General features: G+C 66.8%; 48 protein-coding genes (2 of these 48 cut by a window edge). 26 read left to right on the top strand and 22 right to left on the bottom strand.

Annotated elements, in window-relative coordinates; all coding sequences use genetic code 11:
- Positions 1 to 2,097, bottom strand: partial view of a PAS domain S-box protein gene (locus DLM85_RS09685; RefSeq protein ID WP_111477900.1) — the 5' portion only. It extends 933 nt beyond the left edge of the window; 2,097 of the gene's 3,030 nt are visible here — the first part of the coding sequence; its start codon is at positions 2,095 to 2,097; its stop codon lies off the left edge, out of view.
- A gap of 173 nt (positions 2,098 to 2,270) precedes the next feature.
- Between DLM85_RS09685 and DLM85_RS09690 the strand changes: the two genes are divergently transcribed.
- The 4 genes from DLM85_RS09690 (at position 2,271) to DLM85_RS09705 (ending at position 6,873) form a co-directional block, all read left to right on the top strand.
- Positions 2,271 to 2,666: a hypothetical protein gene (locus DLM85_RS09690; RefSeq protein WP_111477901.1), complete on the top strand. Its 396-nt coding sequence runs from the start codon at positions 2,271 to 2,273 to the stop codon at positions 2,664 to 2,666.
- Between the two features lie 60 nt (positions 2,667 to 2,726).
- A complete protein-coding gene (locus DLM85_RS09695) occupies positions 2,727 to 3,125 on the top strand; it encodes a hypothetical protein (protein ID WP_111477902.1) in 399 nt (132 codons plus the stop codon).
- A 167-nt stretch (positions 3,126 to 3,292) separates the two neighbouring features.
- Positions 3,293 to 6,160, top strand: coding sequence for a hypothetical protein (locus DLM85_RS09700; RefSeq protein WP_111477903.1), 2,868 nt, complete (start codon positions 3,293 to 3,295; stop codon positions 6,158 to 6,160).
- 137 nt (positions 6,161 to 6,297) lie between these two features.
- Positions 6,298 to 6,873 carry a fasciclin domain-containing protein gene (locus DLM85_RS09705; RefSeq protein WP_111477904.1) on the top strand — a complete coding sequence of 192 codons (576 nt, stop codon included), beginning with the start codon at positions 6,298 to 6,300 and terminating at the stop codon, positions 6,871 to 6,873.
- A 195-nt stretch (positions 6,874 to 7,068) separates the two neighbouring features.
- On the opposite strand, the gene msrA is transcribed toward DLM85_RS09705, so the two are convergent.
- Positions 7,069 to 7,743, bottom strand: coding sequence for a peptide-methionine (S)-S-oxide reductase MsrA (gene msrA / locus DLM85_RS09710; protein WP_111477905.1), 675 nt, complete (start codon positions 7,741 to 7,743; stop codon positions 7,069 to 7,071).
- Between the two features lie 151 nt (positions 7,744 to 7,894).
- Between msrA and DLM85_RS09715 the strand changes: the two genes are divergently transcribed.
- Positions 7,895 to 8,494 (top strand): DUF4136 domain-containing protein, encoded by a 600-nt coding sequence (locus tag DLM85_RS09715; RefSeq protein WP_165822079.1) that lies wholly within the window; start codon positions 7,895 to 7,897, stop codon positions 8,492 to 8,494.
- Positions 8,495 to 8,765: 271 nt separating this feature from the next.
- On the opposite strand, the gene DLM85_RS09720 is transcribed toward DLM85_RS09715, so the two are convergent.
- Positions 8,766 to 10,067 (bottom strand): MFS transporter, encoded by a 1,302-nt coding sequence (locus DLM85_RS09720; RefSeq protein ID WP_111477907.1) that lies wholly within the window; start codon positions 10,065 to 10,067, stop codon positions 8,766 to 8,768.
- A 234-nt stretch (positions 10,068 to 10,301) separates the two neighbouring features.
- Between DLM85_RS09720 and DLM85_RS09725 the strand changes: the two genes are divergently transcribed.
- On the top strand, positions 10,302 to 10,535 hold the full coding sequence (locus tag DLM85_RS09725) for a hypothetical protein (protein WP_111477908.1): 234 nt from the start codon (positions 10,302 to 10,304) through the stop codon (positions 10,533 to 10,535).
- A 10-nt stretch (positions 10,536 to 10,545) separates the two neighbouring features.
- Here DLM85_RS09725 and DLM85_RS09730 read toward each other — a convergent pair whose 3' ends face one another.
- Positions 10,546 to 11,604: a ferredoxin--NADP reductase gene (locus tag DLM85_RS09730; protein ID WP_111477909.1), complete on the bottom strand. Its 1,059-nt coding sequence runs from the start codon at positions 11,602 to 11,604 to the stop codon at positions 10,546 to 10,548.
- 230 nt (positions 11,605 to 11,834) lie between these two features.
- Positions 11,835 to 12,833 carry an aldo/keto reductase gene (locus tag DLM85_RS09735; protein ID WP_111477910.1) on the bottom strand — a complete coding sequence of 333 codons (999 nt, stop codon included), beginning with the start codon at positions 12,831 to 12,833 and terminating at the stop codon, positions 11,835 to 11,837.
- Between the two features lie 210 nt (positions 12,834 to 13,043).
- On the opposite strand from DLM85_RS09735, the gene DLM85_RS09740 reads away from it, so the two are divergent.
- The 4 genes from DLM85_RS09740 to DLM85_RS09755 all read left to right on the top strand — a co-directional run bounded on the left by DLM85_RS09740 (position 13,044) and on the right by DLM85_RS09755 (position 16,169).
- Positions 13,044 to 13,454 carry a hypothetical protein gene (locus DLM85_RS09740; protein WP_111477911.1) on the top strand — a complete coding sequence of 137 codons (411 nt, stop codon included), beginning with the start codon at positions 13,044 to 13,046 and terminating at the stop codon, positions 13,452 to 13,454.
- Positions 13,454 to 14,251 (top strand): alpha/beta fold hydrolase, encoded by a 798-nt coding sequence (locus DLM85_RS09745; protein WP_111477912.1) that lies wholly within the window; start codon positions 13,454 to 13,456, stop codon positions 14,249 to 14,251. Before DLM85_RS09740 ends, DLM85_RS09745 begins: the two co-directional genes overlap by 1 nt.
- Positions 14,252 to 15,050: 799 nt before the next feature.
- A complete protein-coding gene (locus DLM85_RS09750; RefSeq protein ID WP_165822080.1) occupies positions 15,051 to 15,422 on the top strand; it encodes a DUF2141 domain-containing protein in 372 nt (123 codons plus the stop codon).
- Between the two features lie 318 nt (positions 15,423 to 15,740).
- Positions 15,741 to 16,169, top strand: coding sequence for a hypothetical protein (locus tag DLM85_RS09755; RefSeq protein WP_111477914.1), 429 nt, complete (start codon positions 15,741 to 15,743; stop codon positions 16,167 to 16,169).
- 90 nt (positions 16,170 to 16,259) lie between these two features.
- Here the strand turns inward: DLM85_RS09755 and DLM85_RS09760 are convergent, their stop codons facing one another.
- Positions 16,260 to 16,763: a YdeI/OmpD-associated family protein gene (locus tag DLM85_RS09760; protein WP_111477915.1), complete on the bottom strand. Its 504-nt coding sequence runs from the start codon at positions 16,761 to 16,763 to the stop codon at positions 16,260 to 16,262.
- A gap of 6 nt (positions 16,764 to 16,769) precedes the next feature.
- Positions 16,770 to 17,372, bottom strand: a complete 603-nt coding sequence (locus tag DLM85_RS09765; RefSeq protein ID WP_111477916.1) for a hypothetical protein — start codon at positions 17,370 to 17,372, stop codon at positions 16,770 to 16,772.
- Positions 17,373 to 17,584: 212 nt separating this feature from the next.
- On the opposite strand from DLM85_RS09765, the gene DLM85_RS09770 reads away from it, so the two are divergent.
- Entirely contained in the window at positions 17,585 to 18,286 is a 702-nt protein-coding gene (locus tag DLM85_RS09770) for a DsbA family oxidoreductase (RefSeq protein WP_111477917.1), read from the top strand.
- A 170-nt stretch (positions 18,287 to 18,456) separates the two neighbouring features.
- Positions 18,457 to 18,765, top strand: a complete 309-nt coding sequence (locus DLM85_RS09775; protein WP_111477918.1) for a hypothetical protein — start codon at positions 18,457 to 18,459, stop codon at positions 18,763 to 18,765.
- A 13-nt stretch (positions 18,766 to 18,778) separates the two neighbouring features.
- On the opposite strand, the gene DLM85_RS09780 is transcribed toward DLM85_RS09775, so the two are convergent.
- The 3 genes from DLM85_RS09780 to DLM85_RS09790 form a co-directional block, all read right to left on the bottom strand.
- Positions 18,779 to 19,474, bottom strand: coding sequence for an START domain-containing protein (locus DLM85_RS09780; RefSeq protein ID WP_111477919.1), 696 nt, complete (start codon positions 19,472 to 19,474; stop codon positions 18,779 to 18,781).
- 148 nt (positions 19,475 to 19,622) lie between these two features.
- Complete coding sequence (locus DLM85_RS09785) at positions 19,623 to 20,009, bottom strand: hypothetical protein (protein ID WP_111477920.1); 387 nt, start codon at positions 20,007 to 20,009, stop codon at positions 19,623 to 19,625.
- Positions 20,010 to 20,264: 255 nt separating this feature from the next.
- Entirely contained in the window at positions 20,265 to 20,690 is a 426-nt protein-coding gene (locus tag DLM85_RS09790; protein WP_111477921.1) for a DoxX family protein, read from the bottom strand.
- 133 nt (positions 20,691 to 20,823) lie between these two features.
- Between DLM85_RS09790 and DLM85_RS09795 the strand changes: the two genes are divergently transcribed.
- The gene (locus DLM85_RS09795; protein WP_111477922.1) at positions 20,824 to 21,807 is read left to right on the top strand and encodes a GlxA family transcriptional regulator; all 984 of its coding nucleotides are present in this window, start codon (positions 20,824 to 20,826) and stop codon (positions 21,805 to 21,807) included.
- Between the two features lie 146 nt (positions 21,808 to 21,953).
- Positions 21,954 to 24,146 (top strand): LVIVD repeat-containing protein, encoded by a 2,193-nt coding sequence (locus DLM85_RS09800; RefSeq protein ID WP_111477923.1) that lies wholly within the window; start codon positions 21,954 to 21,956, stop codon positions 24,144 to 24,146.
- A 71-nt stretch (positions 24,147 to 24,217) separates the two neighbouring features.
- Here the strand turns inward: DLM85_RS09800 and DLM85_RS09805 are convergent, their stop codons facing one another.
- The 5 genes from DLM85_RS09805 to DLM85_RS09825 form a co-directional block, all read right to left on the bottom strand.
- Positions 24,218 to 24,778, bottom strand: coding sequence for a GNAT family N-acetyltransferase (locus DLM85_RS09805; protein WP_111477924.1), 561 nt, complete (start codon positions 24,776 to 24,778; stop codon positions 24,218 to 24,220).
- A gap of 47 nt (positions 24,779 to 24,825) precedes the next feature.
- Positions 24,826 to 25,536 carry a copper homeostasis protein CutC gene (locus tag DLM85_RS09810; RefSeq protein WP_111477925.1) on the bottom strand — a complete coding sequence of 237 codons (711 nt, stop codon included), beginning with the start codon at positions 25,534 to 25,536 and terminating at the stop codon, positions 24,826 to 24,828.
- On the bottom strand, positions 25,533 to 26,558 hold the full coding sequence (locus DLM85_RS09815; protein ID WP_111477926.1) for a glycosylasparaginase: 1,026 nt from the start codon (positions 26,556 to 26,558) through the stop codon (positions 25,533 to 25,535). Before DLM85_RS09815 ends, DLM85_RS09810 begins: the two co-directional genes overlap by 4 nt.
- Before the next feature lie 214 nt (positions 26,559 to 26,772).
- The gene (locus DLM85_RS09820; RefSeq protein WP_133256996.1) at positions 26,773 to 27,435 is read right to left on the bottom strand and encodes an OmpA family protein; all 663 of its coding nucleotides are present in this window, start codon (positions 27,433 to 27,435) and stop codon (positions 26,773 to 26,775) included.
- Between the two features lie 14 nt (positions 27,436 to 27,449).
- The gene (locus DLM85_RS09825) at positions 27,450 to 28,034 is read right to left on the bottom strand and encodes a hypothetical protein (protein WP_111477928.1); all 585 of its coding nucleotides are present in this window, start codon (positions 28,032 to 28,034) and stop codon (positions 27,450 to 27,452) included.
- A gap of 241 nt (positions 28,035 to 28,275) precedes the next feature.
- Between DLM85_RS09825 and DLM85_RS09830 the strand changes: the two genes are divergently transcribed.
- The 3 genes from DLM85_RS09830 (at position 28,276) to DLM85_RS09840 (ending at position 33,054) form a co-directional block, all read left to right on the top strand.
- Complete coding sequence (locus tag DLM85_RS09830; RefSeq protein ID WP_111477929.1) at positions 28,276 to 30,195, top strand: glycoside hydrolase family 13 protein; 1,920 nt, start codon at positions 28,276 to 28,278, stop codon at positions 30,193 to 30,195.
- Positions 30,196 to 30,344: 149 nt separating this feature from the next.
- Positions 30,345 to 31,505 (top strand): alpha/beta hydrolase, encoded by a 1,161-nt coding sequence (locus tag DLM85_RS09835; protein WP_111477930.1) that lies wholly within the window; start codon positions 30,345 to 30,347, stop codon positions 31,503 to 31,505.
- A 367-nt stretch (positions 31,506 to 31,872) separates the two neighbouring features.
- On the top strand, positions 31,873 to 33,054 hold the full coding sequence (locus tag DLM85_RS09840) for an esterase-like activity of phytase family protein (RefSeq protein ID WP_111477931.1): 1,182 nt from the start codon (positions 31,873 to 31,875) through the stop codon (positions 33,052 to 33,054).
- A 216-nt stretch (positions 33,055 to 33,270) separates the two neighbouring features.
- Here DLM85_RS09840 and DLM85_RS09845 read toward each other — a convergent pair whose 3' ends face one another.
- Together DLM85_RS09845 and DLM85_RS09850 are read right to left on the bottom strand one after the other, a co-directional pair.
- Complete coding sequence (locus DLM85_RS09845) at positions 33,271 to 34,770, bottom strand: tail fiber domain-containing protein (RefSeq protein ID WP_111477932.1); 1,500 nt, start codon at positions 34,768 to 34,770, stop codon at positions 33,271 to 33,273.
- A gap of 381 nt (positions 34,771 to 35,151) precedes the next feature.
- Entirely contained in the window at positions 35,152 to 36,156 is a 1,005-nt protein-coding gene (locus DLM85_RS09850) for a hypothetical protein (protein ID WP_133256997.1), read from the bottom strand.
- 252 nt (positions 36,157 to 36,408) lie between these two features.
- On the opposite strand from DLM85_RS09850, the gene DLM85_RS09855 reads away from it, so the two are divergent.
- The 3 genes from DLM85_RS09855 to DLM85_RS09870 all read left to right on the top strand — a co-directional run bounded on the left by DLM85_RS09855 (position 36,409) and on the right by DLM85_RS09870 (position 38,578).
- Entirely contained in the window at positions 36,409 to 37,242 is an 834-nt protein-coding gene (locus tag DLM85_RS09855; protein WP_111477934.1) for an alpha/beta fold hydrolase, read from the top strand.
- Between the two features lie 250 nt (positions 37,243 to 37,492).
- On the top strand, positions 37,493 to 38,083 hold the full coding sequence (locus DLM85_RS25440; protein WP_165822081.1) for a hypothetical protein: 591 nt from the start codon (positions 37,493 to 37,495) through the stop codon (positions 38,081 to 38,083).
- A gap of 84 nt (positions 38,084 to 38,167) precedes the next feature.
- Entirely contained in the window at positions 38,168 to 38,578 is a 411-nt protein-coding gene (locus DLM85_RS09870) for a hypothetical protein (protein ID WP_111477937.1), read from the top strand.
- Positions 38,579 to 38,835: 257 nt separating this feature from the next.
- Here DLM85_RS09870 and DLM85_RS09875 read toward each other — a convergent pair whose 3' ends face one another.
- Positions 38,836 to 39,249, bottom strand: coding sequence for a hypothetical protein (locus DLM85_RS09875; protein ID WP_111477938.1), 414 nt, complete (start codon positions 39,247 to 39,249; stop codon positions 38,836 to 38,838).
- An 820-nt stretch (positions 39,250 to 40,069) separates the two neighbouring features.
- On the opposite strand from DLM85_RS09875, the gene DLM85_RS09880 reads away from it, so the two are divergent.
- The 3 genes from DLM85_RS09880 (at position 40,070) to DLM85_RS09890 (ending at position 45,879) form a co-directional block, all read left to right on the top strand.
- On the top strand, positions 40,070 to 43,357 hold the full coding sequence (locus DLM85_RS09880) for a beta strand repeat-containing protein (RefSeq protein ID WP_165822082.1): 3,288 nt from the start codon (positions 40,070 to 40,072) through the stop codon (positions 43,355 to 43,357).
- A gap of 243 nt (positions 43,358 to 43,600) precedes the next feature.
- Positions 43,601 to 44,404: a helix-turn-helix transcriptional regulator gene (locus DLM85_RS09885; protein WP_111477940.1), complete on the top strand. Its 804-nt coding sequence runs from the start codon at positions 43,601 to 43,603 to the stop codon at positions 44,402 to 44,404.
- 353 nt (positions 44,405 to 44,757) lie between these two features.
- Positions 44,758 to 45,879: a serine hydrolase domain-containing protein gene (locus tag DLM85_RS09890; protein WP_111477941.1), complete on the top strand. Its 1,122-nt coding sequence runs from the start codon at positions 44,758 to 44,760 to the stop codon at positions 45,877 to 45,879.
- Between the two features lie 179 nt (positions 45,880 to 46,058).
- Here the strand turns inward: DLM85_RS09890 and DLM85_RS09895 are convergent, their stop codons facing one another.
- From DLM85_RS09895 to DLM85_RS09905, 3 genes are all read right to left on the bottom strand, one after another.
- Entirely contained in the window at positions 46,059 to 47,666 is a 1,608-nt protein-coding gene (locus tag DLM85_RS09895) for a hypothetical protein (protein ID WP_111477942.1), read from the bottom strand.
- 274 nt (positions 47,667 to 47,940) lie between these two features.
- Positions 47,941 to 48,642 (bottom strand): hypothetical protein, encoded by a 702-nt coding sequence (locus tag DLM85_RS09900; protein WP_111477943.1) that lies wholly within the window; start codon positions 48,640 to 48,642, stop codon positions 47,941 to 47,943.
- A 420-nt stretch (positions 48,643 to 49,062) separates the two neighbouring features.
- Positions 49,063 to 49,797: a trypsin-like serine protease gene (locus DLM85_RS09905; RefSeq protein ID WP_111477944.1), complete on the bottom strand. Its 735-nt coding sequence runs from the start codon at positions 49,795 to 49,797 to the stop codon at positions 49,063 to 49,065.
- Positions 49,798 to 50,202: 405 nt separating this feature from the next.
- Between DLM85_RS09905 and DLM85_RS09910 the strand changes: the two genes are divergently transcribed.
- Together DLM85_RS09910 and DLM85_RS09915 are read left to right on the top strand one after the other, a co-directional pair.
- Positions 50,203 to 51,447, top strand: coding sequence for an AAA family ATPase (locus DLM85_RS09910; RefSeq protein ID WP_165822083.1), 1,245 nt, complete (start codon positions 50,203 to 50,205; stop codon positions 51,445 to 51,447).
- A gap of 1 nt (position 51,448) precedes the next feature.
- Positions 51,449 to 52,057 (top strand): DUF4276 family protein, encoded by a 609-nt coding sequence (locus tag DLM85_RS09915; protein WP_111477946.1) that lies wholly within the window; start codon positions 51,449 to 51,451, stop codon positions 52,055 to 52,057.
- Positions 52,058 to 52,217: 160 nt separating this feature from the next.
- Here DLM85_RS09915 and mfd read toward each other — a convergent pair whose 3' ends face one another.
- Entirely contained in the window at positions 52,218 to 55,724 is a 3,507-nt protein-coding gene (gene mfd, locus DLM85_RS09920; protein WP_111477947.1) for a transcription-repair coupling factor, read from the bottom strand.
- Between the two features lie 235 nt (positions 55,725 to 55,959).
- On the opposite strand from mfd, the gene DLM85_RS09925 reads away from it, so the two are divergent.
- Positions 55,960 to 56,135 carry the 5' portion of a metal-dependent hydrolase gene (locus tag DLM85_RS09925; RefSeq protein WP_165822084.1) on the top strand. 568 nt of this gene lie beyond the right edge of the window, so 176 of the gene's 744 nt are visible here — the first part of the coding sequence; the start codon lies at positions 55,960 to 55,962; its stop codon lies off the right edge, out of view.

The raw sequence follows: 56,135 nt of genomic DNA on the forward strand, positions 1-56,135 counted from the left end.
CTCGGGCTCGGGCACCAGCGCGCCCCAGCCGTGCTGCTGCACCTCGGCCAGCGCCAGGCCGGTGTACTTCTGCCATTCCTCGTTCAGGAAGCTCGGCGTGCCGTCGGGTTCCAGCGTCCACACCAGCTGCGGAATGCTGTCGGCCAAGAAGCGGAACTCGACCTCGGAGCGGCGCAGCTCGGCCTGCAGCTCGTACTGTTCGTGGATGTCGGTATTGGAGCCGAACAGGCGCAACACTGCGCCGTCGGGGCCCAGCTCGGGTACGCCGCGCACCAGGTGCCAGCGGTACTGCCCGTCGCGGCGGCGCAGGCGCACTTCCATCACGTAGGAGCGCCGCGTCTGCAGGGCCGTGACGATGCGCGTCCGGGCCGGGGCCACGTCGTCGGGGTGCAGGGCCTGCAGCCAGCCGGCTTCGGGCCCGAGCACGGCCGGGTCCTGCGCATCCTGGCCGGTGAGGCGGAACCACTGCGGGCTGAGGTAGTCGAGGCGGCCGTGGGCGTCGGCCGTCCAGATGATGTGCGGAATGCTCTGGGTAAGCAGCCGGAACCGCTCTTCGGAGCGCCGCAGCCGCTCGTGCAGCTCCTGCTGCTCGTGCACGTCGGTGAGCGAGCCGTACCAGCGGCTGAGGCGGCCCTGGGCGTCAAACACCGGCAGGGAGCGGATCAGGTGCCAGCAGTACTGCCCGTCGTGGCGGCGCAGGCGCAGCTGGGTGGTCCAGGGCGTGCGGGCACGACGGGCGCGGGCAAAAGAGGTAGCCACCGGGGCCAGGTCGTCGGGGTGCACGAAGCTGCGCCAGTCGCGGCCCCCGGCGGCCAGGCTAGGCACGCCGGTGTAGTCGCCCCACTGCGGGCTCACGTACACCACGCGGCCGCTGGGCGCCTGGCTGAAGCTGATCAGCGGCAGGGCCTCCGTCATGGCGCGCACCTGCTCGTTGCGGCGGCGCCCGGCGGCGGTCAGCCGCTCGCTGCGCTGCTGGGCCTGCACCCGCTCGGTGGCGTCGACGGCAAAGAAGAGCACGCCCTGCACCAGGCCCTGCTCGGTCAGCAGGGGCTGCAGCGTCAGGTCGTAGTAGCGGCGGGTGTGCCCATTGGCGGCGTTCAGCCAGTCGAGCGGGCAGGCCTGCCGGGTGATGGTGCGGCCCGAGTGGTAGGCCGCGTCGAGCAAAGCCGAAAGGCCCTGCTGCTGAAACTCCGGCACGGTCTCATTCACCGACCAGCCCGGGCGCAGGCGGCCGCCGAGCAGCTCCTGAAAGTTGGGCGTGACGAAGGAGCAGATGTGCTCGGTGCCGAACAGCGTGGCCACGTAGGCCGGCACCTCGCCCAGAATCTGCTGCAGCTGCCGGTCCTTGGCCAGCAGGCGCTGCTGCACGCGCTTGGCGTCGTCGATGTCGGTGCAAGTGCCCAGCCACTGGCTCACGCGGCCCTGGGCGGTGCGCAGGGGCTGGGCCTGCACCAGAAACCACCGGTAGCGGCCGTCGTGGGCGCGCAGGCGCAGCTCGGCGCGGTAGGGCTCGGCGCCGGTCAGGGCCTGCTGCCAGCGCGGCAGAGCGCCGGGCGCGTCGGCCGGGTGCAGGGCGGCGGTCCAGGCCGGGTCGGGGGCGCCGAGGCCGGGTAGGCCGGTGTAGTCCAGCCAGCGCTGGTTGAAGTAGTCGGGGCGGCCCTGGGCGTTGGTGGTCCACACCAGCTGCGGAATCACCTCGCTCAGAAAGCGAAACTGCTCCTGCTGGCGGCGCGGCGCGGCAGCGGAGGGGCCTGGCGCCGGGGCGGCGGGCGCTACCAGCAGGTAGCGCAGCTCGGCGGCGGCATCGGCGGGCACGGGGCGCAGCGTGAGCGGCTGCGGGCCGGCGGCGGTGAGCAGCCGCACGGTTTGCTCGCGGCGCTCCTGGCGAAAGTTGTCGGTCAGCTGCTGCCAGTCGGCGTCGGCCAGGGGCAGGGCCGTGGCGGCGCTGGTGCCCACTAGCTCCTCGGCCGGGCGGCCCAGCCACTGGCCCATGGCGGGGTTGGCGGCCACCACGGTCTGATCGGCCGCCAGCGCCAGCTGGGGCGTCGGTAAGGCGTCGAACAGAAGCCCGAAATCAGGGGCCGGAGACGAAGGCATGACGGCGCGGAAGCGAAAAATCGGTGGGGCAGCGTATTCAAAGATACACTCCGGGCCGGGGCCGTGGGCGGTCCGGGGCCGACAATCTGGAAATTTTTTGGCTGACTACCCGCCTGCGGCGTAACCCCGGTGGCCGGTTTGCCGTTTACGGCCGATTGTCCTTTTCCGCCCGCATGGCTCTACGCCTCCTCCACCAGGATGCTGTTATCAGCATTGCTTACGATTACACCAACGACTGGCTGTACGCCGACTGGCAGGCCGAGCAGGACTCGTTTTCGGTGCAGGCCGGGGCGCTGAAGATGCTGGAGCTGCTGCGCCAGGAGCGGGCCCGCAAGGTGCTCAACGACAACCGCCGGGTGCAGACCATCTGGGCCGACGCCTCGGAGTGGGGAGGGCGGGTGTGGTTTCCGCTCATGGCCGAGGCCGGGCTGGAATATTTTGCCTGGGTGTACTCGCCCAACGTGTACAGCCGCCTGAGCACCGACCTCACGCTGCAACACACGCGCAAGCCCGTCGTAATGACGTTTGACAGCATGGACACGGCTAGTGCCTGGCTGCGGCAGATGTAGGCCCGCCGGGCCGGCGCATCGGGGCGCAGCGGCTGTCACTCCACCGTTAGCCCGTTATCCATGCTCCGCCACCTATATCACGACGAGGCCCTGCGCCTCGACTACGACCCCGACCACCGCTGGCTCTACGCCGATTGGCAGCCCCGGCAGGACGAAGGCACCGCCCACCGCGGCTGCGCCACCATGCTGCACTACGCCCGCCAGCAGGGCTGCTGCAAGGTGCTCAACGACAACCGCCTGGTGTGTACCCTATGGGCCGACGCGGCCGAGTGGGTAGGCACCGCGTTTATGCGCGAACTGAGCGAGTCCGGCGTGCAGTATTTCGCCTGGGTGTACGCCCAGAGCATCTACGGCCGGCTGAGCATAAACCAAGCCCTGGCCTACGCCGAGCAGCCCACCATTCGCGCCTTCGACGACTACACCGCCGCCGCCAACTGGCTCGATAGCTGCCGCGACTGAGGTCAGGAGGGCGTGAGGGCAGGCAGATAGGTAGGTAAGAGGGTAGGAGTTGTCCGCTCGATAACTCATACCCGCCTACCCTTACACCCTGCCGAACTCGTACCCTCACTCCCCTGCCGAACTCAAGCGGTTGCAAATGCGCGGCGGGCTGGGCAGCTTTACCGCTGATGCTCCGTTCCGCTTTTCTTGCTCCGCTGCTGCTGGGCGCGGCTCTGCCGACCGCCGCCCAGAGCCTGCCCATTCTCGACCAGAACCCGCCCGCCCTGCGCTGGCAGCAGGTACGCACGCCGCATTTCCGCGTGCTTTACCCCGCCGGCTTCGATTCGGCGGCCCAGCACACGGCCCGGCGCCTGGAGCAGGCCCACGCCGCCGGCACCCAGTCCTTGGGCGTGGCGGCGCGGCCCCTCACGGTGGTGCTGCAGACGCAGACAACCGTCAGCAACGGCTTCGTGACGTTTCTGCCGCGGCGGGCCGAGTTTTTCGTGGTGCCGCCGCAGGAGGCCAGCCTGGGCACCGTCGATTGGCTGGATCAGCTGGTGGTGCACGAATTCCGGCACGTAGGGCAGTTCGACAAAGCCCGGCAGGGCCTGGGCCGGGTGCTGGTGCCCCTGCTCGGCGACGGGGCCCTGGGCGTGATGTCGGTGGGGCTGCCGCCGTGGTTTTTCGAGGGCGACGCCGTGGGCACCGAAACGGCCCTCACCCGCAGCGGCCGGGGCCGCATTCCGTCGTTCGACGTGGGCCTGCGCGCCAACCTGCTGGCCGGGCGTCGCTACTCGTACCAGGAAGCCGTGTGCGGCTCCTTTCGCCACCAGGTGCCCAACTGGTACACGCTGGGCTATTTTCTGACTTCCTACGTGAAAAGCCACCACGGCCCCGACGCCTGGGACCGGGTGCTCGACCACTATTACCGCTTTCCGTTCTACCCGTTCTCGTTTTCGGCCGGCATCCGCCGCGTCACCGGGCTGAAGGTGGAGCAGGTGTACCAGCGCGCCATGCAGGAGGCCGATTCGGTGTGGCGCGCCCAGCAGCAGGAGCGGCCCGTGACGGCGGCGCAGGACTTGGCCGGGCAGGCTCCGACCAGGATTTACACCAACTACGAATATCCGCAGTACCTCACCGACAGCACCGTGCTGGCCCTGAAAGCAGGCCTGGGCGACATTGCGCAGTGGGTGCGCCTGGGCCGCCACGGCCGCGAGGAAAAGGTGTTCGTGCCCGGGCTGATTCACCTGCCCGAGGGCCTGAGCGTGGCCGCCGGCAAGGTGGTCTGGCCCGAGTACCAGCCCGACCCGCGCTGGGGCCAGCGCACCTACTCCGAACTGCGCGTGCTCGACCTGGCCACTGGCCAGCTCACCCGCCTCACCCGCCGCACGCGCTACACCAGCGCGGCCCTCTCGCCCGACGGCCAGCGCCTCGTGGTGACGGAAACCGACGACAGCTACCGCCACCACCTGCGCCTGCTCGATGCCCGCACCGGCGCCGTGCTCCAGACCTGGCCTAACCCCCAAAACCGCCTCTACCTGCAGCCCCGCTTTCTGCCCGACGGGCAGCGCGTGGTGGCCGTGGTGCTCGACAAGGCCGGCAAAACCCTGGAGCTGCTCGACCCGGCTGCCGGCTCGGCCCGCGCCCTGCTGCCCGCGGCCAACGTGAACCTGAGCAACCCCGTACCCTGGCAGGACTACGTGCTCTACAACTCGCCGCAGTCGGGCGTCGACAACCTGCACGCCGTCAGCCTCACCACCGGGCAGGCGTACCGGGTCACCAGCCGGCCGCTGGGCGCCTACCACGCCGCCGTCAGTCCCGACGGCCGGCACCTGGCTTTCCACGACTTCCGGGCCCAGGGCAGCCGCATCGTGGAAATGCCGCTGAACCCCGCCGCCTGGACGCCGGTGTCGCCGCCCGCCGCCGACCCCGAGCGGTTGTACTCCGGACAGCTCACGGCCACCGACCCCGGCGCCCCGCGCCTGCGCCCGCAGCTCAGCGCCCCCGACTCGGCCGGGCGCTTTCCGGTGCAGCCCTACCGGCCGCTGGCCCACGCCTTTCACGTGTTCAGCTACGGCTTGGTGCAAAGCCCCGAGGGCACCGGGCTGAGTTTGGGCGTCCGGTCGCAGGACTACCTGAGCACCACCCAGGCCATTGCCGGCGCGAGCTTCGACCAGACCGAGCGCACCGGCGCCCTCTTTGCGGGCCTGAGCTACCAGGGGCGTTACCCGGTGTTCGACCTCGACGTAACCCACGGCGGGCGCAACTCCGGCCTCATCCTGGGCGGCACCGAATACCGTGACCAGTGGCGCTACACCCGCCTGCGCACCGGCCTGCGCCTGCCGCTCACGCTCACGCGCTCCAAGTACCTGCAGGCGCTGACCCTGGGCGCCTACTACCTGCACGAGGAAGTGCGCGGCTACGACCTGCCCGCCCGCTACCTCAGCGACGTGGGTCCGAACAACCCGCTTAACGCCCTCGAAACCACCCTTAGCTACGCCCGCCAGCTCAAGCAAAGCACCCGCGACGTGGGCCCGCGCTGGGGCCAGGCCCTGCTGCTCACCGGCCGCCTCACCCCCTTCGGCCGCGGCCTCGATGCCAGGCAGTGGGGCGCTATCGGCAGCCTGTACTTCCCCGGCATCGGTAAGCACCATTCGTTGCGGTTGCGCGGCGGCTACCAGCACCAGCAGCAACGCGAGTACCAGTTCGCTCCGGCCGTGTTTTTCCCTCGCGGGTCCTCGTATATCAGCTTCGACCGCCTGAACGTAGGTAGCGCCGAGTACCGCCTGCCGCTATTCGACGCGCACTGGGCCGCGGGGCGCTGGCTGTACGTGCAACGCTTCAAGGGCACGGCTTTCGTCGACGTGGCGCGGGGCCGCAGCCAGACTAGCCGGGGCCCCGTCGCGCGCGACTACCGCACCGTGGGCGGCTCGGTGTCGGTGGTGTTCAACGTGCTGCGGCTGCGCACCCCGCTCGAAACCGGCCTGCGGGCCGTGTACGATACCTACGCCGGCCAGTGGCGCTTCGATCCGCTGGTGCTGGATATCGGCATCTGAGGCCCCGCGAAGAAGAAAATCGAAACGCTTGAAAAATAGGATGATATCGGGGTGCGGGAAGAAAAATACAGGCTGGTAAATCCACTGTTGAGCCAGGCGGCGTAGGTGCAGCACATTATTCTTCCACACCCCTCCCGATGAAAAAGAACCTGTTTTCCCTGGCCCTGATTGCCCTGCTCAGTGGCGCTTCGTACTCGGCCTCGGCCCAGTCGGCCCAACTCTCGCCCAACAGCGTGATGGTGGGTGGCATGGCTATGTTGCCGAGCAAAAACATCGTTGAAAACGCCGTCAACTCCAAGGACCACACCACGCTGGTCGCCGCCGTGAAGGCCGCTGGGCTGGTGGAAACGCTGCAGGGCAAAGGTCCCTTTACCGTCTTCGCGCCGGTAAACGATGCCTTCGAAAACCTGCCTGCTGGCACTGTAGAAAGCCTTTTAAAGCCCGAAAGCAAGGCTGCGCTGACCAAGGTGCTGACCTACCACGTGGTGGCCGGCAACATGACCGCCGACAAGCTGATGGCCGCCGTCAAAGCCGGCAAGGGCAAGGCTACGCTCAAGACCGTGAGCGGCGGCACGCTGACGGCCATGATGAACGGCCCGCACAACGTGGTGCTCGTCGATGAAGGCGGCAACGTGGCCAGCATCTCGACCTACGACGTGCTGCAGAGCAACGGCGTCATCCACGTCATCGACAAGGTACTGCTGCCCAAATAAACAGTACCCACCGACGCGCCAAACCCCGCCAACCGGATTCGGTTGGCGGGGTTTAGTATTTGCGCGAAATGGTATTATTTATAGCAGTGGCTCGGGCGAAGACGTCGTGGGCTTTGCCTGGGAAGCTGCAACAAAAAGCCCCGCCGGTTTGACAAACCAGCGGGGCCGTGGCCATGCCTGTTGGCAAAGAAGCTGTTACGTGCCCGACTTCCTGATCAGCTCCGGAAACGCCTTCGCGAAGTGGTTGTAGCGCGGCGTCGACACGTTGCGGATGTAGGGGTTGTCGGGGTGGTTCACGAAGTAGTCCTGGTGGTAGCGCTCGGCCGGGTAGAAGGCCTTGAACGGCACCACCTGCGTCACGATGGGGCTGGGATACAGCTTGGCGGCGTTGACGCGCTGGATTTCGGCTTCGATCTGCTGCTTTTCCTGCGGGCTGCGGTAGAAGGCAATGGAGCGGTACTCCTCGCCCGCGTCGGGGCCCTGGCGGTTGAGCGTGGTCGGGTCGTGCTGCACGAAAAACACCTTCAGCAGCGTCGGAAAGCTGACAACCTTCGGGTCGTAGTACACCTGAATGGCCTCGGCGTGGCCGGTGCCGCCGCGGCCCACCTGCTCGTAGGTGGGGTTGGGCACGGTGCCGCCCGCGTGGCCCGAAATGACGGTGCGCACGCCCTTCAGGCTTTCAAACACGTGCTCGGCGCACCAGTAGCAGCCGCTGGCAAACGTGGCCACGGCCTCGCCCGGCTGGGGCTTGGGCAGCTCGGCAAAGCGGTGGTCTTCCTGGGGCGGCGCGGCGGCTTCAGGGCCGCCGGAGCGGGCTTCGCAGCTGACCGCGCCCAGCGCCGCCAGCAGCAATACAAACAGTTGTTTCATTCGGAGCATATTCATCAGCCTGAACATACGAGCCGGCGGATTGATTCGGATGCGCAGCCCGGATTGTGGGCGGGCCGCCGCGGCGCGACCACAACCAATTGGCCGCAAGCGGGGTAGGAGAAGGACATACCATTCACCAACCGCTACCGACATGCAACGCCATTCGATAACTGCGCTGCTGCTGCTACTCCTGGGCTGGCTCGGCGCCTGCTCGTCCGTCAACGTGCAGGAGCAGGCCAACGTGGATTACGCGCAGTACCGCACCTACGCCTGGGCCGAAACCGAGGTGAAAACCGACAACACCCAGGGCCCGGCCCTGCGCAGCCAGCTGCAGGACAACGTGCTGCGCCCGGCTATCGAGGGCGAGCTGGCCAAGCGCGGCCTCACCCCGGCTACCACCGGCAAGCCCGACCTGTACCTGACCTACCACCTCTACGTGGAGCAGGCCGAGCGCACCGTGGCCAACCCGCCCAACCCCGCCGTGCCCATCAGCTACCCCTACCTGGTCAGCTACCGCGGCGCCATTATCCCCGTCAATTACACCCGCTGGTACCAGGCCCCGAGCGGCTACCGCACCGAAACCTACCAGGAAGGCATGCTGGTGCTCGACTTCATCGACGCCCGCAGCAACAACATGATCTGGCGCGGCTCCGTGTCCGACGCCGTCAACAACCCCGCCCGCGCCGGGGAGCGGTTCGCCGAATCCGCCCGCGACATCCTCGACAAGTTCCCGGTGAAGGAGCAGAAGTGATTGGGCAAACAGCACGTCATCCTGAGCGCAGCGAACCGAAGGTCGACGGAGTCAAGGACCTTGCTCGCAGCTTGCGCCGCCGCTGCCTATGCAGGGCTGACGCTTTGTTGGTGACGTCCGTAACGCCGAAGCGCAGCTACCGAGCCCGGACGATTGGGCGTTGGTGGTTGCGCTTCGGCGTTGGTGCTGGAAAAGAGGAAGGCCCTTGACTTCGTCGACCTTCGGTTCGCTGCGCTCAAGATGACGTCCTCTTTTCCAGCTACGGAGGTTCCTACTCGCCCTCAATCCTCGACGTGTGCTTGGTGTCGGCCATGCGCCAGTACACCAGCAGCGACAGGGCCGCGCACACCGTCACGTACCAGTAGTAAGCCGGCTCCATGCCCCATTGCTTGGCCTGCAGGGCAATGTACTCGGCCGTGCCGCCGAAGATGGCCACCGTGAGGGCGTAGGGCAGGCCCACGCCGAGGGCGCGAATGTGCGTCGGGAACAGCTCGGCTTTCACCACCGCGTTGATGGCCGTGTAGCCGCTCATCACCACGATGGCCAGCACCAGCAGCCCGAAAGCCGCCCAGGCGTTGGTGGTGTGGGCCAGCATGGTGAGCAGCGGCACCGTGCCCAGCGTGGCGCCCACCCCGAAGAACAGCAGCACCGGCCGCCGTCCCACGCGGTCGGAGAGGGCGCCGATGAGGGGCTGCAGCACCAGAGCCACGGCCAGCGTCCAGAACGAAATCTGCGCGGCCTGCTCCCGGCTGAAGCCGGCCGTGTTGACCAGGAACTTCTGGGCGTAGGTCGTGAAGGTGTAGAACACGATGGTGCCGCCCAGCGTCAGGCCCACCACCGTCAGCACCTCGCGCGGGTGGCGCAGCAGCACGCGCAGCTTGCTTTCCGTCACCACGTCGGCTTCGGCAGCCTGCTGCTCGCTGAACGAGGCCGTTTCGGCCATGTGCCGCCGCAGGTACAGCGCCACCAGCGCCGCCGCCGCCCCGATGACGAAGGGCACGCGCCAGCCCCAGCGCTGCAGCTCGGCGGGCGTGAGCACCTGCTGCAAGCCCAGCTGCACCAGCAGGGCCAACAGCTGCCCGGCTAGCAAAGTCACGTACTGAAAGCTGGAGTAGAAGCCGCGGTGGCGGGCGTCGGCCATTTCGCTCAGGTAGGTGGCCGAAGTGCCGTACTCGCCGCCCACGCTCAGGCCCTGCAGCAGCCGCGCCAGCACCAGCAGCACCGGCGCCGCCCACCCAATCTGCTCGAAGCCCGGCGTGAGGGCAATGAGCAAAGAGCCGGCGCACATCAGCAGCACCGATAGCAGCAGGGCGGCTTTGCGGCCGTGGCGGTCGGCGTAGGTGCCCATCAGCCAGCCGCCCAGGGGCCGCATCAGAAAGCCCACCGCAAACACGGCCGCCGAGTTGAGCAGCTGCAGGGTGAGGTTGCCGCTGGGGAAGAACACCGGCGCGAAGTACAGGGCGAAGGCCGAGTACACGTACCAGTCGTACCACTCCACCAGATTGCCGATGGAGCCGCTGATGATGGAGCGGATGCGGGCGCTGGTGGTGCGCGGGGGAGGAGCCGAATGCATAGGCTCGCAAGATGGCGCATCCCCGGCACAACGAGGGCCGGCGGCCAGCCCACCGGTGGCTGCGCGTCTGGCCAAGGACGGCGCAGCTGCCGCAACCACGGGGCCAACAACGAGTCATTATAATTATTATTACTAATTATTGTGGAAATGTTGATAATTATTAGGCTTGCCGCGTATTATTCTCGTATCATTCGCTTCCCCACGCTTCCCCACGCTCCCGCACCATCCGCACCTATGGCTACCATTCAGAATTACTTAGTGAAGAGGACTTCGCTAATCGAGAGCATCAAGAGCTTTCACCACGAGCTACAACGGCAGTCAGGCGCCGACAACGCCCTGAAAGTATACTGCCGCGCTCTTTGCAGCTGGACCGAAGACCCCAACACCGACCTGCACCAGGCCGAGCGGCTGTTCGACGAAATCCGCCACGCCTCGCAGCTGGAAGACCTCGACGACTGGACCGACTAAGCTGCCCCGCTCAACCGTCTATTTCGAGCTGCACGGGGCCACCCACGGGGTAGCCGGTGCAGGTCAGCACCAGGCCGCGCGCTAGGTCGCGCTCGGTCAATACCTCGTTGTAGCTCATCCACACCCGCCCCTGGGTGCAGCGGGCCACGCAGTTGCCGCAGCGGCCGGCCTCGCAGCTGTAGGGCAGGCGCAGGTCGTGGCGGCGCGCGGCCTGCAGGATGGTATCGGGATGCCGGGCTTCGAACTCGTACTGCTGCCCGGCCCAGCGCACCGTCACGGGGTGCGCGTCGGTATCGGGCGGGAGCAGCGGGGGCACGTAGGCCGGCTCGGTCACGAAATTTTCCCGCCGGATGTGGTCGGTGGGCACGCGCAGCTCGCGCAGGGCGTAGGTGCACATGCGCATGTAGTTCAGCGGCCCGCACACGTAAGCCAGTAGCTCGGCGGGCGGAGCCACGGCGTGTTGCCGCACCAGGCTTTCCAGCAGCTCTTTGTAGAGGTGGGCGCGGGCCAGGTCGGGCGCGTTGCTGAACAGCCATTCGATGCGCAGCTGCTGCGGGTGCCGGGCCGCCAGGGCTTCCAGCTCTTCGCGGAAGATGGTGGTGGCTGGCGCGTGGTTGGAGTATAGCAGCACCACCGGCAGCTGCGGCTGGGTGGTCAGCAGCGTCTTCAGCAGGGAATAGATGGGCGTGATGCCCGAGCCGGCCGCCAGCAGCCACACCTGCCGCACGCCCGCCAGCTCGTCGGGCAGGGTGAAGAGGCCGGCGGCGCCGGTGGTCAGCAGCACGTCGCCGGGCTGGGCGCGGTCAACGAGCTGGCGCGAAAACAGCCCGTTGGCAATGCGCTTGACGGTAATGGCCAGGGGCTCGGGCAGCGCCGGGCTGGAGCTGAGCGAGTAGGAGCGGCGCGCCTCGTGGCCGTGCGCGTGCTGCACCAGGGTGAGGTACTGGCCGGCGCGGTAGGCCAGGGGCCGCTCGTCGGCGGGGGCCAGCAGCAGGGTGCGGGTGTCGGCGGTTTCGGCGCGCACGGCCAGCACGCGGAGCGGACGGTAGGGCGAGGCAGCAGAGGGCATAAGCAAGAGGCGCAGGCGGGTGCGGACGCAAATACGCAACTCCGCCGTAAGCAGCGGCGCCCGGCTACCCTGCAGAAAGGCAGGGCGGCAGGGCGCCGGGTGTTGGGTTGTGGAAAAAGGACGGATGCCAACTTACGCAACCTTATCGGTTTGGTTGGCCGGCGGCGGGTTAAGTTTTTGATTCAGCGAAATTTCCGTCCGCCTTCCGCTTTTCCAGCCGATATGGCCCGCTAGCTCAACTGCAGCTGCGCCAGCTCCCCATCGATAAATGCCACGTCCTCGGCCGTGAGCTGCACCTCGATGGCCCGGGCGTTTTGCTCGGCCTGCTGGGCGTTGCGGGCCCCCACCAGGGCCACCGTCAGGCCGGGCTGCGCCAGCGTCCAGCGAATGACCAGCTGGCCCAGCGTGGCGTTTTTGGCCTCTGCCAGCGGCCGGAGCTGATCCAGGAAAGCGTTGACACGCGTCACGTTGTCGGGCGTGAACAGGCGGTGCGTGGCGCGCAGGTCGCCGGGGCCGAAGTCCTGCCCGGGCCGGATCTTGCCCGTCAGCAAGCCCAGCTGCAGCGGGCTGTAGGCCAGAATGGCCTTGTGGTGCGCGAGGCAGTAGGGCATCACGTCGGCTTCGATGTCGCGGCGCACCATGCTGTAGGGCACCTGGTTCGAGGCCAGCTTCAGCGTCTGCTCCGCTTCCTGCATCTGCGCCACCGAGTAGTTGCTCACGCCCGCGGCGCGCACCTTGCCCTGCTCGATGAGGCGCTGCACGGCCGCCATCGTGTCGTCGATGGGCGTGGTCACGTCGGGCCAGTGAATCTGGTAGAGGTCGAGGTAGTCGGTGCCGAGGCGGCGCAGCGAGTCCTCGCACTCCTTCACGATGCTCGCGGGCGTGGCCAGTTTGTACACGTCCAGGTCGCGGCCGTCGTTGTCCTTGGTCTTGAAGCCGAAGTCGCCCTGGGGGGCCGGCAAGTCCCAGCGCATGCCGAACTTGGTGAGCAGCTGCACCTTGTCGCGCGGCAGTCCTTTGATGGCCGCGCCCACGATTTCCTCGCTCAGGCCCTGCCCGTAAATCGGGGCCGTATCGATGCTGGTCACGCCCAGGTCGTAGGAAGCCCGGATGGCACCCACCGCGTCGTTCTGCTCGGTGCCGCCCCACATCCAGCCGCCCGCGGCCCAGCTGCCAAACGTTATCCGCGACACGCTCAGGCCCGAGTCGCCCAGTTGTTGATATTCCATAAAGAAGCTTGAAATGCACGGCAGCTGCTGAACCGGCCCCGCCGAAGAATTGGACGATGGCAAGGCAAGGGCTTGTCTTTCGGTTGGAAAGCGCGGTCTGCCGTAGTTGTTAGGTTGGCTGGCTTAACCTTTACAAGCCCCGGAAGGTTATACTTGAGCAGTCGTTGGTGCTCTGCCACCCGCCGCGCCGCCCGATTCCACCCCGCTTGCATGCCCGTTACTAAATTCCGCCGCCCCGACGGCCACGTGTACCTCACCGCCGAGCGCAACCGCGCCGAAGGCTGGATTCATGCCCGCTGGTCGGGGGTACAAACGCTGGAAACGGTGAAGGAAGGCGGCCTGGCCTACGTCGACATGCTGCGCGAGGAGCCCTGCACCAAGCTGCTCAACGACCACTCCGAGCTGATCGGCCGCTTCACCGAGGCCAACGAGTGGGTGGCCCAGGTCTGGACGCCGCTCATCCTGCAGGCCGGGCTGCGCTACTTTGCCCACGTCCTCTCGCCCGGCATCTTCGGCCAGCTTTCCATCGAAGACCTGCACCAGCGCATCGAGGGCGTGTTTGAGCTGAAGATGTTCGACGACTTAGAGGAAGCCAAAGAGTGGCTGCGCAGCGTCAGCTGATGAACCCCACCGCTTTCACCGTCACCGAAACCGACGTTCCGCTCGACGGCTACCACCTGCGCGTGCAGCGCCTGCTGCCCACCGCGGCCAGCCCGCGCCCCACGCTGGTGTTCTTGCACGACTCGCTCGGCTGCATCAGCCTCTGGCGCGACTTTCCCGCCCGCCTGGCGGCCGCCACCGGCTGCCCCGCCCTCGTCTACGACCGCCGCGGCTACGGCCAGTCGGCCCCGTTCGACAGCCGACCCCGCACCAACGACTACCTGGCCGACGAAGTCCCGGTGCTCCGGCAGCTGCTCGATGCGTGCGGCATCACCCGGGCCATTCTCTTCGGGCACTCCGATGGCGGCAGCATTGCCCTGCTGGCCGCCGCGCGCTACCCCGAGGGCGTGGCCGCCGTGCTCACCGAAGGCGCCCACGTGTTCGTCGAAAACCTCACGCTGGCCGGTATCCGCGCCGCGCAGCAGCAGTACCACGGCACCAATCTGCCCGAGCGCCTGGCCCGCTACCACGGACCCCACACCGACGCCGTGTTTCGCGCCTGGGCCGATACCTGGCTGAGGCCCGCCTTCCGCCACTGGAACATCGAAGCCGAGCTGCCCCGCATTCAATGCCCCGTGCTGGTGCTGCAGGGCGCGGCCGACGAGTACGGCACCGTGGCGCAGGTCGAGGCCATTGCTACGCAAGCCAGCGGCCCTGCCGAGGCCGTGCTGCTGCCCGGCGCCGCCCATACCCCGCACCGGGAAGCGCCGGAAGAAACCCTGCGCCTGGCGGCCGAATTCGTGCGGCGCGTGCTGTAAAGATGCCTACTGGCGTCTGGTCGTCCGGGCCGCGTGGCTGACGTTCGAGTGGCCGTCGTTCAGGGGCCAGATGCTGTAGCAGGTACCAAAAAAGGGGGCGCGAGCTGCGTAGCTCACGCCCCTTCTGAAGCTCGCGTCGGGTCCATTCCCCAATGCCCTTGCCCGCCGGAGTAGTTTTGGTGCATTCTCCCAACCCCTGGCTACGTCCGGTTGACTTGCGACTTCAGTGTAGTTAATTGCTCGTTGCGCCCCCGCCGGCCCGGGCCGTCCGCCTTTTCTGCGCCGACGCGCAACCGCCCGCCCGCACCGCGGCGGCCGGTGCCGCGCTCGAATGCTGCAGGAAGGAACGACGTGGCATGGCGCAGAGGAATAGTGGGTGGGAACGGTTCGGTGAGCGGGTTGCGAAGTTGAATGTTCAGCTAATTCTTCTGAAAGCCACGCCCTTGCCGGCGGATTTTTTGCGCAAACGTTATCGGGAACGTTGCCAAAGGAGCCTACCAAACGGTCGTTTGGTGGTCGGCTGCGCCGATTTCGGGGCCGCCACTGTCCGGCCGCGACGCGGGCAACGGCAGGCAACCCCGGCGTGGGCGCGCGCCCGGCCGGCGCCGCCAGCCTATCCCCCGGAGGGCGGTGCGGCGCCGGGTTATCTTACAGAAAGGCAACTATTTTGCTTAACTTAACGATTCCCTATTCAAGACCTCACCAGCCGGAATCCGTTATGAAAGCTTTGCATCTTGCCTTGGTCGCCCTTGGCGGCAGCCTCCTGGGGGCTGCCACGCCCTGCGTCGCCGGTAATCCGGTGGCTACCTCGTCTATCACCGTCGTGGTGTCGCAGCTGGCTTCCACCGAATCGGCCGTCAAGCTTTACTTCTACAACCTGCGCGAGTCGTTTCTGCAGCCCAAGCAGTATGCCTTCGTAAAAGTGGTGCGCCCGGGTGGGCAAGACCGCATTACGCTGCCCGTGGACCTGGCCAACGGCGACTGGGCCGTGGCCATCACCCAGGACACCAACAACAACGACAGGCTGGACAAGAACATGATGGGCATCCCGACCGAGCCCTTCGCGTTTTCCAACAACGTGCGCCCGCGCTTCGCCCCGCCCGACTTCGACGACTGCAAATTCACCGTCAGCGGCCCCGGCAAGGTGGTTAGCATCGTGCTGAAGCCCTGAGGCGCCGCGTGCGGCCGGCTGCCCCGGCCGAAAAACCGGCGGGCGTCGCCCATCGGCCCGCAGTTCTCAAACCAGCCCTGCCTAGCCGGCCGGGCTGGTTTATTTTGGGGCAACGCGCGGCGACCCGGGCGCCAGACGTTGGCTGAACCCTAGGCTCGGCCGCTAAAAACGGCGCTGCCGCCGCCCGGATGCCGTTGAGCTTACTCGCCGAGCCGGGAGGCGCAACCCGCAGATACCTTGCGCCGTTTGCGGGCATGGAACCGGGTGAATTGGCAGAGGTTGTTAGCTTTGCCCTGACGCCCGCGTTTTCTGCCGCCCATGTCTGACGTTGTTCTTCAAGCTGAATCTTACGGTTCCCTGCTGTTTGCCCCGGAGGTGCCCTGCATTGTGGTTCAGTGGCACGCGTTTGCCAACTCGCAGCAGTTCCGCAGCCTGATGGATGACTCGCTGGACGCTTTTGCCGACCAGGCCCAGCTGCATTGGCCGCTGGGCTGGCTGATGGACGCGCGCCAGATGAGCGCCATCACGCCCGCCGACCAGATCTGGCTGGAAACCGACTGGAACCCGCGCGCCTACGCCGCCGGCCTGCGCCACATCGGCATTGCCAACGCCGAAAACATTTTCGGCCGCATTGCCACCCAGGTCTACATTGCCAACACCGTGGCCCAGTCGCATTACACCCTGGACGCCGTTTCCCTGCCCACGCTGGACGACGCTAAGGACTGGGTGCGCGACGCGCTGCAGTAGCCGCTGCCGCCCTGGCAGCACGCCGGCCGCCCGCCATTCCCGAATCTGTCTCGGGTTGGCGGGCGGCCGGCGTTTTGAGAGCAAGCCGGTTTACTGCGGTTCTTTCGCCGGCCGGAACGGTTTGGCGCCGCTGGCCAGCTGGTGCAGCAGCTTCACCACGCGCTGGGCGCGGGTTTCGGCCCGCTTGGCCGCCCCGATGTAGTGCACGAGGTTGCGCTGGCGCCCGGGCGTCAGGCGGGCGAAGGCCGCGGCGGCTTCGGGCCATTCGGCCAGGCCTTCGGTCAGCTCCTCGGGCATGTCCACCTGGTCGGGGTTGGGGTCGGCGGCCAGGGTCACCGTTACGGGGGCATCGACGCTCAGGCGCAGCTCGCGGCGCAGGGCTTTGCTAACGAGCAGAAACCGCTCCCCGGTGCTCATCGGCAGCAGGCCGCGGCGGATGGGGTGGCCGTTGAGCGTGCCCACCACGCGCTTCACGCTTTTGCCGCCCAGCGCCTCCACCACTTCTTCGGGCACGATGATGATGGCCATGGGCATGAACCCGAGGCCGTTGGACAGCAGCTGGCCCTGAAAGGTGAGGGCGTCGGCGGAAACCATTCGGGCTTACTTTTTCTTCGGGGCCGGCTCAGGCTTAACCGGGGCTGCGCGCAGCTCGGCTCCGGCGGGCACCGACAGCTCGCGGGAGGTCTGGAACTCGGGTTGCTTGTCGGCGCCTTCCTCCAGGCGGCGCTGCACGATGCGCACGTGGCCGCCGGTGCTCGGCAGCACGGCCAGGTCGTTGCTGGTGCCGGAGTTGGGGTCGTAGCTGCGGAAGCCGAGCACCATGCTGCCGGGGAAGTTGGCGCGCTTGGCTTCGGCCGCGTCCACCTGGTCGGGCTTGCCGGCGAAGGGCCCCAGGTCGATTTCGCGCGACTCGCCGCCGCTCAGCACCAGGTAGGCCATGGTGCGGGCCGGGCCACCGTCGGAGCTCTTCATCGGCTCGAAGCGGAAGGCCATTTCCACCGGCTTGGCCGCGGCGGCGGCGGCCGGGGCTTCGGTGGGCGTGGAGCCCGATACGCCGGGCGCGGCTTCGCTGGCGTCGGCGGCGCCGGCCTCCGGGGCCTTCACGTCGCCCGCGGGGGCCGACTGCTCGGTGGCGGGTGGGTTTTGGTTGCAGCTGCCGAGCAGTAGCGTGGCGGCCAGCAGGGGGAGAGCGTAGCGTTTCATCGGGCGGAGGAGAGAAGGGCCAACGGCGGGTTTTCGGAGAGTAAGAATAAGCATAAAAGCCGCGCCTGCCGCACGCCCCGCCCGAAAAAGCCCGCGCCGGCCCGGCGGCCACCGCCCGGGGGCAGGCGCTTTCCGACGGGGAACCGCCGCGCCGAAACCTTTCGGGCCCGGCCGGGCTTATAGCCGCCGTACGCCTTTTGTCCCCTCCCGATATGAAAGTTGAAATCTGGTCCGACATCATGTGCCCGTTCTGCTACATCGGCAAGCGGCGCTTCGAAGCGGCCCTGCAGCAGTTTGCCCACGCCGATCAGGTGGAGGTAGCCTGGCGCAGCTTCGAGCTGGACCCCAATATGCAGACTCGTCCCGGCCAGACCATTCACCAGCTGCTGGCCGAGCGCAAGGGCGTGTCGGAAGCCGAAGGCCGGCGCATGAACGACTACATGGCCGGCGTGGCCCAGGAAGTGGGCCTGCGCTTCGACTTCGAGCGGATGCAGCCGGTGAATACCTTCAAGGCCCACCGCTTCGCGCACCTGGCCGCCGCCCACGGCCGTCAGGACGCGGCCGAGGAGCGCCTGTTTGCCGCGTACTTCACCGAGGGCCGCAACCTCGACGACGCCGCCACGCTGCAGAAGCTGGGCGCCGAGCTGGGCCTGCCCGCCGAGGCCGTGCCCCAGATGCTGGCCTCGGAGGCCTACGCCCAGGAAGTGCGCGTGGATGAGTACCACGCCCGGCAGATCGGGGTGCGCGGCGTGCCCTACTTCGTGTTCGACGACAAGTACGCGGTGTCGGGGGCGCAGCCGGCCGAGCTGTTTCAGGAAGTGCTGACCAAGGTGTGGGACGAGCTGCACCCCGCCTCCACCCCGGTGACGCTGGCCGAGGGCCCCGCCTGCGGCCTCGACGGCGCCGACTGCTAACGCAAGCCGCGTGACCCACCCGCAACCGGGAGCACCTGGTTGCGGGTCGGTCCGGGCAAAAACCGGCGGACACCCGGAGCCATAAGGTCGCTGGCTGCCGCAACTGGCCATTTGGGACGCGGCGCCGGGTTAGCGGCCCGGGCCCTACCTTCGGCTTCTTCCCCGTCGTCATGTCTTCTGCCGAAACCACGTTCCGCGCCATCGGCGCCGCCCAGCCATCCGCCGAAGCGGGCCAGCTGTTTGGGAAGCCCTGCTTTAAAATCAACGCCAAAGCCTTCGTGTGCTTCTTCCAGGAAGCCATGGTCTTCAAGCTCGCCGACGAAGCCCACCGCGAGGCCCTGGCCCTGGACGGCGCCCGGCTGTTCGACCCCTCCGGCAAGGGCCGCCCCATGAAGGAATGGGTGCAGGTGCCCGCCGATTACCAGGCGCAGTGGCCCGCGCTGGCCGCCGTAGCTCACCGGTACGTGAGCGGGCAGTAGGGTGTGGCCGTCGTTAGCGCTGCGCCGTTTCGGGAGTCAGGAAGCCGAACGAGCGGTTCTGGTAGCGCGGCAGCTGCAGGCCGCTGCGCAGCTTCATAAACGAGTTGTAGGGCGCTACCGGCGCAATCATGTTGATCAGCCAGGTGGGCAGTTCCCCGCCCGGGTCCACGCGGAAGGTGTAGGCAATCTGCAGGCGGCTGTCGGTAATCTGGCGCACCGTCCACTGGCCCGTCCAGGAAGGCACGCGCACGATGTCGGCCTGCGGGGCCACCATGCCGCCCACCGAGTTGGTGTGGATGATGAGCTGCCGCTCGGCCGGGGCGTATTGAAACTGCAGGTGCATCACCACGTCGCGGTTGGCCACGGGGCGGGGCATCTGGCTTTCGAGGTAGTAGTACAGCTCGGTTTCGCTGACGCGGCGCAGCAGGCGGGCCCGCTTGGTGTTGCTGATGACCTGCGTGTAGTTGTCCACGTCGGTATACAGGGCCACCAGCTGCGCCAGGGTGCCGGGCATTTCGCAGTGCACCCGGATTTCCTTGAAGCGGCTGTCCGGGGAGTGCCGCGAGTACACCTGAATGCCGTTCTTGTTGGTTTCCAGCCGCCACGATTCCAGCGCGGCCGCCTGCGCAGGCAGCGGCGCCGTGACGGGCCCGACCAGGCTCAGCACCGAAGCCAGGCTGGCAATGAACAGCGCGCGGGTGGTACGCATCAGGAACGAACGTGAGGCCTTGGGTGGAAGATGAGCAGCAAACCGAATTGTGAAAATACAACCTTGCGGTTGAATAAAACAGTTTTCGTGCCGAAAGCCCCAACTTTATGTGACTTCCGCTGTTTGCGGGCCCTGCCGGCGCCAGGGTTCAGGCCAGGGCCGGCAGGTGCGTGCGGCAGGCAAAATGGAACAGGGGCGAGAGCAGCAGCTTGCTGAGCTGCACTTCGCGGGCGGCGGCGTGGCCTCCGGTGCGCTGCTCGTCGAGGTAGGTGCGGCAGGCGCGCTGCACGGCGTTGTACACGGCCGCGGCGGGGTAGCAGCTCAGCAGCTCGCGCAGGTCGCGCAGGTCGTCGGTGCTGAAGTGGGCGTTCAGGGCCAGAAAGGCCAGAAACTGCTCCCGCGCGGCCAGCGAAGCCGGCTGAATGGTATTGGCCGTGGCGGCGGGTTCGGCCGGAGTAGCGGCGGCGGCGGCACGGGTCGACTGAACTACGAAGCGGATCGACTCAGAGGTGGTGGAAGTAGTCGTGGGGAGCATAGTTGGTCTGAAAAAGGTTTATATAAATATAGGTAAAAATTTTATGTAATAAGTTACATAAAATAAAAATTTTACGCTCGCTTCAGCGGGGCTGGCCAGCACGAGCCGAAGCAGGAAGGCCCGTGCCGGTAGCCGATGGAGCCAGCGGGAGCAACAGCGCTGCGCCCTCGGCTGGCTGCAGCAAGCCAGCCGAGGGTGCCAGGCACGGGCAGGGAGGTGCGGACGCGGCCCGCAACGAGGCCGCCGGGCGCGGCGCTAGGCAATTGCGGGGCGCCGGTCCGCGGGCGCCGCTGCGTACGCGGGGCGGGGTGCGGCGCTCTGCAGGGGCCGCCACAAGGCGTACGAAGCGAGCATGAAGGCCAGGAACAGCAAGGGCGACGCTACCAGCCAGAAGCCGTCGTGAGCGGCGTAGCGAGCCGCGCAGGCGCCCAGCAGGTTGAAGGTGAAGCCGGCGTACGCCCACTCCTTTATAGTGCGAAACCACGGCTGCACCAGGGCCGCGGCGCCCAGCAGCTTGCCGATGCCCAGCACGGTGAGCACGTGCTCGGGGTAGCCCAGGTGCCGCATGATTTCCTGGCCCGACGGGTGGTGAATGACTTCGGAGACGCCGCCGAACAGCATAAAGACGGCGAAGGGCAGCGTGAGGCTCCAGTAAAGCGTGGTGACGGTTTTGGGGTTCATGGCTGGGGTGCTTGGCTAAGCGTTTTGGGGTTAATTGATATTCCAAAAATATTAGCAATTTGCGGCTCGTTCGCGGGGCGGATGCGACCATTTGCGGGTTTATTCCGACATTCCCCGGACTATAATTGAGGCCATGAAGCAGATATCCATTCTGGTGCCGCACGGGGCCGTGCTGGGCAGCATCGAGGGGCCGCGGCTGGTGTTTTCGGAGGTCAATCAGCTGCTGCAGCGGCTGGGACGGCCGCCGCTGTTTCGGGTGCAGCTGGTGGGCCTCACGCCCGAAACGCCGGTGTGCGGCGGGCTCTACAACATCCGCACCGAGCTGCTGATCGGCGACGTGGCCCGCACCGACCTAATCATCATTCCGGCCGTGGATGGCGACCTGAGCCGGGCGCTGGACGTGAACAAGGACTTTCTGCCCTGGATTACGCAGCGGTACCGGCAGGGCGCCGAAGTGGCCAGCCTGTGCCTGGGCGCGTTTCTGCTGGCCGCCACCGGCCTCATCGACGGGCGGCAGTGCACCACGCACTGGGCGGCGGCGCACTACTTCCGGGTGATGTTTCCGCAGGTGCAGCTGGTGGAGGACCGCCTCATCACCGACGAGCACGGCATTTACTCCAGCGGCGGGGCCTTCTCGTACCTGAACCTGGTGCTCTACCTGATCGAGAAATACGCGGGCCGCGACATGGCCGTGACCTGCGCCAAGGTATTTCAGATTGACATCGAGCGGGTGAGTCAGTCGGCCTTCGTCATCTTCCAGGGCCAGAAAGAGCACGGCGACGAGCCCATCCGGCGCATTCAGACGTACATCGAGGACAACTACCAGGAAAAGCTGACGGTGGACCAGCTGGCCGACCTGCTGGCCCTGGGCCGCCGCAACCTGGAGCGCCGCTTCAAGAAGGCCACCGCCAACTCGGTAGTGGAGTACATTCAGCGCGTGAAGGTGGAGGCGGCGAAAAACCGGCTGGAAACCTCGCCCGACAACGTGAACGAGGTGATGTACCGCGTGGGCTACTCCGACCCGAAAGCCTTCCGGGTGGCGTTTAAGCGCATCACCGGCCTTTCGCCCAGCCAGTACCGCGAGAAATACGGGCGGGCCCGGGTGCCGGTGGCGTAGCGGCGGGGGGCCGGTGGGAACGGCACTGAGGCGCGAAGGGCGGGGACGAAGAGTAAGATTTTAATAATTTAATAGGATATATTGTAGCTGTGTCCGGGGTGGCTACCTTTGAGGATTGCCTGATTCGCAGGTAGTCAACATTCCGGATGAAACACCTCTATTCCTGGCTCGGCGGCGTGGCGCTGCTGAGTTTGCCCCTGGCCGCCGCGCAAGCCCAGAACGTGGGCATCGGCACCACCCAGCCCACCCAGAAGCTCGACGTGGACGGCAACATGCGCGTGCGTGGGCTGCCCGGCGCCAGCCTGCTGCAAACCGATGCCGAGGGCAACGTCGTGTCGGGCGCCGCCAGCATCAGCGGGCCGCTGAACCCGGCGCCGGCGGGCGTCGTCACCGGCCTGAACAACCCGCTGGTGGCCGTGAGCGGTCCGCTGGCCGTGGTGCTGAACCGCGGCGCCGGCACGCTCAGCCTCTACGACGTGAGCAACCCGGCCGCGCCCGCGCTGCGGGGCACCGCCACGGGCGTGAGCAACGGGGTGGAAGTGGCCGTGAGCGGCACCACGGCCGCCGTGCTCATCCACTCCGGCGCGGGCTACATTCAGCTGTTCAGCCTGGGCGGCGGCGCCCCCACGGCCGTGGGCAGCAGCATCGTGCCGCCGGCGGCGCTGTCGGCCGTCAACGGGGGCATAGCAATGACCGGCAACCGGCTTTACGCCGCCTACGACCGGGCCGGGGCCTACGGCGCCTTCTACGTGTACGACGTGAGTACCCCGGCCACCCCGACGCTGCTCAACGCCGCCCCCACTACCAATACCGGCCCGACCAACAGCACCGGCTTTTTCACGCCCCAGACGGTGGCCGTGGCCGGTAACTTTGCGGCGGTGGGCCACGCCTACAACGGGGCCGCCGTGCTCGACGTGAGCAACCCCGCCGCGGTGACGGTGGTGGGCAGCGCCGGCAGCATGAGCACCGGCACCTACTCCGGCAACGACCAGCCGTTGGCCCTGTCCACGACCACGCTCTGCATGCTCACCGTGGGCACCAATACCCTGAGCACCTACTCGCTCAGCGCCACCGGCGTGCCCACGCTGCGCCACACCTATACCACGGCCCCGACGCCGGTAAGCGTGGCGCTGAGCGGCAACCTGGCCTACGTGGCCTGCCGGGGCGGCAGCGCGCTGCAGGTCATCGATGTGAGCGGCGGCAGCGCGGTGCTGCGCGGCACGGCCGTGCTCGACGCGGGCACCAACAACCTCGCCCTGACCCCGACGCTGGGCCTGGTGGCCAACGGCAGCCCCAGCCAGAGCCTGCAGACGTTCAGCATCAACAGCGCCCGCACCGTGACGGTGGCCCCCGACGGCAGCCTCAGCTCGGCCCCGCTGGCTACCTCGACGGACTACGTGCAGAACCAGCCGCTGACCACCCAGACCGGCAGCTTCAACCTGAGCGGCAACGGCGCGCTGGGCGGCAGCCTGGGCCTGGGCACCACCGCCCCGGTAACGCGCCTCGACGTGCGCAACACCGCCGCCGCGGCCCTGCCGGCCAGCAGCGGCAGCGCCCAGAGTGGCGGCCACTACGCCCGCTTCCTCGGTACCTCGAATGCGGCCCTGGATATGGGCAGCAACGGCACGGCCGGCCACTGGCTGCAGGCCGGCAACACCACCAACCTGGGCGTGCGGTACCCGCTGCTGCTGAACCCCAACGGCGGCAACGTGGGCATCGGGACCAGCGGCACCACGCGCCTGCTGGAGCTGGGCTCCATGAGCTACGGCAACCCGGCCATGGTGCGCATGGGCGCCGGCAACGGCGCCGGCATCGGGCGGGCCTGGGAGCTGGGCGTGCAGGTGAACAGCGGCAACCTGGCCGACGTGAGCGGGGAAAACTACGATTTTGCCGTGCGCGACGCCACCGGCAACACCACCCGCCTGCTGATTGAGTACAGCACCGGCAACGTGGGCGTGGGCACCAGCGCGCCCACCAGCACCCTGCAGGTAAACGGCTCGGTAGCCGTGAAAGTGGCCAACAACGTGGCCGGCAACAACAGCGGCACGGCCCTGGGCGACAACGGCTACGTGGGCCTGAGCCCGGCCACCAACGCCGACTACTACCTGCTGCCCAGCGCCAGCTCCTGCCCGGGCCGCATCTACTACATCCGCAACAACAGCAGCAGCAATACCGCCTACGTGGGCAGCAGCGGCGGCAATATCTTCGAGGGCGGCTCCGCCAACGCCGCCGCGGTGGCCGGTACCAGCTCGTACCCGCTGGCCACCAGCGGCGCGACCAAGACGGTAACCATCATTTCGGACGGCGCGAACTGGACGCTCATCAAGAACGGCAACTAAGCGTCCGGCGACACCCGCGGCCTGGCTTCGCCGCTTACCGCGCCCCGGCCCGCTGGTCGGGGCGCTGGCGTTTAGGGCAGTACCTGCACGGCGGCCGGGTCGTAGAGCTGCTGCCAGTCGCGGCGCAGGATGGCGTAGAGCAGCTCGTCCTCGAACTCGCCCGCGTCGTTCAGGCCCGACTCGCGCATGCGGCCCTCGTACTGAAAGCCGGGCGTTTTCTCGATGGAGCGGCGCGAGGCGTGGTTCGACACCCGGAAGCCGGTGGCCACGCGGTTCAGCCCCAATAGCTCGAAGGCGAGGTAGAACAGGTGCGGCTTGCTGCGCGGCGTGACGCCCCGCCCGCGCATGTGCTCGAACACGTCGGCCCCGGTCGAGCCGCTGCGCTCCTCCCAGCTGTCGACGGTGAGCAGGGTCAGGCCGGCCAGCTCGGCGCCGAGGGTGGAGTAGAAGCCGAAGTTGGTGCGACGGCCCTGCCGGTCGTACTGCGGCAGGTAGCTGCGAAACAGCTCGTCGAGCATGGCGTGCGAGTCGGCGTGGCCCTGAAACAGCGCGGCAATGTCGGCCAGGTTGTCCTCGTTGATCAGGTGCAGGGTGATGCCGTCGGACTGCAGAGCGCGGAACGTGGGTATCATGGCGGCGGGTGGTTGAGTGGGCCGGCTGAATGTACCACCCGCGGCGCTTAATCCGCCAGCAACCCTACCAGTTCCGCCACCAGCGCCGCGTCGGTTTCCCACTGCTCGGCGCCGAACATGCTGGCGGGTTGTGGGCCGGTGACGCGCCGCTTGGCGCTGGTGTGCAGCTCTGGGGCTCCGGTGGCGGCCAGCACGGCCCGGGCGTTGGCCGCCGTGATGCCCGCGCCCGGCAGGATGCCGATACGGCCTGCGGCCTGCCGCCCCAACGCCGCCAGCTGCGCGGCGCCGGCGGCGGCCGTGGCCGCCCCGCCCGAGGTCAGCACGCGCCGGCAGCCCAGGCCGATGACGTCCTCCAGGGCCGCGGCCTGGTCGGGGCAGTCGTCGAAGGCGCGGTGGAAGGTGACGGGCAGCGGGCCGGCCGCTTCCAGGAGCGGGCGGCAGGCGGCTACATCTACGCGGCCGGCGGCGGTGAGGGCGCCCAGCACCACACCGGCGGCGCCCAGTTCCCGGCTCAGGTCGATGTCGGCCCGCATGATGGCCAGCTCGCCGGCGTCGTACGCGAAGTGCCCGGGCCGGGGGCGGATGAGCACGAATACCGGAATCGTCAGCTCCCGCAGCACCTGCCGCAGCAGGCCGTAGCTGGGCGTGATGCCGCCCTGCTCCAGGTTCTGGCACAGCTCGATGCGGTGCGCCCCGCCGGCCTGCGCCGCCCGCGCCGAGTGCAGGGAAGCGGCGCAGATTTCCAGCCGGCGGCTCACCGGAGCAGGTACTCGCTGTCGAGCAGCACGTTCTTGCCGTCGGCGGTCTGCACGGCGTAATTGAAGCCCTTTTGCAGGGCGTAGGCGCCGTATTCGCCGCGGTTGTTCAGCGCGATGAAGCACACCTGAATGTCGCGCGCTTTGCTGCCCTTGATGCGCGCTACCCGCTCGACGGCGGCCTTACAGGCGGCCTTCGGGCTCAGCCCCTGGCGCATCAGCTCCACGATAAGGCTGGCCCCGGCAATGCGAATAACGTCCTCGCCCTGCCCGGTGGCGGCGGCAGCCCCCACCGCGTTGTCGACGTACAGTCCCGAGCCGATCAGCGGGGAGTCGCCCACGCGGCCGCGCATCTTGAAGGCCATGCCGCTGGTGGTGCAGCTGCCGCTGAGGTTGCCGCGCGCGTCCTGGGCCAGCAGGGCAATGGTGTCGTGGTTGTGCTTGCCGCCCACCGGACCCACCGGCCGCCGGTCCGAGTTTTCGACGTTGATGACCGGCTTGTACTGGCTGGTTTTCAGCCACTCGCGGTAGTCTTTGTCGGCGTCGGCGCTGAGCTTGTCGGGCTCCAGCGGAAAACCCTGCGCCAGGGCAAACTGCTGGGCGCCCTCGCCCACCAGCAGCACGTGCGGGGTGCGCTCCATCACGCGGCGCGCCACGCTGATGGGGTGCTTGATGCGCTCCAGCGCCGCCACGCCGCCGCAATTAAACTGCTCGTCCATGATGCAGGCATCGAGCGTGACGCGGCCGTCGCGGTCGGGGCGGCCGCCCAGGCCCACGCAGCAGCTTTGCTCGGCTTCGGTCACCATCACGCCGGCCTCCACCGCGTCGAGGGCGCGGCCGCCGGGCTGCAGCACCTGCCAGGCGCCCCGGTTGGCGTTGAGGCCCGCGTCCCAGGTGGAAATGACTACCGGCTGGCCGGTGGCGGCGCGGGGCGCGGGGCGGGCGGCCTGGGCCAGGGCCTGGCCGGTGGCCAGCGCGGCCAGGCCGGCGGCCGACGTCTGAAGGAATTTCCTGCGGTTGGGCATGGGGCAAGTGAGCGGATAAGCTGGGCCCGAAAGAACGAAAGATTCTGGCGCTTTGCCTTACCCGGGCTGCCAGCGGGGCCGGGGACACGGTGCCGGCGCTTATGCCGCAGCAGGCGGCAGGCAGCCGTAAAAGCGGCGTGCCGGCCCGGGCGTCAGCGAAGACGACCGAGCCGGCACGCAATTGCTGCATCACCCGGCGCAGGGGCTGCGGCAGCTACGAGATGATAACCTCCACCCGGCGGTTTTGCTGGCGGCCGGCGGGGTTGTCGGAGCCGTCGGGGCGGGCGTTGGGCGCCACGGGGTTGGCTTCGCCGTAGCCTTTCACCTGAATCTGCCCGCCGGCGTTGGCGCCGTGCTGCTGCAGCCAGTCGGCAATGGCCTGGGCGCGGCGCTGCGAAAGGGTGAGGTTGTAGGCGTCGTCGCCCTTGGCGTCGGTGTAGCCGTTGATGACCACCCGGCTCTTGGTGTACTGCTTCACCACCTCGGCCAGCTTCTGCAGCGTGGGGCCGGCCTCGGGCTTGATGTCGGCCTTGTCGAAGTCGAAGAGCACGTCGGCGTTGAAGTTGATGACCAGGCCCAGGTCGGTCATCTGCGCGCCCAGGTCGCTGGCCGCCCCCGACAGGTCGCTGACGACGCCGGTGAGCTTTTGGCCCCGGTCGACGGCCGCCGCGTTCTGAGCCGCGGTGGCCTCGGGCGTTTCGGTGGGCGCGGCGGCCGGACCCGCCGGGGCCGCTGCGGGAGCGGGCTGATTCGCGGCGCCCACCGGCCGGCCATCGGTGCCCGTCATCGGCTGGCCGGCGTCGGTGGCGTGGTCGGCGGACTTATCGGAGCAGCTGCCGAGGCCGAGCAAGCCGGCGCAGGCCAGCGGTGCCGCCAAAAGCGTAAGGCGGCTCATCGTTGCACGGCCACGGCGTCGAAGGAGCCGGCTTCGGGGATGCTGAGCGAAATCGTCTGGCTGGTGGCGGGCGGCGCCGGAAACTTCAGCGTCACGATGGCGACGCCGGTCTTGCGCACATCGGCGTGAAACTGCTTGTCGTTGTAGGAAAGCGGCGAGGCCATGTACTTGCCCTGCTGGTCCTTGAGCACCTCGTATTTGCGCGAGGTAGCGTCGTCGATGTAATTGACCTGATCAATGTCTTCGTAGACGGTGGCGGAGTTTTCGGCCGTGGGCGGCAGGCTGTACTGCAGCTCCACGCTGAGAATGTCGCCCACCACGCGGGCCTTGGTCAGCGCTACCTGCGTGTTTTTCGGGCCGGGCTGGGTGGCCAGGGCCGCCGGAGCAGGGGCGGGGGGCGGCGTAGCGGCCTCGGTGCGGGCCACGCCGGCGTCGGCGGGCGGGGCGGCGGGCTGCTCGGCCGGAGCAGTGGTCGTGGTGGTGCTGGTTTCGGTGGTGGCGGCGGTGTCGGCAGGCTTGTCCTGGCTACAGGCAGCAAGGCTCAGGGCAGCTGCGGCCAACGCGATGAGGTGCTTGTGCATTGGAGTATTCCGATATGGTGTTTTCGGAATACGGCGCCCGGCCACCGGGGTTTGCCCGAGCTTCCCTGCAGTGCCGCCGCCCGGGGCCGGCCGCGGCCGCGCCCGACGGGCCTCGGCGGGCTGATAGTTGAGTCTTTTTTTTAGGTTCGGCGGGATTTGCCTGCCGGACTTTCCAATATTGCAGCCCCGGGCCCGCCCGGGGCCCGAGTCCGCACGATACCCCATTCCCACGCCCCGCTTTATGCCCCTTTCTGCTCCCGCCCGCCCGCGGCGGCTCCGCCGCGCCGGCCTGCTGCTGGCCACCGCCCTGCTGCCGCTGCTCGGCCTGGCCCAAACTGCGCCCGCCATTCAGCGCCTGAACCCGACCAACTGGTGGGTGGGCATGAAGCACCACGACGTGCAGCTGCTGGTGTACGGCCCGCAGGCCGGCACGCTCAGCTACACCGTCGACTACCCCGGCGTGAAGCTGGTGAAGGCCAACGCCGTCGAAAACCCCAACTACGTCTTTCTCGACCTGAGCATCAGCCCCACGGCCAAGCCCGGACAGGTGAAGCTGGTGGGCAAAAAAGGCGCCCAGACGGTGACGCGCAGCTGGGAGCTGCGCGCCCGCGACAACGCCGCGAAGGCCCAGGGCGTCACCCAGGCCGACCTGATCTACCTGGCCATGCCCGACCGCTTTGCCAACGGCGACCCGTCGAACGACAAGTTCAGCGACATGGCCGACCCCAACGCCGACCGTGCCAACCCCTTCTACCGCCACGGCGGCGACCTGCAGGGCGCCGCCCAGCACCTCGATTACCTCAAGGAACTGGGCGTGACGGCCGTGTGGTTTACGCCCGTCATCGAAAACGACCAGCCGCTCACCGACGAGGGCGGCAACATGCGCTCGGCCTACCACGGCTACGGCTTCACCGACCACTACAACGTGGACCGGCGCCTCGGCGGCAACGCGGCCTACAAGGCCTTCGTGGAGAAGGCCCACGCCCAGGGGCTGAAAGTGGTGCAGGACGCGGTGTACAACCACGTGGGCATCAACCACTGGACGGTGAAGGATATGCCCATGAAAAGCTGGCTGCACCAGTGGCCCAGCTACACCAATACCTCGTACCGCCAGCAGCCCATCGTCGACCCGTACGCGGCGCAGGTGGACCGCCGCGTGACCACCGACGGCTGGTTTGTGCCCTTTCTGCCCGACCTGAACCAGCAGAACCCCTACGTGGCCAACTTCCTCATCCAGCACGCGCTCTGGACGGTGGAAAACTTCGGCGTCGATGCCTGGCGCATCGACACGTATATGTACAACGATTTGCCCTTCATGAACCGCTGCAACGCGGCGCTGCTGACGGAGTACCCCAAGATTCACATCTTCGGCGAGTCGGCGGTGAGCAACGCCATCGATCAGGCCTACTTCGTGCGCAACAAGGTGGCGTTTCCCTTTAAGTCCAACCAGCCCGGCGCCCTCGATTTCGTGCTGGAGGGCGGCATGCTGGCGGGCCTGAAGGAAGTGGGCGGCAAGGATGCCACCGGCTGGGACAACAGCGTGCAGCGCGTGTACCAGGCCCTGGCGCAGGACGCGGTGTACCAGGACCCGACCCGGTTCGTGACCTTCCTCGACAACCACGACCACAACCGCTTCCTCTCGGAAATGGGCGAGGACCTGGCCAAGTACAAAATCGGCCTGACCTGGCTGCTCACCACGCGCGGCATTCCGTCGATGTACTACGGCACGGAAATCCTGATGAAGAACTTCAAGAACCCCTCCGACGCCGAGGTGCGCCGCGACTTTCCCGGCGGCTTCGCCGGCGACAAGGAAAACAAGTTCACCGCCGCCGGCCGCAGCGCGGCCGAAAACGACGCGTTCAACTTCGTGAAGACCCTGGCCCAGTACCGCAAGAGCCACCCCACCCTGCACGCGGGCAAGCTGATGCAGTACCTGCCCGAAAACGGCATCTACGTGTACTTCCGCTACGACAACGCCGGCACGGTGATGGTGGCCACCAACGCCACCGACAAGCCCGCCGCCCTGCCCACGACCCGCTTCACCGAGCGTATGAGCGGCTTCACCAAAGCCCGCAACGTGCTGACCGGCGAAGCCCTCCCGGACCTGAAAACCCTGCAGCTGCCGGCCAAGACGGCCGTGGTGCTGGAGCTGCAGAAGTAGGCCGCAGTACGCCTTCGTCACGCAGCAACGCGGCTGCTTCCCCTGGCGGGAGGCAGCCGCTTTGGCATTGGTACTATTTGCCGCCAAATGCTAACCAGCGGGCGGTATTCTGCCGTACACGCTCCCTCACCACATCACCTACTATTTCAATGCCGCATCTTTTGCACACCCTGGCTGCCCGCTGGGCCGCGCCGGCCGCCGCCCTGGGCCTGCTGGCCGCCTGTTCCAACAATCCCAACGGCGAGTCGGCCGGCGACGCCACCGCCACCACCGACTCGGCCGCCACCACTATGCCGGCCGACACGGCCAGCGCTGCCGCGCCCAAGCCCGTGCAGCCCACCGGCGCCAAGCCCGCCTGGGGCCCCAGCATCAAGCCCGAAATGCAGGCCGTCATCGAAACGCTGGCCGGCCTCGGCGGCAAGCCCATCGAAACGCTCACGGCCCCGGAGGCCCGCCAGCAGCCCACCCCCGCCGATGCGGTGATGAAGCTGATGCAGCAGAACAACATCCCGATGCCGCCCGTCACGGCCGATACCATGAGCCGCGTGGTGATGCCCGGCGTGAAGGTGCGCATCTACACGCCCAAGAATGCCACGGGGCCGCTGCCGGTGGTGGTGTATTACCACGGCGGCGGCTGGGTTATTGCCAACCTCGATACCTACGACGCGTCGGTGCGCGGCCTGGTCGATCAGACCGGCGCCATCTTCGTGTCGGTGGCCTACCGGCAGGCGCCGGAACACAAGTTCCCGACGGCCCACAACGACTCGTTCGGGGCCTACCAGTGGGTGCTGAAAAACGCCGCCTCGTTTAAGGGCGACCCGGCCAACGTGGCCGTGGCCGGCGAATCGGCCGGGGGCAACCTGGCCTGCGCCGTGAGCATGATGGCCCGCGACAAAAAGGTGCAGCTGCCCAAGCACCAGCTGCTGGTGTACCCCATTGCGGGCTACGATATGAACACGCCTTCGTACCAGAAAAACGCCCAGGCCAAGCCCCTGAACAAGGCCATGATGGGCTGGTTCTTCGACAAGTACCTGCGCTCGGCCGCCGATGGCAAGAGCCCGCTGATTTCGCTGGTGTCGGCCAACCTGAAGGGCCTGCCGCCCACCACGGTCATCACCGCCGAGCTGGACCCGCTGATGAGCGACGGGCAGCTGCTGGCCGACAAGCTGAAGGCCGCCGGCGTGCCGGTGAAATTCCAGAACTACGACGGCGTAACGCACGAATTCTTCGGCATGGCCGCCGTGGTGCCCCAGGCCAAGGAGGCCCAGGCCCTGGGCGGCGGCGAGCTGAAAGCCGCCCTGATGAAGTAAGCCCGGGCTGCTGCTCTGGCTCCCACGCAAACCGCCGCTTCCAGACCTGGAAGCGGCGGTTTTGTTGTTGGCGCGCGGCCGGGCCGGCGCCGCGCCGTCGGGTGGGCTGCCGCCTTTGCCCGGGGCCATTGCCGCAACAGCGGCTGGCCGAACCGCCCCGAGCCGGCCTGCATCGGCCGGGGATGGGCGCCGCGGGCCGGCGCTGGCACGGCCCGGAGCGCCCGCCTGTCGGCGGGCAGCAAAGAACTGCTAGCTTAGCCGGGGTCGCCGCGCCGGCATTCTTAACGCTGGCGTAACTCCCGGCGCCGGTGGCCGTGCCGTTCTTTGCTCCCCATTTCTTCCCCTTTCTCCCTTTTGCCCTTTTGCCATGACCATGACCAAACGCTGGCCCGCCGCCGCCCTGCTGCTCACGCTGCCCGCGGCCCTGAACCTGACCGCCTGCGACGACGATTCTGCCAAGACAACCACCGACACCGGCCTGCCCACGCAGGTGTCGTCGCTGCGCTTTATCGGCGAGAAGCTCGTGCCGTACCAGCAGACCTACAACAACACCACGCTGGGCGGCTTCTCGGGCATCGACTACCGCGCCGACAACAACTCGTACTACCTGATGTGCGACGACCCCTCGGCCCTGCAGCCCACCCGCTACTACACGGCCACGCTGAACTTCAACCAGAGCAGCTTCGCGGACGTGACGTTTACCGGCGTGACCACCCTGAAGCGCCCCGACGGCACGCCCTTCCCCAGCGCCGCCACCGATCCGGCCAACACCCTCGACCCGGAGGGCATCCGCTACGACGCGGCCACCAGCCGCCTCATCTGGTCGAGCGAGGGCGTGCGCAACGTGGCCGCCACGCCGGCCGTGCTCATTCAGCCCTACCTGCGCGAGGCCAACCTCGACGGCTCGCATGTGGCCGAGTTTCCGCTGCCGCCGCTGTTCCGCATCCAGGCCACCGACAACGGCACCCGCTCCAACGGCTCGTTTGAGGGCATGAGCATCAGCCCCGGCGGCAAGTACATCTTCACCGCCTCCGAGGAGCCGCTCTACGAAGACGGCCCCCGCGCCGCCGCGGGCCTGGCCGGCGCCACCATTCGCCTGCTGCGCTACGACAAGGCTACCCGCCAGCTGGCCGGGCAGTATGCCTACAAGCTCGACGCGGTGCACGCCGCCCCGGTGCCCAGCACGCAGTTTCAGCTCAACGGCGTGGTGGAAGTGCTGGCCCTGTCGGAAACCAAGCTGCTGGCCATGGAGCGCTCCTTCGCCGTGGGCGCCACGCCCGACTACAAGGTGCGCATCTACGAAATCGACCTGGCGGCGGCTACCGACGTGGCCGGCCTGACGGCCCTGACCGGCACCAACTACACGCCCGTGACCAAGCGCCTGGTGCTCGACCTGGGCACCATTGGCCTGACCCGTGTCGACAACCTGGAGGGCATGACCTTCGGGCCCAAGCTCGCCAACGGCAATTACTCGCTGATCATGGTGTCGGACAACAACTTCGGCGCCACCCAGATTTCGCAGTTCCTGGCCTTCGAGGTGATGCCCTAGCCCCCCGGCCCCAAACGCAAACGGAGCGGCTGCCCTGCCTGGGCGGCCGCTCCGTTTGCGTTTGGGGCCGGGGCCCTGCCGGGGCATTTCACCGATGCTGATGCCCGTTGCCGGGGAATAGCCGGCGTTGAGCCGAGCGGGCCGCGCCCGAGTGGTTATGCGGCCCGCAGAGCGGGCAGCGGGCCAACCGCATAGCCAAGCTGCCCCCTCGCCCCGCTAGTTGGCGGCTACGCGTTGGGTGGCGGGCTTGGGGCGGGCCGGGGTGGCCTGCGCCGGGGCGGGCAGGCGCTGGGTTAGCGCCTGAACCTGGCGGGAGAGCTGCTCCAGCTGGCGCTGCTGCTCCTTCAGCGCTTCGAGCAGCACGGGGGTGAGCAGGGCGTAGTTGACGGCCTTGTAGCCCTGGGCGTCGGTGCTGACCAGCTCGGGAAACACCCGCTCGACCTCCTGGGCCAGCAGGCCCACCTGCTCGGCGCCGGCCACGCCGCCGTGCTCCACGCCCAGCGCGTTCCAGCGGTAGCGCACCCCGCGCAGCTGCTGCACGGCGGCCAGGGCCCCGGCCAGCGGCCGCACGTCCTGCTTGAAGCGCGCGTCAGAGGGCGACACGTTGGTGCCGCGGATGGTGCCGGCCACGTCCAGGGTGTAGCCCGCGTTGAGGGTGTTGATGCCCACGTAGCCGTTGGCCTGGTTCCAGCTCATCACGCCCACGGCGCCGGCGCCGTTCAGGCGTTCCAGGATCAGCCGGTCGGCGGCCTGCCCGGCTTCGCTGCCGCCGGTGTTGTGGCGCAGGTTCCAGCCGTAGGCGGTGTTGTCTTCGCGCCACTGCAGGGCGCCTGCGCTTACTTCGTCGTTGCTGTTGGAGTGCAGCAGCAGGGTGGGCGACTCCACGCCGGCCTGCTCCACCACGCCGGCGGCGCTGATGCGGATGCCGTTGCTGCCGCCGTTGCCCACCAGCTGGAAGGTGCCCAGGTTGAAGTTGCCCCCGGCCGCGGTAATGGGCTGCCACTTGCCGTTGCCCACGCCGTCGGAGGTGAGCACCCGGCCCGCGGCCTGGGTGCCGTCGACGATGCGGATGGCGGCGTTGGCGTTGATGTAGCCGGGGTGGCCGGCCAGGCCCACCCAGCGCAGGGGCTGGCCGGGGCGGCCCGCCGTGAAGATGCCGGCCCAGCCGTCGGCGCGGTAGGCGTTGCCCCACACGGCGTAGTCGATATCCTGGCCGTAGGGGCCGGTGCCGTAGCCCGAGAGCATGGTGCGGGAGTAGTGCCGGCCGTAGTAGCTGCGCGTCATCAGGGCCACGCTTTTGCTGGGCACCGTCGACTGCACCAGCACCTGGGCCGTGGAGTCGCCCAGGGGCGCAGTGGCCTGGGCCGACAGGGACTTGTTGTTCAGGTCGAAGGTCTGGGTGGCGCGGTGGTTGCCGAGGTTGTCGCCGGATTTGGCTTTGTCGGGGATAAACAGCCAGGTGCTGCCGTAGGCGTACCAGAAGCCCCGGCGGCCGTCGGTCTGGAACACCATCAGCCCGTCGGGCGGGCTGCTGATGCCGGCGCGGCTGGCCGAGTCCATGCGCGGAATCAGCAGGCCCTTGCCGGTGGCCTGGATGTCGAGGGCGGCGTCGGCGTCGGGCGAGGTGGTGCCGATGCCGACGGAGCCGACGGGCGTCTGGGCCAGGGCGGGGGGGGCGCTCAGCAAGCCGGCGAGCAATATGTAAGCGTGTTTCATAAGCTGGCGGGATAGGCGGCGGCGCAAAGCTAAGATCTTACCCCGGATGTGGGTAAAGGTGCTGACCGTCAGTGTAAAAAAGCTGGGGCCGGAGTGGGCGCGGGCACCTTTCGGGCTGGGATGATACCAAAACGCCCGGCTTCCGCCGGGCGGGCAGCCGGGCGCCGGCTGGTAGTTGCAACAGGGACAAAGCGGCGAGGGACGGGCAAGCGGGTGGCCTCCCTCCTCCGGCCCCTGCCTCGCCTGAGGCGCGACATGAAGAGGAGCGGGGGAGTGGTTGGTATCTGGCGGCCGGGCTGCGGCCGGGCGGCGCGGGCTGCTGGGAAGCCAGCCCGGCAAACAATGGCTTGCCCCGACACAATTCAGCGCCGCCACTCAGGCTCAACTTTCGCTTTTGAGGATGTTGTCCCAGTTCTGCTGAATGAATCGTACCGCCTTTCTGGTGCGCGGCACGCTGTCCCGCTCCAGGTATTGCGCTAGCACCCGGTTCATCTCGGCGACGGGTGCCGGGGCCAGCAAGCGAGGCGGATTCAGGCGGAACCGTCGGTACTGGTCGGGGTTGAGGCAGGCGGTGCTGCAATTCACCACGGCATCCAGGGCAATCAGGCTGAGCGGCCGACCCAAACGGAGCCAGCGTTGCACCCGTTCCCAGCTGATGCCGACGAGGGCCACCGTCATGCCGTAGCCGTCGGATACGGTATGGATACGGCTGCGCTGGTTTTCCAGCCAGTCCAACGGCCCGTTGCCGGAGAAGGGAGACAGGCAGTGAATGCGCTGCATCAACGATTTTTCGCTTAGCTGGCTCAGGGAGCCCAGCATGATGGCTTCGCCCTCGGCAACGGGAAAACAGCGGGCCAGGGCCGGGGCAAAAACGCCGATATCCGCCTGCGGGTAGTGCGCCAGCCGGTGCTTTACCCAGTGGTAAGCGCGCGGCCCCAGGGCTTCGGCGGCTATTTCCAGGCACTGGCCCAGCCGGTAAGGATAAACCGCAATGCGCTCATCCAATACTTGCTGCACTTCCCAGGGCTCGAACTCCGCCAGCAGTGCACTGACTTCCCGGGGAGGCCCCGGGCTGACCAACGCGTACTGCACCAGGCGCCGCACGTCACCGCGCAACTGGGGCAGGCTCGGCAAAGCTAAAAGCGCATCCGACTCTGCTTCGGTAAGCGCGGGGTACGCCTCGCCTTCGTCGTCAAAGTAGTCATCGGGCCACTCGTAGACGGGGCCGTGCACCGCCGACAAATTGAAGAACTCCAGGGGGCGCAATGCCCGCCCAAGGAAGCGCTGATGGCAGGCGTGACAGAGGCGGTAAGGAATAGGGGCTGCCTGGGAGTACACGCTGACCTCGATAGGCTGCGTGCGGCAGGATTCGCAGGGCTCGGGCATAAACAAGGATAAGCTTGGCCCAAAGGTAGCCGCCGCCAATCCGGCTTGCTGGCGTAGCAGGGCGGGGCTGGGAGGCGGGGCAGCGGCGGTGGTAGCCGCAGCGGACTGGGCGCCTGGCCGGTGTCTGGCCGCGCTGGGCGGAGGTCCCGGATGGCTGTTCGGTGGTGGGGGCCGTATGACTGCCTGGCTTGGGCCGGCCGTCGGAATGCATCCGGGGGCCGGTGCCTGGGCGTCACATTACGTTGCTTGCTTATGCACCTGCACCACATTCGCCGCGGCACCGGCCGGCCGCTGCTGCTCATTCACGGCATCGGCAGCAGCTGGCGGGGCTGGCAGACCATCCTGGATGCGCTGGCCGCCCAGCGCGAGGTTATTGCCATCGACCTGCCCGGCCACGGCCAGACGCCCGCGCTGCCGGGCGAAAACTCCATCTATACCCTGGCCGATGCCCTCGTGCAGTGGCTGCGGGAGCAGAACCTGGTGGGCGTCGACTGCGTGGGCTCGTCGATGGGGGCGCGGCTGGTGCTGGAGCTGGCGCGCCGGGGCGTGCTGGGCGCGGCCGTGGCCCTGGACCCCGGCGGCTTCTGGGAAAACTGGGAAAAGCCGCTGTTCTACTACAGCGGGGCCGCGGCGGTGCGGCTTATTCGGGGGCTGCAGCCGCTGATGCCCGCCATTACCGGCAGTGCCCTGGGCCGCACGCTGCTGCTGGCGCAGTACTCGGTGCGGCCCTGGCGGGTGCCCGCCCACGCGGCCCTCGACGAGATGCGCACCTACGCCCGCACCACCAACTTCGACGAGCTGCTCTGGCAGCTGGCTTACGGCAAAAAGCAGGAAGGCGCCCCGCGCGGCAGCATCCGGCACCCGCTGGTCATTGGCTGGGGCCGGCAGGACCGGGTGTGCCTGCCCCGACAGGCCGCCCGGGCCGCCGCGGCCTTCCCCGATGCGGCGCTGTATTGGCTGGACCGCTGCGGCCACTTCCCGCAGTGGGACCAGCCCGCCGAAACCGTGCAGCTGATTTTGTCCGTGACCGGGCGGGAGCAGGTTGCTGCCCTGGCCCGGTCCGATGGCTTCGATGCCGCCCGGTAGCCTGGGTTTTCGTGTAGTCGGCCCAGCCCTCCGCAGTAACGCCCCCGGCCGGTAGGTCGGGGGCGTTGTTTGGTTTAGGGGGCGGCGGAGGCCGCTTGGGGTAGCGGGCAGCCAGCTGAGACAGTCAGGGCTTGGTAAACCCGCTCAGATAAGCCCTAACACGCGTTGCCGGCTTGTCACAAAACATGCTGTCACAATTTTATTTTGTGACAGCATGTTTTGTGACAAGCTTTACCTTCCTTCTCCGGCCATGAAAGCAACTACCTATCCTAGTGCAAGCCGCACGGTGCGCGCGTATTTCGGGCTCAAGCAAAACGAGCTGGCCGGCTACCTCGACGTGTCCCGCGCCTTGCTGGCCGGAGCCGAAATCGGCCGCCGCGAGCTGCCTACCGCCGCGCTGTTGCGGCTGGCCGTGCTGGCCCAGGCTATTACGCCCGCGCCGCCGCCGGCCGCGCCCGCCGCTACCGCCTCCGCTGCGGCCGGGCTGCTGCCCGTGACGCTGTTTCCGGCCCTGCGCCCCTTGGCGGCCCGCCGGGCGGACTGCCTGCTCGAAGCCGACCGCCTGCGCCACGCGGCGGCGCCGCTGCGGCGCCAGGCCGAGCAGGCCCGCCGCCTCCGCGCGCTCTTGCCGGCCCTGGAAGCCGCCCTGGCTCCGCTGCCCGCCGACGAGCGGCCGCGCCGCTGGCTGGCCGTGCTCACCGCCTCCACGGCCCACACCCTCGGCCCCGCCGCCGACGTGCCCCGCGCCCGCCTGGCCGCCCGCGAAGCCGGCCTGCGGGCCGAAGCGGAATGGATTGGGACTTATTTTGAGAATATGTCAGAAAATAGCGTCCCGTTTTGAGAAGTTATTGATAATAATAAGAGCTGCTGCTACTATTAATGCCGTTGGGCGATACACGTATAACTCCTCATCCTTCCTTCTCGCATGGCTTATTCCGTTAACCAGCTTTCCTCCCGCGCCCAGTGCGACGCCGTGCTGGCCCTCATTGCCGAAGAACGCGCCAACCTCGACCTGCAGCAGCGCATTCTCGACAAGCGCCGCGGCAACCTCAGCGACGACGTCACCGACCTCGGTGCCGAGCTGACCGTCAAGCAGGCCGAGCTAACCTCCCTCACCACGCTGCTCGGCACCCTGCCCGACGGCGACACCAAAGCCGACTACGAGCGCCGCAAGCGCGCCCTGAGCCGGCGCATCACCGAGCTGCAGGACCGGCAGCTGGAGTTCAACCCCGTTTCCCTCATCGACCGCGAATTCGACGTGGCCCGCCTCAACGCCTCCCTGGCCGAAGCCGACGCCCTCGAAGCCGCCGTGCTGGCCCGCAAAGCCGCCCTGTAGCCCGGTTCTCGCCCAACCCGTTCGCTACAAGCACCAACGCCCCCGGCCAGTAGGTCGGGGACGTTGTTTTTTAAGGCTGGCAGCGCGGGCCGAAGGAGTGACCAGGGCCTCAACGGCGGTGACAGGAGGTTCAACGCGCGTGACCTGAACCCGACGCGGGGTGACATGGGCTTCCGCGGCCGCGTCAGGAGGGTGGGGGCGCCTCACGGGACCCCCACGGGGCGCGGCTCCCTCTCCGAAGACGAGAGGGGGAGGGGTTACTGCGGCGCTTCCGGTAGAAGCGTCCAAGTCACAGTTTCTGAGCCGCGACTGAATTGAGCAGTAGCCAATACGCTTAAGGTGGAGAGGCTGGCAAGCTTGGCCTGTATAAGCGGTTTAAGTTCTTTGTGCCGGGGGCGGTCTTCCGGTAGTGCTGGGTGCATTTCGGCTGTGGCGCGTCCTTCCTGGCAAGCAGTGCAGTAGCGCAGCCAGATGGCCCAGTCTTCCATTTCCAGCTGAAAGGCTTCTTCATCAAGGGGCGTTAGCCGGTAGCGGGAAGGCTCGTCGTAGGGCTCGTAGCCGGTTTGGCAGCGGTAATGGTGAGGCTTGCCTTGGTAGTCGGCTACGCCTTCGCGTGGGCCGTCGTACCAGTCGGTCATGGTGTAGACCTTATCGGGATAAGTAGTAGACATAGTGGGAAGATACCCTCTAAGCATCTGCGGCCGGGCGGCGCGGGCTGCTGGGGAGGCGGGAGCATGGGGGTAGCGGGTGGGGCTGGGCTGACGCTGGGGCGGCAGGGAGGCGCAGCTATAGCAGGGTGGCCAGCGGGACACTGGTGGGTACTCTACCCAACCCGGTTAGGGCAGAAGAACTCCCGTGAGTGGAGGAGCAGTAGGATCTTAAACGGTGCTTTTAGGCTGCATAATTACCTGATTGTAGGTATTGTAACTGCTCCGCCACTGGAAGTAACTTTGTTACTTCCACAAGTATGGGCTGGTATAACGCTGCTGGTCTTAGGCCTTGCCGGATGCTTTTCTCTTCGTCCCTGCTTCCTACCGCATGCAACGACCTTTACGTACTACGCGCCACCTGCTTGCCTGTCTGTTCTTGTTGCTGGCTTGGCCAGCTGCCGCTCAAAACTGGGACCAAGCTGTATCCTTAGCTACCGAACGCAATAACGGCTCGGCTTACCCGTACTTCTCCAAGCATGATGCCGCCGGTAATACCTATGTAGCGGGTATTGTTACGGGCACGGTCAGCTTCGGTAGTACCACCTTTACCAGCGCCGGTAAAAACGACGTGTTTCTGGCCAAGCTTGATGCCAACGGCAATTGGCTGTGGGTTAGAAACGCCGGTGGCTCCGAGGAAGACCGTCCTACTGCACTCACGGTAGATGCCAGTGGCAACGTATATGTTACGGGCTTTAGCCAGAGCGTTACGGCCGCCTTCGGCACGGTCACCCTTGCCAATGCTTCTCCGGGAGCTTCCCCGGGAACTAACGATGACGTGTTTGTGGCCAAGCTCGATGCCGGCGGCAACTGGCAGTGGGTGCAGGGGGTAGGCGGCGCGCGGCAGGATAGCCCCACCAGCGTAGCAGTGGATGCCAGCGGCAACGTATATGTAAGCGGCTACTTCAGCAGCCCCACCCTTGCCTTTGGGGCCACTACCCTTACCAACCCCGGCGCCAATAGCTGGGAGACATTCGTGGCCAAACTCGATGCCGGCGGCAACTGGCTGTGGGCCCAACGCTTCGGAGGCACGAACAGCGACGCCGTGCGGACCATGTCCCTGGATGCCAGCGGCAACCTGTATCTGGCGGGGTATTTCTCCAGTAGCACGGTGTCCTACGGGGCCACGGATGTGCTTACGAACGCTGGCTCCCAGGACGTTTTTGTGCTCAAGATCAATACCGCTGGAACTCTGGTATGGGCCCGTCGAGGCGGTGGTACCGCAACGGACAATGTGAGGGCCCTGGCAGTGGACGCGAACGGTAACGTATACCTGGCCGGTGATTTTCAGACCACGACGGTATTGGGTTCCACTACGCTTACCAGCGCGGGCAGCTACGATGTGTTTGTGGCCAAGCTGACGGCGGCAGGTGCCTGGAGCTGGGCTGTGCGGGGCGGTAGCTCGCAAGATGACTTTGCTGCCGCCTTAGCCGTCGATGGCAGCGGCAATGTGTACATCACGGGTAGCTTCCAGGGGCCAAGCGCTGGATTTGGCAGTTCTACCCTCGCTAATCCTTCTACCAGCGGCTACGCTGCGGAAGCATACGTGGCCAAGCTCAGCACGGCCGGCGCCTGGACCTGGGCCGTGCGGGCCGGTGGCACCGCCACCGAAACCCCTATAGCCCTGGTGTTGGATGGCAGCGCGAACGTGTATGTAACTGGCAAGTTCCAGAGCGCTACGGCAACGTTTGGCAGTACCACGCTTGCCAATGCGTACACCGAAACCGCCTACAGCGGCTCTTACGGCGACGTGTACATTGCCAAGCTCAGCACGGCTGGGGCCTGGAGCTGGGCCGTGCGCGGCGGAAGCAAATACGATGATTATGCCACGGCGCTGTCATTAACGTCCAGCGGCAACGTAATTGCCCTGGGGCAAATCAGCGCGGGCGGAAGTTTTGGCTCAACCACGCTGACCAACGGCTCCATCTATGTCACGGCCCTGAGCAGTACAGGGGCCTGGCAGTGGGCCAAAAGCGAGCAGCGCGGCACGGGAAACAAAGTCGTGCGGCAGGCAGCGGTGGATGCCAGTGGCAACCGCTACGTCGTAGGGTACTTTACCGGCACCATCACCCTGGGCAGTACCACGCTTTCCAACCCTGACCCCACGGACTGGACGTACGACGCCTTTGTGGCCAAGATGGATGCGGCCGGCAACTGGCTGTGGGCCCAGCGCATAGGGGGCACCGGCTCTGAGCTGCCGACCAACGTCGTCTTGGACGCCAACGGAAACGTGTACGTGGCGGGAATATTCACCAGCAGTTCGATGGTTGTTGGCACCACCACGCTGACGAGCAGCGGCAACAGCCAATCGTTGTTTGTAGCTAAGCTGGATGCCAGCGGCTCCTGGACCTGGGCCCAACGCGCGCTGCTCAACTTCAATGACACGAACGTAAACCTGAAGGTAGACGCTGGTGGCAATGCCTACCTATCGGGCGCTTTTACCAGCAACGGGGCCACTTTCGGCACCACTAACCTGACAAATGCGACTTTCACCAGCGGCAGCGGCAATGGCGTAGAAGACCTGTTCATTGCCAAGCTGGATGCAGCGGGGGCCTGGGCCTGGGCCAAGCGGGCCGGCGGTACGGGCCGAGACTTTCCCATGGGCCTGGAGCTGGACGCGAACGGCAACGCGTACGTGGCGGGGCACGGCAGCAGCAGCACGGCCACTTTCGGCACCGTGGTGCTCACCAACACCGACGCCACGAGTGGAACGTATGAGGTGTTTGTGGCCAAAATCGACGCGGCTGGGACGTGGAGCTGGGCCCAGCAGGCAGCCGGCTCGTCTACCGACGAACTACAGGTGCTGACATCGGATGGTAGCGGCAACCTGTACGTAAGCGGTGCCTTTTACAGCCCTACGCTTGCCTTTGGGAGTACCGTGCTTACCAGAGGAACCGGAGCCGACTTATTTGTGGCTAAAATTAATGCGGCCGGCGGCTGGGACTGGGCGCGAGCTGCCGGTGGGACGGGCACGCGAACCTCTACGGCCCTGGCTGTGGATGGGAGCAGCAATGTGTATCTGGCCGGCTATTTCCAGAGCCGCACCGCTACTTTCGGCACAACTTCCATTACCAACGCGGGCTTCACCGACGACGTCTTCGTGGCCAAGCTTACGGCCGCCGGCAGCTGGGCCTGGGCCCAGCAGGGAGGCGGCACCGCGGAGGACCGGCCCAGCGCGCTGGCCGCGGACAACAACGGCCAGGTGTACGTGACGGGTTGGTTTAAGGGCGCGACGGCCACCTTCGGTGCTACCCTGACCAATGCCAGCACCCAATACGGCGGCAACAACCAGGATGTGTTTGTCGCGCGGATGGATGCCGGTGCCGGGACTTGGCAAGGAGGGCTGCGGGGCGGCGGCGTGGGGGATGACGTCCCCGTGAGTCTGCTCCTGGATGTCGCTGACCGGCTCACCGTCGTTGTGTCAGCCCGAAGCACCGCGCCCACCTTTGGCAGCACGCGGCTGGAGGGCGGCGGGCCTTATTACCTGAACACCATTGTTGGGCGCATTTCCCCGGCCTCGCTGCTGCCCGTTAGCCTCACAGACTTTACGGCGGAGGTGGTGCCGGGCAGCCGCGCCGTGCAGTTGCGCTGGGCCACGGCCCAGGAGCAAAACAACGCGGGCTTTACCGTGGAGCGCAGCACCGATGGACGCACGTTTACGGGCCTCGGGTTCGTGGCCGGGGCGGGCACCAGCACTTCCGCTCATACGTACGCGCTGCGCGACGAGCACCTGCCGGCCGGCTCGCCCTTGCTCTATTACCGGCTGGTGCAGCGCGACCAGGACGGCGCCACCACGATTTCGCCGGTGCGCACGGTGGCCCTGACCAGTGCCGCCGACTTTCAGGTGTACCCCACGGTGGCGGCCGGCGACCAGGTGCGCTATGCGTATACGGGCCTGCTGCCGGCCGGCGCCGCCACGCTGGAGGTGCTGACCCTAAGCGGGCAACGGGTGCGCACGGCGCCGGCCGGCCCACGCGGGGAGGTTAGCCTGGCGGCGTTGCCCGCTGGCTGGTACGTGCTGCGCCTCCACGCGGGCCGCATCCACCGCACGGCGCGGTTCTTCCGCCAGTAGCCCTGATGATCTACGCGCTACCGGAGCCTCCTTCACCAGAAGGCCTCAGCGGGGCGGCGTCAGTTTCCACAGCTGCTAGTGCCGCTTACCCCTCGTCCTCGTCATCCGACACAGTAGCCGTGGCTACCACCGGCGGCATGGATTCCACGGCCAGCTCGTTCAGCAGCTCGCGGGCGGGCAGCACGCCGGGCACGTCGGTGATGGTGAGAGGCGGGAGTGGGTAGTTCCGTTGTTATTTGCGGTATGCAGCACTTACAGCCCGGCGAATATTTCGGGGAGCATCACGCGACCCTGCGGCTGGTGGGCGGCTTGGTGACGGATACCGAGTACACCCACGCCCGCGTTGACTGGCACTACCACGAAAACGCCTATTTCACCTTTGTACTGGAAGGACAACTGCTGGAAGCCAGCCGGAAGGCTCAGCTGCAGTGTACGCCGGGGACGCTGCTGTTTCATCACTGGCAGGAGCCGCACTACAACGTGCGCGAGACGGCGCAGGCGCGGGGGATGCACTTGGAGCTGGAGCCGACGTGGTTTGCGCGCCACCAGCTGGAGGCCGGGACCCTGGCCGGCAGCTACCACCTGACGCACTCGCGGCTGCCGGCGCTGTTTCGGGCCATTCACCGCGAACTGCACCTGGCCGATGCCGCCAGCCGGCTCACCGTGGAGGGCCTGCTGCTACAGGTGTTTGGGCAGCTGCTGCGCGCCGAGGGGCGGCCCGAGCGCGGCGTGCCGGCCTGGGTGGCCACGGTGCGGGCGCTGCTGCACGACGAGCCGCCCGCGACGCTGACGCTGGAGCGCTTGGCAGCGGAGGCGGACGTGCACCCGGTGCACCTGTCGCGGGAGTTTGCGCGCTACTTCGCCGCCTCGTTTGGCGACTACCTGCGGCAGCAGAAGGTGGAGCAGGCCAAGCCGCTGCTGCGGCGCCCGGAGCTGCCGCTGGCCGACATTGCCTACCAGTGCGGCTTTGCCGACCAGAGCCACTTCGGCCGCTGCTTCCGGCAGCTGACGGGGCTGACGCCGGGGGAGTATCGGCGCCGGGGGTAGGTGCGCGGGTTGAGCAAAGGTTCTAGGCAAAATAGAACGTCCTGCTGAGCCCCGCGAAGCGTCTCTACCGCTTCGTTGGGCTCGGCCCGCTCGTCATTCCGAGCGAAGCCGAGGAATCTCACGTGCTGATGTCGGGTAGTGATTCTACTATCTGGCGAAGCGGTAGAGATGCTTCGCGGGGCTCAGCAGGACGGCCAAGCGAAGTGTGACGGCCCGATGGGTTGATTCCTTAAGGGCGTTCCAGCAGGTTAAGCGGGTGCTATCAGAGTGAAAAAGGGGCGGCTACTTTTGGGCTGTCGTCCGCGCCTGGCCCCGTTGGTTTGGGCAGAGGGGCGACTGTTAGCACCTGTTTTATGGGTTTTCTTCGTTGGGGCGGACTGGCCGCTCTCACTCTGTTTGTATCGACCGCGCAAGCCCAGACGCCGGCTCCAACTACCGCGCCCGCCGACGGCTGGACCCTGAGCGCCCCGGCCGCCGAGGGCCTGGCGGCGGCGCGGCTGCTCAGCCTCGATAGCGCCATTCGGGCGGGCGTCTTTCCGCACATCAGCAGCGTGGTAGTGGCCCGGCACGGCAAGCTGGCGTACGAGCAGTACTACCACGGCGCCAGCGCCGCCACCCTGCACGACACCCGCTCGGCCACCAAAACCATTACCGGCATGCTGGTGGGCTTGGCCATCGAGCACCGCTACCTGCCCGGCGTGCAGCAGCCCGTGCTGCGCTACTTCCGCGACAAAAAGCGCCTAGCCAACCCCGACCCGCGCAAGGACCGGCTGACGGTGGAAGACCTGCTGACCATGAGCTCCATCCTGGAGTGCGACGACGAAAACCAGTTTTCCCGCGGCAACGAGGAGCGCATGTACCTGGTGGAAGACTGGCACCGCTTCGCGCTGGAGCTGCCGGTGCGCGGCTTCGCGGCCTGGGTGACCAAGCCGGCCGATGCACCGTACGGGCGCAGCTTCAGCTACTGCACGGCGGGCGTCACGCTACTGGGCGGGCTGCTGGAGCGGGCCACCCACCAGAAAGTTGACGCCTTTGCCGCGCAGTACCTGTTCGGGCCGCTGGGCATCGGGGCGGTGGAATGGCAGTACACGCCGCTGGGCACGGCCCAGACCGGCGGCGGCCTGCAGCTGCGCAGCCGCGACTTTCTGAAGCTGGGGCAGCTCTACCTCAACCAGGGCCAGTGGAACGGGCGGCAGTTGCTGCCGGCGGAGTGGGTGCGGGCATCCCTCGCGCCCCACGCCAGCGTCGGGCGCGACGGGCTGGAGTACGGCTACCTGTGGTGGCTGCAGAACTACGGCTCGGCCCAGCAGCCCATTCCCGCCGCGCTGATGATGGGCAACGGGGGCAACAAAATCGGCTTGTTTCCGACGCTGGATATGGTGGTGGTCATCACCAGCACCGGCTACGGCTCGGGCAAGGCGCACCAGCAGTCGGATACGATGCTGCGGCGGTACTTGGTGCCGGCGGCGCAGTAGCGGCGGGCTTCTTCGCTCCAGGTGCTACCCAATACCTGCTGGTGGTACCCGGAGCAGTACTGCCGCGAAGTGGCGGGCTGAGACGACCGCGCCCGGCTTCCGCTGGGTGGGAAGTCGGGCGCTGGTGTCCGGAGGAACAAGTAAGGGTGTGGAGCGGGCGCGTGCTGGGGCGCGGCGGCCTAGGGCTGCTGCGGGCGCGTGGCGGGGGGCGGGGCCGCGGTGCGGGCGGGGGGCTGATCGTAACGCAGCTGCTGGCCGTCCCACCACAGGTACTGGGTGGGGGCGGCCGGGTCGGCGTCGCTGTGCATGAGGCGGCGCATGCGTGGGTCGAAGTCCCGGGTCAGCAGCTCGGGAGCCAGCGGGGCTTCTCTGGCGTCGCGGCGCAGGCCGGTGGCGGTCCAGTGCAGCGGGGCCTGGGAGTGGCCCTGCTGGTTTTCGCGCACGTAGAAGCCGGTTTCGGTGACGCGCTCCACGAACACGCCCCGGGTGTCGCCGGTGGGGGTGACGGTGATAGTGGCTTCCTGCGGGTTGGCAAGCAGGGCGGTAAAGTCGGCGGGGAAGGCTACGAAGGCAGTGCCGTCGCGCAGCTCGGCCCGGCCCCGGGCCGCTACGTCGGCGGTGAGGGCCGAGGGGGCGTAGGTGGCGGCGCGGGTGCCGTCGGGGCGCTCGGCCAGCTGGGTGAGGGGCTGGTTGGTCACGGCCGGGCCGTCGACGTAGAGGCTGTACCGCTCGCCCCGGGCGTGCAGGCCGTAGACCTGCCCGCGCACCCAGCCGCCCATCACCCCGCCTTCCAGCCCCAGCCCGATGTGGGTACTGGCCGGGGCGGCGCGGCCAGTGGTGGTGCCGGTCGTTTGGGCCATCCCGAAGCCGTAGAAGGAGTAGTCCAATTGGTTGTTCTGGGCGTAATAGCCCACGCTGCCCATGGCTATGCCGCCATCGTCGCCGAAGAGGCCGCCGGTGCGGGTGTCGACGCCGGGGCTGCTGCCCACCACGCCGAAGCTGTACGTGCCCGGCCGGCTGAAGCTGCCGATGACGCCCGCCCGCGGGCCGCTGTCTGCCAGGGTGCGGAAGCCGGTGCCGGGGCTGATGCTGTTGTTGGCGCCCCGCACCCCGGCCGTGTTCGGTCCGCCGGAGGTGGCGTTGTTTTCGCCCTGCACGGCGGCAAACTGGGTGGTGTTGTTGCCCTGGATGGTGCCGTACACGCCGGAGCCGTTGAAGGAGCTGTAGCCGTTCAGGGCAAAGGGAAAGGTGGCGTTGCTGACCACGTTGAACAGGTCGCCCGTGCGGACGGTGCTGGTGGTGCCCCAGAAAAACTCGCCCAGGCTGCTCATGCGCCCCCGCACCGCGTTGCCCGTCAGCAAATCGACGTGGTTGTTGCTGGTAGTGCCCAGCTGGCCGGTGCCGGTGAGGCTGTTGCCGGTGGTGCGCCAGCTGGTGGTGCCCAGGCTGGCCACGGTGGCGTTGGTAGCGTCGAGGTTGGCTTCGGTGACGAGGCGCTGCCACTGGGGAGCGGCCGGCGTGCCGGCGTTGTAGTAGTAGCCCACCCCGTCGCTCAGGGCGACGTTGGTGTTGTACACGAGCAGGCTGGCGGCGGGGCTGCCGATGGTGCTGGCGTCGGTGAGGGAGCTGAGGGCCACGCGCGGCACGAGCAGGCCCTTATCGGGGGCCTTCACCTCCAGGGCGGCAGAGGCGTCGGGGCTGGCGCCGGTGCCGATGCCGACGGATTGCGCGTGCAGCAGCGGGCTACAGGCTAGCACGCCGCCGGCCAGGAGTAGGAGTGTTTTCATGCTGGGGCAATAGGTGGGGGAGGTGGCAACCCGAGGGGCAAGTGGCAAAAGGTTTTTGAAAAATAGCACTATCGCGTTGGATTCGCCTCGGGGTAGAAAGCAAAGCGCCCGGCTTCCGCACATCGGGAAGCCGGGCGCCGGCGTAGTTGCAATAGGGTCGAAGCGGATAGGGACGGGCAACGGGGCGCTGGTGGGCGCCTCACCCCCCGGCCCCCTCTCCAAAAAAGGAGAGGGGGAGCCTGACGACTTGGGGAGGGGGCAGCTTGGAGTAGGGTTAGACGGTGGGGGCGGCGGGGTTGGGGGCATTTTCTTTGCGGGCGGCGGTGTTGATGGTTTGGCGGGCCGACTGGTAGGCGGTGTGGAACTGGGGATGATTGCGCTGGAAGCGGACCATGAACTTGTCGGCGCGGTTGCGGAGCAGGGCGTTGGCCTGGCGCAGGTCGGCGGCGAGGGACTGGGTGTGGGCTTTGCCGGTGGCGGCAGCTACGCGCGGGGTGGCCAGCTCGTCCTTGAAGGCCTTGAGGGCGGCGGCCAGCTCATCCAGCTCGGCGGCGGTGACGTCCTGGTCTTGGAGCTGGGGCAGCAGGATGGTGGCGCGCTCGTGGATGTTCTTGGCGATGCGCAGCAGGTCGTTGTCGGTGGAGCGGCTGAGCTGGCTTTCGGAGTAGTCGCTGTCGGTTTGGAGGTTGAGGTTGAGGTTGTCGGTGTCGTCGGCGTGGGCGTAGAGGGCGGCGGCCACTTCGGCGGCGCGCTGGGCCAGGTGCCGCTTGGTTTGCTTCTTGACGGCGCCGGGGGTAGCCGTGCGGGCGGCGCCCTGCTGGTTATCGGCGGTGGGGTCGAGTTCGGCCACCAGGTCGCGGAGCTGCTGGCGGGCCTTGCCGAAGGCGGCGTTGCCGGTGTAGAGGTCGGCGTACTCGTCGAGTACCCGCAGGGTGGCTTGCATCATTTGCAGCTTGGCCCGTTGCTTGTCCGTCATAGTGATTGGGTTGTAAGGGTTTGTTTGCGAGAAATATAGGCTACGGTCGAGGTGTTGGTAGCCGGCGGGAGCGGAATATTCTGCCAAGGCCGCTGCCGGGCTTGTCATGCGTGCTGCCGACCTTGTAATGGCTTCGGTCAGGCTTGCAATGCCCGCTGTCGACCTTGTAATGGCCGCTGTCAGCCTGGTACTGGCGTCGGTCGGGGATGTAATGGCCTCTGTCGACCTGGTAATGCGTAGTGGCGGGCGCGTTACTCGTTCTGGCGGGCTTGTTATTGGTTTTGGGCGGGGCGCCTTACCCCCCGGCCCCCTACCCCGCTTCAGGCGCGACATGAAATGGCGGGAGGGGCTGCCAGAGTCTATGGACAGGGCGTGGCTGCGGCCGGGCGGGACGGGTGCTGAGGAGACCGGGCAACGGGCTTACTTGCGGGGGAGGGTGTCCAGGAAGGTCAGCAGGCCGGTGAGGGCGCAGGGCGCGAAGTACTTTTTGCCCGTGGCGGGGTCTTCGGTGCCGCCGGACACGATGCCCACGACCTGGCCCTGCTCGTCGACCACGGGGGCGCCGCTCAGGCCGCCGAGCTGCTCGGGTACGAGCACGTCTTTCAGCAGGAGGCGGTTGTCGATGGTTTTGTAGTACTCGAACTCGTACACCCGCTGGGGGCCGCTGGCCTGGTGGCGCGTCCAGCCCACTACGTACAGCTTCTCGCCGGGGCGCAGGGGAGTGGTACGGGCCTGCAGGGCCCGCACGCCCGAGTGATTGGCCTTGAGGGAGAAAACCAGCCAGTCGTTGTCGTAGGTGGCTTTGGCCTGCAACGACTCGGCGGGGTTCTCGTTGAGCAGCTGGTCGGTAACGGCGCTACGGGCCGGCTCGGGGAGCGGAAACAACGACCAGGACCGGAGCGCGCTGCCGAAGGCGAGGGTTTTCATGTCCTTGGGCTTGATGAACTTCAGCAGGTGCTTGGCCGTCACGGCGAAGGTGTCGCCGTGGTGCTGGAGCAGGAAGCCGCAGGCAAACCGGGCCTGATCGAGCTGGGCATCGGCGAACGTAATCCGGTTGGCCAGGGCTATCGGGGGGAAGGTTTTGGAGGAAACGCGTTCCTGCCCCCGGCACGCGGTGGTGAGCAGCAGCAAACAGATCAGCCAGCGAAGTTTCATGTGCGGTGTCGCCCGGGTAATGGGGGCGGGTCAAACTACGTATTCTGGCGCAAGGAGCCTGCGGCCCCCGGCCTCCTCTTGGGGGAGAGGGGAGGGATTTGGTATCTGGCGGCGGAGCTGCGGCTTCTGCGCTATCGGCCTGGCCGTTTTTGCAGGCGTTCCTAGGGGCGGTCCGGGGCGGGCTGCTGGGGAGGTGGGGCAGCTTGAGTAGCTTCCTAAGCGGATTCCTTGTTGCTCAAGGGCGGCAGCCGCGGCTACCACCGGCGGCCTAGATTCCACGGCCGGCTCGTTCATCAGCTGGCGGGCGGGCAGCACGCCGGGCACGTCGGTGATGGTGACGAGGTGCCGACACCGCGCATCAATCAGGACAAGGCGCGTACTTTGTGCGAAACCCTGCTAACCACCATGTCCGAAATCGAAGCCACGCCCCATGTGCCGCGCTTGACGTACCTGCGCATCCGCAACTACCGCGCCCTGCGCGACGTGGAGCTGCGCGACCTGACGCCGCTGACGGTGCTGGTGGGGCCTAACGGCAGCGGCAAGTCGACGGTGCTGGATGCGCTGGCGTTTCTGGCGGAGGCAGTATCGGGGAATCTGCAGCAGGCCTGGGAGAAGCGGAACCGCTTCGCGGGGATGCGGACGCGGGGGAGTGAGGGTGCTATTGAGTTTGAGGTAAGGGCTTCGATTACAGGCGATGTTGCTGTAAAGTATGAGTTGAGTATTAGCGAATCAGAAGGCGAGGTGTTCGTATCACACGAAGCATTCTACATCGTAGGAGGAATAACGAAGAGGTTATTTTACTCTTCAACAGAGGCGGCCTTAAAAAGGGCTTCAAAAGAGAAAATAGAGAGGAATGCATACTACAGTGAGGTATTTGAGGACATGCGGGTCATTCCTGCTGCAAATCCTTATCTGTTTTATTCTCCGCTGTTTGATGGAGGGAGTAAGCTGCGTTTTCATTATGAAATAAACTTTACTAACCTGCTGACCTCCTACCGCTATATCCACCTAACCGATAGCCACGCAGTAGGCCAAACAGAGCAAGGGCCGCGGGAGCGGCTTTCCCCGAGTGGCGACAACCTGCCCAACGTGCTCTACTATTTGCAGCAAAAGCATCCCGAGGTGCTGCAGGGCATCATCGGGGAGCTGCGGCGGCAGGTGCCGGCGCTGGCGGAGGTGCTGACGGAAGTAACTTCGGACGAGCGGCTGCTGCTGCGCTTCCGAGATGCGCCGTTTGAGAAGCCGCTGCCGGCGCAGTACATGTCGGATGGCACCTTGCGGCTCACGGCGCTGCTCACGCTGCTGCGGGAGCCCGAGGCGGCGGGGCTGCTGGGGCTGGAGGAGCCGGAAAACGAGCTGCACCCGCGCCTGCTGCCCCGGCTGGCGGAGGAACTGAGTCGGGCTACCGAGATGCGGCAGCTGCTGGTGGCCACGCATTCGCCAGCGCTGCTGGATGCCTTGGAGCCGGCGCAGGTCTGGATTCTGCATCGGGGCGCCGACGGCTATACCCAGGCCACGCGGGTAGCCGACCTGCCCGACGTCGTGGCTATGGTGGAAGAAGGCTCCCCGCTGGGCTACCTCTGGGAGCGTAATTTCTTTGACGTGGGCGACCCGCTGGCCCCGCTTTCCCAGCAGCCAATCCGGGAGTAATATGCGGGTCGAGTTTCTGTTGGAGGAGGAATCGGCGGAGGAGGCCCTACGCATCTTGCTGCCCCGGCTGCTACCGGCGCATTATACGCCCAAGCTGCGGGTGTTCCGGGGCTGTCAGGATTTGCTCAAGCAGCTGACGACCGTGCTCAAGGGCTACAAGCGGCGCCTGGAGCAGCCGGGGCAGCAGGACTTGCGCGTGGTGGTGCTGGTGGACGCTGATGACATAGCTGAGCGCCGGCGGCAGGAGCTAGAGCAGGCGGCTACGGAGGCGGGGCTGCTAACGTACGCGCAGGCGGCCGGCCAGCGGCCGTTCTACGTGGTGAATACTCTGGCCGTGCAGGAGCTGGAAGCCTGGTTTTTGGGTGACCCGCTGGCTATTCAGACGGCCTACCCCCGGGTGCGGCCCCAGCATTTCGGCGGCTTGCCCGACAACCCCGATACCGTGGCGGAAGCTTGGGAAGCGCTGCTGCGGGTGTTGCAAAAGGCCGATCCGAAAGCAACCAAGGCGAAGGTACGTTGGGCTGAAACCATTGCCCCGCACCTGGATATCGAGCGGAACAGTTCGCCCAGCTTTCAATACTTCCGGCAGTGTCTGGCAAGTCTGGAATAGATGGATGGCTTATGTGATGGTCATGTGACGATAGAACGAAAAAGCGGCGTCTGCAACCTGCAGACGCCGCTTTTCTGTGTGACGGGTTAATCTCAGACGAAGCGGTAGAGATGCTTCGACAAGCTCAGCATGACGTTCTTATTGCGCTATCTTTTCCTGCTTACCCCTCGTCCTCATCATCTGTCACGCGGGCGGCCAGCACGGGCTCGGGGGCGTCGATGGTCAGGTCGGTGAGGAGCTGGCGGGCGGGCAGCACGCCGGGCACGTCGGTGATGGTGACGATGAGCTGCTCCTTGCGCTCCTTCATGCTGGCGCGGCGGGGGTGGGTTTGGACGTAGTTCAGGATCTGGCCGAACTGCTCGCCCTGGAAGTAGGGCTCGTGGCCTTCGCCCGCGTCGAGGTAGCCCTTGAGGGTGTCCTTTTTGAGCGAGACTTTGCTGAAGCCCACGCGGCAGGCCTGCCAGCGCAGGCGCACGATGTCGGCCAGCTGTTCCACCTCGGGCGGGAGGGGGCCGAAGCGGTCCGTCATGCTGGCGAGCAGGCGGCGCAGCTCCTCGGGCTCCCGGGCGCGGTCCAGCTTGCTGTAGAGCTGCAGGCGCTCGGAGACGGAGCCCACGTAGGTATCGGGGATGAGGATTTGCAGGTCGGTTTCCACGTTGCACTCCCGGGGGCGGGCAAAGTCGGCGGCGTCCTTGAGGCGGCCGGTGGTATCGCCCAGGAATAGGTCGCGGAACTCTGTTTCCTTGAGCTCCTGCACGGCTTCGTCGAGAATCTGGTGGTAGGTTTCGTAGCCCAGGTCGTTGATGAAGCCCGACTGCTCGCCGCCGAGCAGGTTGCCCGCGCCGCGGATGTCCAGGTCGCGCATGGCCACGTTGAAGCCCGCGCCGAGGTCCGAAAACTCTTCCAGGGTGCTCAGGCGCTTGCGGGCGTCGGCGGGCAACCCCGCCACGGGCGGGGTGAGCAGGTAGCAGTAGGCTTTCTTGTTGGAGCGGCCCACGCGCCCGCGCATCTGGTGCAGGTCGGAGAGGCCGTGCATGTGGGCGCGGTTGATGATGATGGTGTTGGCGTTCGGAATGTCGAGGCCCGACTCGATGAGGTTGGTGGATACCAGCACGTCGTAGTCGTGCTCCACGAACTGCATCATGCGCTTTTCCAGCACGTCGCCCTCCAGCTGCCCGTGGATGCTGGTGATGCGGGCGTCGGGCACCAGGCGCTGAATCAGGGCGGCCTGCTCGGTGAGGTCCTTCACGCGGTTGTGGACGTAGAACACCTGCCCGCCGCGCTTCAACTCGCGGGCAATGGCGTCGCGCACCAGGTGCTCGTCGAACACGGCCAACTCCGTCTGCACCGGCTGGCGGTTGGGCGGCGGCGTGCTGATGACGGACAGGTCGCGGGCGCCCATCAGGGAGAAGTGCAGGGTGCGCGGAATGGGCGTGGCGGTGAGCGTGAGCGTGTCCACGTTCACCTTCAACTCCTTGAGCTTGTCCTTGGTCTTGACGCCGAACTTCTGCTCCTCGTCGATGATGAGCAAACCCAGCTCCTTGAACTTGATGTCCTTGTTGGTGAGCCGGTGGGTGCCGATGAGGATGTCGGTCTTGCCCTCGGCCACCTTTTCCAGGGTGGCCTTGGCCTGCTTGGTGGTCTTGAAGCGGTTGATGTAGTCGACGGTGACGGGCAGCTCGCCCAGCCGGTCGCGGAAGGTCTTGAAGTGCTGCATGGCCAGGATGGTGGTGGGCACCAGCACGGCCACCTGCTTGCCGTCGGCCACGGCCTTGAAGGCGGCCCGGATAGCTACCTCCGTCTTGCCGAAGCCCACGTCGCCGCACACCAGGCGGTCCATCGGGTGGGGCAGCTCCATATCGTGCTTCACGTCCTCGGTGGCCTTGGCTTGGTCGGGGGTGTCCTCGTAGATAAAGCTGGATTCCAGCTCGGCCTGCATGAAGGAGTCCTTGGCGAAGGCGTGGCCGGGCGCGGTTTTGCGCTTGGCGTAGAGGCGGATGAGGTCGGCGGCAATGTCCTTGACCTTTTTCTTGACCGCCTTTTTCTTGTTTTCCCACTCCGGGGAGCCCAGCTTGCTCATGGTCGGCGGCGTGCCCTCGGCCCCCGAGTACTTGGCAATCTTGTGCAGAGCGTGGATGCTGACGGTCAGCACGTCGTCGTCGCGGTACACCAGGCGGATGGCTTCCTGCTGGTGCCCGTTGATTTCCACCTGCGTGAGGCCGGCGAAGCGGGCAATGCCGTGGTCCTGGTGCACCACGTAGTCGCCGGGCTGCAGGGTGCGCAGATCTTTGAGGGTCAGGGCCTTTTTCTTGGAGAACTTGCGCTTCTCCTGGGCCCGGTAGTACCGCTCGAATATCTGGTGGTCGGTGTACACCAGCAGCTTGCGCTCCTCGTCGATGTAGCCTTCGCGCAGGCCCAGGGCCAGGTGCTGAAAGCGGATTTCGCGGCCCAGCTCGTCGAAGATGGTGCGCAGCCGGTCGAGCTGCCGCATGGATTCGGCGGTGAGGATGGTGGTGAAGTCGCGCTGCTGGTTGTCGAGCAGGTTCTTCGTGAGGCGGCCGAAGTCCTTGTTGAATGAGGGCTGGGGCTTGGCCGTGAACTGCACCTGCTCGGCCTCCTTGTAGTAGAACCGCTTGCCGAATTCCAGCACCGGAAATCGCTCCAGGTGCTTTTTGAGCGCCTTGGTCGTCTCAAACAGCTCCTCCGGCTTCGACACGATTTTGACGCCGTGACCCTCTTCCAGCACGGTCTTGAAGTTCTGCTCGGCCTTGTCGAACTGCTCACCCACCACGTCGAGCAGCTGGCGCACGTCCTTGGTCCAGATGGCGGTATTGGCGGGCAAAAACTCCAGGAACCCCTCGCGCCGCTCGGTCAGCAGCTTGGTTTGCACGTTCGGCACGATGCTGATGCTGTCCTGCCGCTCCACCGACAGCTGCGACTCGGGGTTGAAGGTCCGGATCGAGTCGATTTCGTCGCCGAACAGCTCGATGCGGTAGGGCAGCTCGTTGGCGTAGCTGAACACGTCGACGATGCCGCCGCGGATGGCGTACTGCCCGGCCTCGTACACGAAATCGGTGCGCTCGAAGTCGTACTCGGCCAGCAGCTCACCCAGGAAATTCACGTCCAGCCGGTCCCCGACCTTGGTCGTGAACGTGTTCTGCACCAGGCTCTGGCGGTTGATTACCTTTTCGCTCAATGCCTCGGGGTAGGTCACGATAAGCGCGCCTTTGGGCAGCGGCTCCCCGTCCTGCTTGGCCTTGGCTTTGGTTTTCTCGTCCGCCGTCTTGCCCTTCTCACCCGATTTGCCCGAGAGCCGGTTCAGCACCTCGGCGCGCATGAGCACGTTGGCGTTTTCCGTCTCGTCGAAGGAATAGGAGCGTTTGTAGGAGCTGGGGAAAGTCAGCACTTCCTCCCGCTCGCCCACCAGGTGCTGCAGGTCACTGGCGAAGTAGCTGGCTTCTTCCCGGTCGTGCAGGATGAAGAGCAGGTGCTCGTCGGGCCGCTCCAGGTGCAGGGTGGCGGCCACCACCGCGTCCTGGCTGCCGACGAGGCCGCGCAGGTGGAAGCGTTGGCCGGCGCCGCCTTCCAGGCCGGGCTTAAGGCTCAGCGCGAGGGTCTGGATGTCGGGGTCGAGCGAGTAAAGGCGGAGGAATTCGGAGGTCTGCACGGGGTATCGGCTGGGAGAGGGGGCAAAGGTAGAAGCCCGGCCGGATGGAATTCCGGTCGGGCAAGCGGCTATTCAATACCGTAGTGGGGGGCTTAAAGTTTCCCGGGGTGGCTGGCAACTGATCGGGCGAATATTCAGGGGCGTCCGCACGGAAAATCCCGTAGTTGGTCGGAAAAACTGGCGGCGTCCTGCCGTTGCGGCTTACCTTCGTCGTGTTGTTTTTCTCCTGTTTCTAGTGCGCGGCTCCTCTCACTTAGCTATTGGCCTGATTACCGGCGTCGGCATTGCCGCCGTTACCGCCGATGTGCGCTTTTCGCTGCCCGGCATTGCCCTGGCCGGTTTTTCCTCCCTTGCCCCCGACCTCGACCACCCCAACTCGCGCCTGAGCAAGCGCATGGGCTTTCTGCAAAG

The sequence above is a fragment of the Hymenobacter edaphi genome (assembly GCF_003258365.1).
GTDB classification, from domain to species: domain Bacteria; phylum Bacteroidota; class Bacteroidia; order Cytophagales; family Hymenobacteraceae; genus Solirubrum; species Solirubrum edaphi.

What these genes read in the sequence shown, in the direction of transcription:
- DLM85_RS09690 (WP_111477901.1), top strand. Translation starts at nt 2,271, where the DNA reads ATGGCTCTACGCCTCCTCCACCAGGATGCTGTTATCAGCATTGCTTAC.
- DLM85_RS09695 (WP_111477902.1), top strand. Translation starts at nt 2,727, where the DNA reads ATGCTCCGCCACCTATATCACGACGAGGCCCTGCGCCTCGACTACGAC.
- DLM85_RS09700 (WP_111477903.1), top strand. Translation starts at nt 3,293, where the DNA reads ATGCTCCGTTCCGCTTTTCTTGCTCCGCTGCTGCTGGGCGCGGCTCTG.
- DLM85_RS09705 (WP_111477904.1), top strand. Translation starts at nt 6,298, where the DNA reads ATGAAAAAGAACCTGTTTTCCCTGGCCCTGATTGCCCTGCTCAGTGGC.
- msrA (WP_111477905.1), bottom strand. Translation starts at nt 7,743, where the DNA reads ATGAAACAACTGTTTGTATTGCTGCTGGCGGCGCTGGGCGCGGTCAGC.
- DLM85_RS09715 (WP_165822079.1), top strand. Translation starts at nt 7,895, where the DNA reads ATGCAACGCCATTCGATAACTGCGCTGCTGCTGCTACTCCTGGGCTGG.
- DLM85_RS09720 (WP_111477907.1), bottom strand. Translation starts at nt 10,067, where the DNA reads ATGCATTCGGCTCCTCCCCCGCGCACCACCAGCGCCCGCATCCGCTCC.
- DLM85_RS09725 (WP_111477908.1), top strand. Translation starts at nt 10,302, where the DNA reads ATGGCTACCATTCAGAATTACTTAGTGAAGAGGACTTCGCTAATCGAG.
- DLM85_RS09730 (WP_111477909.1), bottom strand. Translation starts at nt 11,604, where the DNA reads ATGCCCTCTGCTGCCTCGCCCTACCGTCCGCTCCGCGTGCTGGCCGTG.
- DLM85_RS09735 (WP_111477910.1), bottom strand. Translation starts at nt 12,833, where the DNA reads ATGGAATATCAACAACTGGGCGACTCGGGCCTGAGCGTGTCGCGGATA.
- DLM85_RS09740 (WP_111477911.1), top strand. Translation starts at nt 13,044, where the DNA reads ATGCCCGTTACTAAATTCCGCCGCCCCGACGGCCACGTGTACCTCACC.
- DLM85_RS09745 (WP_111477912.1), top strand. Translation starts at nt 13,454, where the DNA reads ATGAACCCCACCGCTTTCACCGTCACCGAAACCGACGTTCCGCTCGAC.
- DLM85_RS09755 (WP_111477914.1), top strand. Translation starts at nt 15,741, where the DNA reads ATGTCTGACGTTGTTCTTCAAGCTGAATCTTACGGTTCCCTGCTGTTT.
- DLM85_RS09760 (WP_111477915.1), bottom strand. Translation starts at nt 16,763, where the DNA reads ATGGTTTCCGCCGACGCCCTCACCTTTCAGGGCCAGCTGCTGTCCAAC.
- DLM85_RS09765 (WP_111477916.1), bottom strand. Translation starts at nt 17,372, where the DNA reads ATGAAACGCTACGCTCTCCCCCTGCTGGCCGCCACGCTACTGCTCGGC.
- DLM85_RS09770 (WP_111477917.1), top strand. Translation starts at nt 17,585, where the DNA reads ATGAAAGTTGAAATCTGGTCCGACATCATGTGCCCGTTCTGCTACATC.
- DLM85_RS09775 (WP_111477918.1), top strand. Translation starts at nt 18,457, where the DNA reads ATGTCTTCTGCCGAAACCACGTTCCGCGCCATCGGCGCCGCCCAGCCA.
- DLM85_RS09780 (WP_111477919.1), bottom strand. Translation starts at nt 19,474, where the DNA reads ATGCGTACCACCCGCGCGCTGTTCATTGCCAGCCTGGCTTCGGTGCTG.
- DLM85_RS09785 (WP_111477920.1), bottom strand. Translation starts at nt 20,009, where the DNA reads ATGCTCCCCACGACTACTTCCACCACCTCTGAGTCGATCCGCTTCGTA.
- DLM85_RS09790 (WP_111477921.1), bottom strand. Translation starts at nt 20,690, where the DNA reads ATGAACCCCAAAACCGTCACCACGCTTTACTGGAGCCTCACGCTGCCC.
- DLM85_RS09795 (WP_111477922.1), top strand. Translation starts at nt 20,824, where the DNA reads ATGAAGCAGATATCCATTCTGGTGCCGCACGGGGCCGTGCTGGGCAGC.
- DLM85_RS09800 (WP_111477923.1), top strand. Translation starts at nt 21,954, where the DNA reads ATGAAACACCTCTATTCCTGGCTCGGCGGCGTGGCGCTGCTGAGTTTG.
- DLM85_RS09805 (WP_111477924.1), bottom strand. Translation starts at nt 24,778, where the DNA reads ATGATACCCACGTTCCGCGCTCTGCAGTCCGACGGCATCACCCTGCAC.
- DLM85_RS09815 (WP_111477926.1), bottom strand. Translation starts at nt 26,558, where the DNA reads ATGCCCAACCGCAGGAAATTCCTTCAGACGTCGGCCGCCGGCCTGGCC.
- DLM85_RS09825 (WP_111477928.1), bottom strand. Translation starts at nt 28,034, where the DNA reads ATGCACAAGCACCTCATCGCGTTGGCCGCAGCTGCCCTGAGCCTTGCT.
- DLM85_RS09830 (WP_111477929.1), top strand. Translation starts at nt 28,276, where the DNA reads ATGCCCCTTTCTGCTCCCGCCCGCCCGCGGCGGCTCCGCCGCGCCGGC.
- DLM85_RS09835 (WP_111477930.1), top strand. Translation starts at nt 30,345, where the DNA reads ATGCCGCATCTTTTGCACACCCTGGCTGCCCGCTGGGCCGCGCCGGCC.
- DLM85_RS09840 (WP_111477931.1), top strand. Translation starts at nt 31,873, where the DNA reads ATGACCATGACCAAACGCTGGCCCGCCGCCGCCCTGCTGCTCACGCTG.
- DLM85_RS09845 (WP_111477932.1), bottom strand. Translation starts at nt 34,770, where the DNA reads ATGAAACACGCTTACATATTGCTCGCCGGCTTGCTGAGCGCCCCCCCC.
- DLM85_RS09850 (WP_133256997.1), bottom strand. Translation starts at nt 36,156, where the DNA reads ATGCCCGAGCCCTGCGAATCCTGCCGCACGCAGCCTATCGAGGTCAGC.
- DLM85_RS09855 (WP_111477934.1), top strand. Translation starts at nt 36,409, where the DNA reads ATGCACCTGCACCACATTCGCCGCGGCACCGGCCGGCCGCTGCTGCTC.
- DLM85_RS25440 (WP_165822081.1), top strand. Translation starts at nt 37,493, where the DNA reads ATGAAAGCAACTACCTATCCTAGTGCAAGCCGCACGGTGCGCGCGTAT.
- DLM85_RS09870 (WP_111477937.1), top strand. Translation starts at nt 38,168, where the DNA reads ATGGCTTATTCCGTTAACCAGCTTTCCTCCCGCGCCCAGTGCGACGCC.
- DLM85_RS09875 (WP_111477938.1), bottom strand. Translation starts at nt 39,249, where the DNA reads ATGTCTACTACTTATCCCGATAAGGTCTACACCATGACCGACTGGTAC.
- DLM85_RS09885 (WP_111477940.1), top strand. Translation starts at nt 43,601, where the DNA reads ATGCAGCACTTACAGCCCGGCGAATATTTCGGGGAGCATCACGCGACC.
- DLM85_RS09890 (WP_111477941.1), top strand. Translation starts at nt 44,758, where the DNA reads ATGGGTTTTCTTCGTTGGGGCGGACTGGCCGCTCTCACTCTGTTTGTA.
- DLM85_RS09895 (WP_111477942.1), bottom strand. Translation starts at nt 47,666, where the DNA reads ATGAAAACACTCCTACTCCTGGCCGGCGGCGTGCTAGCCTGTAGCCCG.
- DLM85_RS09900 (WP_111477943.1), bottom strand. Translation starts at nt 48,642, where the DNA reads ATGACGGACAAGCAACGGGCCAAGCTGCAAATGATGCAAGCCACCCTG.
- DLM85_RS09905 (WP_111477944.1), bottom strand. Translation starts at nt 49,797, where the DNA reads ATGAAACTTCGCTGGCTGATCTGTTTGCTGCTGCTCACCACCGCGTGC.
- DLM85_RS09910 (WP_165822083.1), top strand. Translation starts at nt 50,203, where the DNA reads ATGTCCGAAATCGAAGCCACGCCCCATGTGCCGCGCTTGACGTACCTG.
- DLM85_RS09915 (WP_111477946.1), top strand. Translation starts at nt 51,449, where the DNA reads ATGCGGGTCGAGTTTCTGTTGGAGGAGGAATCGGCGGAGGAGGCCCTA.